The sequence below is a fragment of the Bartonella clarridgeiae ATCC 51734 genome (assembly GCF_000518185.1).
Taxonomy (GTDB): Bacteria; Pseudomonadota; Alphaproteobacteria; order Rhizobiales; family Rhizobiaceae; genus Bartonella; species Bartonella clarridgeiae.
The window spans coordinates 1-47,924 of the sequence record NZ_JADC01000017.1 but is presented as its reverse complement, the minus strand read 5'-3'; the positions used below and the strand labels follow the sequence as shown (position 1 = coordinate 47,924).

Genomic DNA, 47,924 nt, shown 5'->3' with positions numbered 1-47,924 from the left:
AGTTTATGTTTATATAACAAATCACCATGAAGCACTATTTTAGAAAGCAATTGGGCATGAACACCTAAACCTGCTTCCACTGTAGAACCAAATGCTCCTAACTGAAAAGCATCTTTAAAATGCACTATCCGTTTATTTTCATAATTATGGGCAAAATGAAATTTGCTATAAAAAGAAACAATACGTCCTTCTTCAGACCCCATCATAGTTTTAGTGAAACGACCACCAATACTTGCAATCCATTGGTTATGATTTCCTAAATCAATATCAAACCGATCAATATCACGAGCCTTGTCAAACATCACAGACTGATAAATAACTTGCAGCTGTGGCTCAACAACAAATCCATCATAATTCGTTAAAATAGCTTGACCTCCCATTAAAGAAGAACTCAGAAGTTCACCCCTTAACGTCGCTGTTTTCCCTCGAACCAAAGTCGAAACATCACCTTTAAAGGAACCACAAGACATAACTCCATTCACATAAAAGCCTGTATCATACTGTAAGTGAGCATAAAGCTTTCCTGACCATTTATTAAATATACTCTTCTGACTTTGTTCAACAACATAAGGCTGAAGAGAAAGGCTACTATAAGTTCCTATAGCTCCCAAAGACAAAGCACTATGCTTACTCTCTAACGTCTTTAATACAACACCTGCCATCATAGCATTATAGTCAAGATCAGCGCTATAACCATATTCAAAAACAGTCAAATTTGAAGCATAGCGATAATTACTACCATAACCATGTATGAAAAAGTTTGCCTTTCCATTGTGCCCAGTTTCATTGGTCCCATTGTGCGTAGATTCTAATAGTTCATAGTGATTATTTATATCTACCAAATTCGCATGGAATAAAGCATGAGGCAAGACTAAATAACTTGGAAGCTGTGGCACAACTACCGGCACTCTTTTTTCAGGTAAGCCTGGCTTCTGGAAACGTCGAGGTTTAAATGATGCAAGGTCTAATGACATAGGTTTTAAAAAAGGGAGAAAACTAATATATTCAATCTGAAGACGATAATCCCAAAAAGGCTTACTAGATTTACTGTCTCTATTTTCTCTTTCCTCATTATTTCCAACCAATTTTTGTTTTGGATCCGCCGCCCCTAAAGCAGAACTTGGACCATAAGCATAAAGACGATATTGATAAGGTAAATTATACAAGGTGATATAATCATTAAATAATTTAAAAGAATCTTCCTGAGCTGCTCCAGAAACCTGAATAATAGAAATACCCTTGTTATTATTTTTTGCACCTCGACCTATTTCGTCTCCTGGACTTCCTGAAACAGCTAAAACATGAACTGTAGTAGTACCAGATACGTCTCCATGAATTAAAAGGCGATCCGTCTTTTGACGAGCAATCTCCCCTCCTTGATTTAGATAAGTATTAATATAAAGTTCTGCATTGCCCTGCGCTGTATAAACAGTGCCGCTCCCTTTACCAATACGGAGCGTTTGATAAATATTGGATGTTGGCTTTTCAAAAATAATGCTACTATCTGAAAGGATCATAGTAGAAATAGATGAATCTGTAACACTCAAATCTTTCGAAGGTTGCTGTTTCCTTTTTGTCAAAGTCCATGTCGAATGATTTTTTAAATGCAAATTTGCTATAGCTCCATTAGTAATTAAAGAACCACCTTCCAGTTTAGATCCATCAGCCTCAACTTTTACAACGCCACTATTAGCTTGTAACAAAAGATTGCCAGAAAGAGTTGCATTCTCTGACAATTTAAAGGTGAGATTATGGGTATTATCAGACTTATCACTATAAATAACCGCACTTTTGGGAACAGAAAAATTTGTTTTCTTCAAAGAAACAACTATACTATTGTGATTTTCTAGAGATTTTCTATTATTTCCATTAGAAATGTGATTTTCTGGAGATTTTCCATTAGAAGATTGGCTCTTCTTATCCGAATAATGTAAATACATGCCATAAAATTGAGCACTATTTACTTGAATATTTGCACTATCAATATCAACCTCTATTGGTCCTGAAGCTTTTTTTTCTTCTCTAGACCCTCCAACGTCAAATACCAGACCATGCGCATATTCTAGAGTAACATTTCCCTCCTCCATCTTAAAAACACTATCTGGATGTATGTGAATAGCAGTTTGAACAGTAGAAGAAAATATAGCATGCTGACGGTTAACAGTATCACTGCCTTTAACATTATTACGAATAGTAATATTTTCTAAAATAACCTCTCCTGTATCTATATAAACTGCATTACCTGCCGTAAAAGTAATGTCTCCCTTGTTTTCATCTCCCATCATAATAATAGAAGCATTTTCCTTATTTAAAAGACCGACTCCCTTATCACCTACTGTAATGCTTACATCCTCTAACCCAATATAAGCTCTATTACCATGAGAATAAACAGCAACCTCACTATCTTTAATTGATCCCGATGTTATGTATATTATACTATCGGCTTCAGCATTAAGACCTACTGTTAGGTCTTTCAAGGTTGCTTCACCTACAGTAACTGCTCCCTGTTGTTTTACCCACACACCATATATATGCTCAGTACCTTTAGGCTGCTCACTCTTTTGTACTGGACCAAAAATCTTCATATCGTCCACATCAATAACAGTGCCCAATTCCGACGCATATATTGCAACTACCCCTTCATTTAGTGCAGCTAACTCTTCATTGTTGTTTTTACTGTTATTTTTTTCTTTCTTCTTTTTTGAACTATTGCAATTTTTCTGATCGGATTTGCAACAAAAGGCTTCACTTTTATTAGGTATACTACATGTTATATTTTTTATTGTACGGACCTTTATATTTCCATCGTCTCTATAAATTTCTGCAACAAAAGCACGATCGTCCGATTCTATTTTACGAGGAACTTTAGTTTTCGGATAAACAGTATCAGCTATAAAAAGAGAAGAGAAAAGAAGAGAAAAGAAGAGAAAACTTGCAGCATATTTAATATTTACCATTACAAAACTCAATAAAGTTTCAAATATTTAAAATCGTTTAAACACATTATGAGCTATATAATAGCAATAAATACATTTCAAGTTATTATTATAACATAAAGTATCTTTATTACATACTGTATATTTGTATTGACCTTTACCAATTAAAAACTACTCAATGAACAAAATTAAGATTTAAACTCGATATTAAATTAAAAAAGAATCTCTTAAGAGCTGAATTTTAAAATATAGAATGCGGTAAATATTAATCAAAAAAATAACAAAGAAACTAATTTAAATAAAAAATAAAATGGTGCAATTTTTGTTAGAAATATTTTATTGGCAATATTAAGAGAATTTCTTATACTTTTTCTTTTATGGATCTGTACTTTACTTAATAATTTGTACTAAAATTCATGTCCTATGATTATTTTGTAACAATAATGATAATGTTTTTGGGTACAAAATAACAACAAAAAATAATACTTATGATCACGTGTTTTATTATTGGAAATAAAATAATATTATAACAATCATTGTTTAAAATGAAAACCTTAAATATAATGCCCATCAATCAACTTGAGCCAGCTTTTTTCATCTAGGACCTCAACACCTAATTGTTGAGCTTTAGCCAACTTCGATCCTGCTCCAAAACCTGAAACAAGAAAATCAACCTTTTTAGAAATAGAATTCGATGTCTTAGCACCTAACCGTTCTGCCAAAGCTTTCGCTTCATCCCTCGACATATGCTCCAAAGTTCCTGTAAAAACAATAATTTTCCCTGCTAACGGCGAATAATCTATTTCCACAGGAACTTCATGAAAAGGAGTGACTTCTTTAAGCAAGGCTAATAAAACGTCGCGGTTATGCACTTCTTGATAAAAATCAATAATCGCTTCACCAACACGAGAACCAATTCCTTCAATATTGGTTAATTCAACCCAAATCTCATTACCTTTACTGAATTTATCACTCGGCATAATGGCTGACATCGCAGCAGTCTCAAAAGCAGTATAATTTTGGTAAGCACGAGCAAGACGTTGAGCATTAACTTCACCAACATGACGAATTCCTAACGCAAACAAAAAACGACTTAAAGAAACTTTGCGGCGAGCATTAATGGCATTATAAAGCTTACGAACTGAAACAACTCCAAAACCTTCCATATTTTCTAAACGTTTCAGAGAATTTTCTTGACGTCGTTGTAGAGTAAAAATATCCGCTGGCGAATGAATACAAAGCGTTTCATCTTGAGCATGAAAGAAAAATTCCACTTGTTTTCTACCAAATCCCTCAATATCAAAGGCATTACGCGAAACAAAATGACAAATACGCTCAATTGCTTGCGCTGAACAAATAAGCCCACCTGTACACCGACGAACTGCCTCACCCTTTTCACGAACAGCATGACTCCCACAAACAGGGCACAAGTGAGGAAAAACAAAAGCAGGAGTATCTCTTGGACGCTTTTCAACAAGAACATCAACAATCTGGGGGATCACATCACCAGCACGTTGTATAATCACAGTATCGCCCACACGGATATCACGTCCTTCACGAATTGGCTCATTCTTATAGCCAATTCCTTTAATATAGTCTTCATTATGCAAGCTTGCATTGGTAACTACAACACCACCTACAGTAATAGGTGTAAGACGAGCAACAGGTGTTAATGCTCCAGTTCGACCTACCTGAATATCAATACTTTCTAAAAGTGCTATAGCTTTCTCTGCCGGAAATTTATGCGCAATTGCCCAACGTGGCGAACGAGATACAAATCCCAAACGGGTTTGGAGCACCAAATCATTAACTTTATAAACAATTCCATCAATATCATAGTCTAATGATTGGCGACATTCTTCGATAAAATGATAATATGAAATAAGATCTTCTAATTTTTCAAAAACCTTTGTTAACGGATTAATAATAAAGCCATATTCTTTAAGCCTTTCCATCATCTCCATCTGGCTTTCAACAGGCATTTCACTCATTTCACCCCAAGCATAAGCAAAAAATTTAAGATTTCTGCTAGCGGTTATCCGTGAATCAAGCTGACGTAAAGAACCAGCTGCTGCATTCCTAGGATTTGCAAAAGCTAATTTCCCTTCTTTCTGTTGGCTAATATTAAGTAGCTGGAAATCTTTCTGCCCCATATAAACTTCACCACGAACCTCGATAATATCAGGAAATTTACCCTGTAAAACCTGCGGAATATCAGCAATTGTTCGTGCATTTGTAGTGACATTTTCACCTATATATCCATTTCCACGCGTTACAGCACGTACAAGTTTTCCTGTCTCATAGCGTAAAGATAAAGATAAACCATCAATCTTCGGCTCGGCTGTCATTTTTATTATCTGTGTTTCTGGAAATCGTAAAAAACGACGAATACGTTCAACAAATTCACTGACATCTTTAAAATTAAATGCATTATCTAAAGATAGCATTGGTTGTGCATGAACAGATTTTTCAAATTTCTCAGAAATCGGCGCGCCAATTTTAAATGTAGGAGAATCCGCACGAATTAATTCAGGAAATAGATTTTCAATTGCCCCATTACGACGACGGAGAGCATCATATTCTGCATCAGAAATCTCAGGCTGATCATCACGGTAATAAAGCACATCATGACGTGCAATTTCTTTTGCCAACCATTCCAACTCACTTGCTGCTTCAAGAGCAGTTAAGTTTTTAATCACATCCTTGTCCATAAATTCTATTCCAAATCTTGAGTGAAGACTATACATAAATCCCACTGCTTATCATAGAGAATCTAAATGAACATATGCTTTATAGTATCTTCATTACTTCCTAATTATGCCTGTGCTAAAAGCTTTTGGGCCGCTGCACGTGCTTCTTCAGTAATTTGTTCTCCTGCCAACATGCGTGCAATTTCTTCTGCACGTTCATGATTTTCTATTTTATTGATACTCGTAACAAAGCATCCTGTATCACCACTTTCAACCTTTGAAATAAGAAAATGATTATGGGCTTTAGATGCCACTTGCGGTGCATGTGTGACAGAAAAAACTTGAATATTTTTTGATAAACACAACAACCGCTTTCCAATCGCAGCAGCAACAGCCCCACCAATACCTGTATCAATTTCATCAAAGACCAATGTTGGTGCTGACCCACGATCAGCCAATACAACCTTCAGTGCCAATAAAAAACGAGACAATTCACCACCAGAAGCCACACTTAATATCGGTCCTGCTTTTGTTCCAGGATTTGTGCGTACCCAATATTCAACACGATCTATACCATCTGGGCTATACTTTTCAGCATCACTGTGCATTTCAACGATAAATTCTGCCTTTTCTAATTTCAACGCAGGTAATTCATCCATAACACTTGCAGATAAACGACGCGCTACCTTTTGACGTTTTATCGAAAGCGCTTGTGCCAATATGTCATAATCTTTTTGCGCTTTTCGAGCCTCAGTTTCCAAATGAACTAATGTAGCTTGAGCACAATCAAAATCAGCAAGCTCAGCACACATCTTATCGCGTAACTGAGCGAGTTCAACTCCAGAAACATGATATTTACGAGAAAAACCTCGAAGTGCAAAAAGGCGCTCTTCTACTCGTTCCAATTCGTTAGTGTCAAAATCCAAAGCTTGCATTGCAGCTTCGATACCATCTCGTGCCGTTGCGAGTGCATGCAATGCATCGTCGATAGACTTCACTACAGGTGTAATCAAAGCCTGTGCTTCAGGAATTTTCCGCTCCAAACGTCTTACCAAATTGGCAAGAACAGGAATTGGTGATTTCGGCCCCCCCAGGAGATCATCAGCCTCTCTAATATCGGTTGCTATCTTTTCTAATTTAAGCATATCAGCACGGCGAAGAGATAGAGCATCTTCTTCATCAGCTTTAAAATCAAACTTATCAAGTTCTTCCACACTTGCACGAAGATAATCAACTTCACGTGCAGCATTTTCAACTTTGACACGTTGTTGTTGCACGCGTTCTTTTAACGCATGCCATACGCAATAGCATTCGCGCAAATTTTCCACTTCACTTTCAAGACCACCAAAAGCATCTAATAATTGGCGATGCGTACCAATATCAACAAGCGCACGATCATCATGTTGTCCATGAATTTCAACTAACATACGGCCAATACTGCGCATCAATGCAACGCTAATCACCTGATCATTCAAAAAACCACGACTACGACCATCATTCGATTGTACACGCCGTAAAATGATATCACCTTCATCATCAAAGCCATTCTCACATATCAGTCGGCGCACAGGATGTGAAACAGGAATATCAAAAATAGCTGTCACCTGCCCATGTGTCATACCATGACGCACAAGGGAAGCATCTCCACGTCCACCAAGAGCTAACGATAGAGAATCAAGTAGAATAGATTTGCCTGCTCCAGTTTCTCCAGTTAAAACTGATAAGCCTTTTGTAAAATGAATATCAAGTCTTTCGATCAAAACAATATTATGAATCGAAAGCTGCACTAGCATATAAAATCAATTCACCTTGTTCTTATGACCACTTAAAGCACGTGAAATCCAAGAAGATTTGTGCTCTTGAGGTGATACACTATTTTTTTGCAGTAAATCATAAGAAAATTTATACCATTTACTTCCTGGGTAATTGCGACCCAAAATAGCTGCTGCTGTCTGCGCTTCCATAGTTAAACCAAGAGCAAAATTAACTTCTGTCAATCGGAAAAGTGCTTCTTCGATCTGGTTTGTATCTGAATACTCTTCAATCACAGTACGAAACCTTCTACTTGCTGCTAAATATTGCTGACCTTCTTCATAGTAACGGCCAATCTGCATTTCTTTACCAGCTAATTGCTCCCGACCAAAACGTATTTTAGCCTTAGCATCACTGACATATTCTGATTGTGGATAGCGTTCTATCAAAAGTTGCATAGCGGCAATAGCACGCTTAGTATCCCGCTGATCGCGGGTAACATCAGGAATCCGGCGGAAAGAGGAAAGACCAATAATATAGTAAGCATAAGCAGAATCATCCGCCAGAGGATAAAGAGAAATATAGTGCTGCGCCATACTAATTGCATCATCATACTTAGCTAATCGATAATTTGTAAAAGCACCCATTACCAACGCTTTACGGCCCCATTCAGTATAAGCGTATTGTTTTTCAATAATAGCAAACTTTTTTGCAGCTTCATTAAGTCGCCCCGCATCAAGATTAGCAAGCGCTTGATTATACAAAACATCCGGCGGATCGATTTTTAAAACATGCACAGATGGATCAAGGACATTTTTACCTTTACCTAAACACCCTGCTAAACAGCAAGTTCCCCCCAAAAAAATCCCAATCAAGACTTTGCGTACAATGGTCAATTTTCTATGCGCTATATTCCCAATATACGTATCAGGTTTGTTCATAGTTTCTCGGCCTCCAGAAAATGTCATTTTGCAGAAAATACTCATTAAATTTTATATCATATCACTTTCAAACCAACTAATAGAATTTATATACTCTAAATCCCCATCTAGAATTTATATACTCTAAATCCCCATCCACTTTAAAATTATATAGAACAGGGTAAAGTTTTTTAAATTTCTTTTCATTCTATTTATACATTGCTTTTTTCGTAACATGATTCGTCGCGTAAAACAGCCTTAACTAATTCTGAATTAAGCGCATGTCCACTACAATAGGAACGAAATAATCCAATAAAAGGCGCACCAAGTAAAGCAGTATCACCAATAGCATCAAGCATTTTATGCCGAACAAATTCATTTTCAAAATAAGTGCCAGTTGGATTAATAATTTGATTATCAAGACCAATAATAAGAGAGTTTTCTAAAGAAGAACCTATGCCTTTCCCAGAAACCCATAATTTTTCCACGTCCTTAACAAAACCGAAAGTGCGTGCACAAGACAAATCATCTCTAAATCCTTGTGAAGTAAGATCAAAACTCAAATGTTGTTTGCCAATAACAGACGCAGAAAAAGAAATCGTAACATCAAAACGACGCCCGTCAAATGGCAAAAATTCTGCCATGCCATTTTCTGTTTCAACGCGTACTGGTTTTTTTATAACAAAATAAGATCGCAATGCTGTCTGCTGGATAATACCCGTTTTTTCAAAACCGTGACAATACTGCCACGAAGCACCATCCAAAATAGGTACTTCATTGCTTGACACCTCAATAATAAGATTATCCAGATCATATGCAACAATTGCTGCCATCAAATGCTCAATTGTTTCAACTCTTATATCTCCACATCCAAGTACTGTTGATAATTCAATTGCTCCAATTTGTGATGCATGCGCTGGAAATATTTGCTCTTTCCCATCTATGCCATAACGCTTGAAAACAATACCACATTCAACATCAGCTGGATAAATTTTTACAACAGATAAATGTCCACTATGAACACCATGCCCTTTAAATATTAATGTATCTTTAAGAGTTGATTGATATTTCTGCACCAACTTATAATACCACTTCATGAATTTTCTTAATAACTTTTTTGGACTCTCATCATAAGACCATCAAAATTATCTTTACGGTAAATAATCCCGTTTAATGAGAAAGTTTAAAACTTCCCATAAAAATTCTATAAGTTATACTATAATAAAGCCTCCATTTTACTATCGATAGAAATATAGAATTCTCTTCTTTACCAACTTTTATATCCATTAATGTGCTTGACGACGCAAAAACGCCGGTATTTCCAATTCATCCTCTTCACTGACACAAACGTTTTGATCTTGCGATGCGTGTTGCTGCAATTCAGTAGAGTGACGTGGTATATACACAGAAGTATCTTGAGAAATTCCCTGAGAGCTTGCACTAGAAATATGAGAATCCTTACACAAAGAAGAATTCACAGCAGGCTCTAACCGAGCTTCTGGTTCAGCTTCTTCACGATACGTCAAACTTTGTTTCAAGCGCTGCCAAAGATTACGTGGTCCTTGATCGGCATTAGAAAAATTTGTACTTTGACCGCGAATAGACGACGGGAAATCCTTTAACTCAGGCATGCGCATTGACATTGAATGAGATTGCATTTGCGCTTGTTTTTTCTTCTGTTCTACAATTCTAGTCATGTCATCAAGAACATGCGCCGTTGCTTCCATATTCACTGCTTTAGCAACAGGCTGTTGAGAAACGCAGCCAACCTGCATACGTAATGCATTTGATGTCTGTCCATGTATATTTTGCCCATAAGAAGCAGCATTCATACTTCGCGGAGTATATGTATCTGTAGACTGCACAAAAAACTGACTTTTTGGACAAAATGGCTCTTCAATTGGCTGTTTCATTTCTACTTCAAGAGCTTCTATAACTTCTACCATCGATTCAGAACGCAACGATGATGATTGAGAAGAAGTCTGTGTTACTCCAGCATCATTCTTACGCATTGAAGTTGCAGACCGATGAAATTTAGTATTAGAAGGCTGTATTACATCATTAATCTCACGATCAATACCAGTCGCAACCACCGATACACGAATAACACCCTCCAGTGACTCATCATCAATAGCACCAAAAATAACATTTGCATCAGCATCAACTTCTTCCCTAATACGATTAGCCGCCTCATCGACCTCAAACAAGGTCATATCGCGACCACCCGTAATGGAAATCAAAAGACCACGAGCCCCACGCATCGAAGTATCATCTAACAATGGATTTGCAATAGCAGCTTCAGCAGCAGCCAAAGCACGTCCATCACCAGACGCCTCTCCAGTTCCCATCATTGCACGACCCATCTCATGCATAACAGAACGAACATCTGCAAAATCAAGGTTAATCAGCCCTTCTTTAATCATTAAATCTGTAATAGAAGCAACACCAGAGTAAAGAACTTGATCAGCCATAGCAAAGGCATCAGAAAATGTTGTTTTTTCGTTCGCAATACGAAAAAGATTCTGATTAGGAATAACAATCAACGTATCAACAGATTTTTGTAATTCTTCTATGCCAGCTTCTGCTGTCTTCATCCGACGTGCACCTTCAAATTGGAAAGGCTTCGTCACAACACCAACAGTCAAAATACCTTTTTCACGTGCTGCATTGGCAACAACAGGAGCAGCTCCGGTTCCTGTGCCTCCACCCATACCTGCTGTAATAAAAACCATATGAGAATCTGCAAGATGATCGATAATTTCATCGATACACTCATCCGCAGCAGCCCGCCCAACTTCTGGTAAAGCACCAGCACCTAAACCTTCTGTTACTGCTGCTCCAAGTTGGATCACACGTTCAGCTTTTGACATAGCCAAAGCCTGTGCATCCGTATTAGCAACAACAAAGTCAACCCCCTGAAGGCCAGCATTTATCATATTATTTACGGCATTTCCGCCACCACCCCCAACACCAAAAACGGTAATACGTGGCTTCAATTCCGCAATATCTGGCCGGTGCAGATTAATCGTCATGTTTTTTTCCTTCTCATAAAACACCGCAAGCCAAAGCGATGAAAATTAATAACCAAATAGACTTAACTTAAAAACTCTCACGCAACCACTGACCAACACGCTGAAAATACCCACCTGTGCCAGTTGATAACTGTCTCACTGTCGTTTGAATTGTTTTTTCTTCAAAACCCGCTAATTGCGGATAGATTAACAATCCAACAGCAGACGAAAACGCCGCTCCCTTTGCAGGAGCAGGAAGCCTAGAAACGCCTAAAGGTCGCCCTATACGAACATTTCTTCCCAATATATTACGCGCCATTTCTGGCAAACCCGTTAACTGACTTGCTCCCCCAGTTAAAATAACACGCTTACCAATAATGTGACCAAACCCAGAACAATTTAAATAATCACGAAGCATTTCTAATATTTCTTCAACACGTGCACGAATGATACGGCCAAGAACAGCACATGGATATTGAGTTTTATAATGCTCATTTCCAATTTCTGCGACATTAATCATATGATGATCAGGAGCACTTTCTGAAAGTGTTGATCCATACATAACTTTTAAACGCTCTGCTTCTTCAATAGACATAGATAATCCCCGTGCAACATCAAGAGTTATATGGTGCCCACCAATCGCAAGTGTATATGCATGAACAAATTTTCCTTCAGAAAATATTGAAAATGTCGTTGTTCCAGCACCAAAATCAATACATGCAGCTCCTAAACGCGCCTCATCATTAATCAAAACTGCGAGACCACTCGCAAAAGGTGTCGCAACCATTGCTTCAACACTTAAATGAGCACGATTAATACAAGCTTCCAAATTACGTAAAGATGCTGTTTCTGCTGTCACCACATGAACATCTACCCCAAACAATTCACCTATCATTCCAATAGGATCAGAGATCCCTTTATCTCCATCCAATGCATAAGATACCGGAATTGAATGTACAATATGACGATCAGCATCAAAAACTTTACGCGAAACATCTGCTAATGCCATACGCATATCACGTGCAGTAACTTCACGCCCACCTAAATGTACTGTACCATTAACAAACGCACTTTTTAGTCGGTTTGAGGAAAAGTTTACAATTACTGAATCCACTACCAAACCGGCCATTTTCTCTGCCGCACCAACAGCTAAACGTATTGACTTTTCCGCTGCAAGCATATCCATAACAACACCAGATTTAATACCGCATGAGCGCTGTACACCGAAGCCCAAAATCTCCATAAAATGTGTACGACCATGTAAATGTTGCGAATGCTTCAAAGGACGTAAACAAGCAATAAGACAAGCAACTTTACTTGAACCCACATCAAGAACTGTCAGAAAACGCGTTTTGCGTCCCCCCCCATGATGTGATTTCAAAAACATCATATACTCCTTTCTTTCAATATCTTTAAAATACGTTCTTCTTCCATTAGCATAGCACGATGCCTTGCTAACACTTCATCCGACAAAGCAATCGTTATTCGATCAGAAAGACGTAAATCAATGCTTAAAGCATCGCGAGAAAAAAGATCATCCACCATATCCGTCTTCACAAGAGCAACAAGCCTTTCAATAGCGCCTTGTTCAGGCAACATAATACGCACTCCATTCTCTAAAAAAATATCCCAACGCCGATCGCCTACACGTACATAAGCACGGATACGATCGCGGAATTGCGAATATGCTGAAAGCGATTGGATAAACAACTTAGCTGCATTTTGTGCTCCCTGACCAACAACGAGTGGTAAATCCTGAACTAAACCTGCCTGAAATGGTAAAATAATATACCCCGTATCATCAATAATATCCATTACACCGTCATGTTGCCAAATCGCATATGGTTCACGCTCCACCACTGCAATATATATCCGATTAGGATAAATTTTTTGAACATAAGCCGATTGAACCCACATCTGTTGTTCTAAAGTAGAACGTGCTTTATCAACATCAAAGCTGATAATTGATGGATGAGCATCAAGCTCTAAAAGCTTCAAAATAGATTGTTCCGTCATATTTTTATTGCCACTCATATCAACATGAGTAATTACAAAACCAAAATTTGACGTCGCAAACCTTATAATTTTGTCCATATGACTGCTAGAAACAATTCCATAAAATAAGGAAAGCAAGAAAAAAGAAAAAACAGCAAAAGAGCCAAAATAACGCGGTACATGAATATCAACTAATACAAATTGCAACATAAATCGAAGAAAGCGACGATAAAAACGTCGGAAAATTGGCACTAATAGCACCTTTAAGGCTCCTAAAACTCCCATCTTACCAACATTTAACGCATACATGACGCGTCCTCCACTATCCATTTAACAATGTCGCTATAAGTACGACCACTTGCTTTTGCAATATCTGGCACAAGAGACGTTACTGTCATACCGGGTTGCGTATTAATTTCGAGCCAAATCAGCTCTTCCGTTTCTTCATTAAAACGAAAATCAGAACGACTAACACCTCGACAACCTATCGCTTGATGTGCTGCTAAAGACATTCTTTGCACTTTTTGGTAAATATTTAATGAAAGTTGTGCAGGACAAATATGAATAGAACCACCAGCTTTGTATTTTGAATCATAATCATAAAACTGGAAATGCTGATCAGGTATAATTTCACAAACATCTAGAACTTCATCACCTAAAACAGCGCAGGTAAGCTCCCGACCAGGAATATATTTTTCAACAATCACCTCATCTTCATACTTCCACTCAGAGCTTGCAATATTATGGGGTGGGCATTCTTCATCACCCAACACAATAACAACACCAAAACTTGATCCTTCATGAACAGGTTTAATTACATACGGCGGCTCCAGAGGATGTTTTACCCCAATTGCAAAACGATTCATTACATAAGAAGGAGCAACAGGCACACCAACACTAGCGGCAATAATTTTTGCCCGTCCTTTATCCATTGCTAATGATGACGCCATCACTCCAGAATGCGTATAAGGAATTTTTAAGTATTCAAGAATGCCTTGAATACATCCATCCTCACCAAATGAACCATGTAATGCATTAAAAGCGATATGTGGTTGTAATTTCTCAAGAATAGAAGCAATACGACTATCAACATCCACACGGGTTACATAATAGCCATGAGCTTCAAGAACATCAGCGCAAGCAGAACCTGAAGATAAACTTACAGACCGCTCTGATGAAACCCCTCCCATCAATACAGCTATATGCTTACCTTTCATAACGACTTATCCCTCTTTATATACTAAATACAGAATATATAAAAATTAAAAATACTATATATAGGAAAGAACTAGATTTATCTTTGCGAATCAATAACCTAGCGTTTTCTCTAATGAATCAGACTCAAGCGCTTGACGCAAGAGCTTCTCTGTTAATTTATTGATTCTTAATAGAAATTTTTTCTTATCTCTTTGAAATGACTCAATTTTTTAGTTACCTAAAAAATCAATTATTCTGATTAAAAGAAGGGACGATACAACCTTGTTCAAATTGACCAATACGTTGTATTTCCCATTGTAACAAATGCCCTGAATGAGCAAAAACACGAGCACGTACTACTTCACCTAATTTTTCAAGATCATAGCCTGTTGCTTGACCGGTATTAATCATAAAATTACAGTGCATCTTACTCATTTGAGCGCCACCAATCTTTAAACCGCGACACCCTGCCTCATCAATAACACGCCATGCAGACGTACCTACAGGATTACGAAAAGTAGACCCACCTGTTTTTTCACGAATAGGTTGCACCATCTGCCGATGAAGAGCAACTTCATCCATAGCAGCACGGATATAATTTCTATTCCCTCTCTCTCCTTCAAATAAGGCAGCAATAAAAACAAAATCATCAGGAATATCGCAACAACGATAAGAATAATGTATATCATTTACACTCAAGATATGGCGTTGTCCTTTACGATCAAGCGCATAAACTTCAATAACACGCTCAGCAGTTTCAACACCATTAGCTCCAGCATTCATTTTTAATGCTCCTCCACAACCACCAGGAATACCATGATAAAAATGAAAACCAGAAAGTTCAGCCTCTAAAGCTGCTGCGGCCAAATGCTTACCCGCCACCGCAGCACCAACCAAGAAGCGCTTCGATGACACTTGCTTTAACTGTCCAAAACCTTTTGCTGAAAGACGAATAACAACACCAGGGATACCCCCATCACGTACCAAAAGATTAGAACCGATCCCTACAATCGTTACAGGAATGGATTCAGGCAAAGATTGAAAAAATAAAACTAAATCTGCTTCATCAGAAGGCTGGTAAAAAATCTCAGCGAGTCCACCGGTACGAAACCATGTCACCTTACGCATATCAACATTGGGCGTTAATTTGCCCTGTATACCACATAACGCCGGCTGTAATTTCTTCAATAGCCCTTCACCATCAATCGGTTGAAATTTCATCATTTTTATCAAATACCACTAATTGATTGGACAATGCGTAAGCCCATTGTGTGATGCAACCAGCACCAAGAAAAACTACATAATCACCAGATTTAGCTAATGTAGATACAATAGAAATAACATCTTCCAAAGTATTAATCAGACGCACATCACGGTGACCAGCCATTTGAATATGCTCTACTAATTCTTTAGAACTAAAACCAGCTATTGGCTCCTCACCAGCTGCATAAACCGGTGTAATCATCACTGTATCCGCATCATTAAAACAAGCAGAAAAATCATCAAATAAATGATATAAACGCGTATAACGATGTGGTTGCACAACTGCAATGACTCGTCCTTTTGCGCTCTCACGTGCTGCATGCAAAACAGCTTTTATTTCCACTGGATGATGCCCATAATCATCAAATATCTCAACTCCATTCCAATCCCCTGTTTTCGTAAAACGTCGTTTTACACCCCCAAACTCTGCTAATCCTTTTTTTATAGCTTCAGGTGAAACGCCGAGCTCATATGCGATAGCAATTGCTGCAGTAGCATTAGAAACATTATGCTTCCCGGACATCGGTAAAATCAAATTGTTGATTTCAGTTTTTTCGCCTGTTTTTTGTGATCGAATGAGAATATCAAAATACATTTTTTGACCTTCCATCGAAAGATTAAGAAAACGAACATCTGCTTGTGGATTTGCACCATACGTAATCACCCAACGATCATGAATACGACTAACTAATGTCTGAACTTCTGGATGATCAAGGCACATAACAGCAAAACCATAAAAAGGCACATTTTCTACAAACTGCCGAAAAGCCTCACGTAAAGCATTAAAATTGCCATAATGGTCTAAATGCTCAACGTCGATATTAGTAACCACAGCTATATCAGCAGGCAATTTTAAAAATGTCCCGTCACTTTCATCAGCCTCAACCACCATCCAATCCCCGTCTCCCATACGTGCATTAGTCCCATAAGCATTGATAATACCACCATTAATGACTATAGGATCAAAACGACCTACATCAAGAAGTGCAGCTACCATTGATGTAGTCGTTGTTTTTCCATGTGTACCACCAATAGCAATTGTCCGACGAAAACGCATTAACTCAGCAAGCATTTCTGCACGCTTAACAACCGGTAGATGCCTCTTTTTGGCAGCGATATATTCAGGATTTGTTTTCTTAATGGCAGTAGAAATAATAACAACTTCCGCTGCTCCTAAATTTTCAGCATGATGCCCTATATAAATATTAATTCCCTTATTCTGTAGGCGTTCAATATTTGCGTTATGAGTTTGATCGGATCCTTGAACTTTATAACCAAGATTATGAAGAACTTCAGCAATTCCGCTCATGCCTATACCTCCGATTCCTACAAAATGGATAAGGCCAATATTAAGCGGCATTTTCATCAAAAAACTCCTTTTTAATATCTGATAATGATCGTTCTAGAATCAACGCTTCAACCATATTTGCTAAAACAACGGTCGCATGGGGTTGCCCAACTTTTTTTGCAGCCAGAGCCTGTTTTTTCAATAAGTGTGGCTCACAACAGACTTTTTTCAAGAGAGAAGCAAGTGTTTGCGTATTTAAATCTTTTTCTATTATAATCTGAGCGCCTCCCATTTCAGAGAGTTTAGCCGCATTCTCTGCTTGATCGTGATCTAAAGCATAGGGATATGGAATAAGTAAAGCTGGTCGACCAATCACAGCTATTTCACAAACTGTTGAAGCACCAGCACGTGACATAATAAAATGGGATTGAGCGATATGTTCAGCCATATTATCAAAAAAACGTGCAACTTTTGCCTGTACTCCCATATCATGATAAATTTTTATTAGATCTACGGTTTCATCATAAACCTGCTGAACAATGCGTAAACGTTTCCGTATATTTTGATCAAGTAAAGCAATTGCTCCAGGAACAACTTGTGAAAAAAAAGCTGCCCCTTGGCTACCACCAAAAACCAAAAAATGAAATGGTTGTTCACCCATAGAAGGACAATAAGGAACCTTTGCAGCTTGAAGAATAGCCTTACGAACAGGATTACCTGTAAGGAATGTTTTATGAATATAAACACTGTTAGCTGATAATAAACCACCGGCAATGGCATTGACCCTAGACGCCAATAATCTATTAGCACGTCCCATAACAGCATTTTGTTCATGAATAAATGTCTTATATCCCATTAAGGTAGCAACTAAAACTGGCGGAAAAGTAGGATAACCACCAAACCCACCGACAAGAACAGGCCGCAATTTACAAAAAAGTATCCATGATTGAAACATTCCCTTCAGCAAATACCAAAATGTTTTTATAAATGCAAAAGAACGAGATCGTACAAAAGTTGCCGATGAAATAATATGAACATGCTCTTCATCAAAATGACGTAAAAAACGTTTAGCTCTTTCATCTATCGTCAAATGAACATCATATCCACGCTCTCTCAATTCAACAGCAAGTGCTTCTGCAGGAAAAAGATGCCCACCTGTACCACCAGCGGCCAAAACAATAATTTTTTTATGTTTCATAAGTAGCATCCGAAACAGAAGTTAAAAGAAAAGTTGAAACACGCGCTTCTGGCCAACGGCGTGTCAAACTTAATAAAATGCCTATAGAAATTGCAATTGCTACCATAGATGAGCCACCATAAGAAATAAATGGTAGTGTCATACCCTTTGGAGGCATTAGATGAAGATTAACTGCCATATTAATCGCTGATTGAAAACCAATTATCATTGCTATGCCAGTAATACCAAAACGTGTGAAGATATCACGGGTGTTTAACGCTACATAAAGAGAGCGTATAACAATAAAACCAAAAAGTACTGTAATCAATAAACAAAGAATAATACCATATTCTTCAGCTGCAACAGAAAATACAAAATCTGTATGGCTATCAGGAATAATACGTTTAACCGTACCCTCACCAGGGCCTCGACCAAACCATCCACCATTCAAAATAGCTTCACGTCCTACATCAACTTGAAATGTATTGCCTTCACCTGTTAAAAAACCATTGATACGTTCACGCACATGATGAACAAAAAAATAAACTAAAAAACCTCCTAAAATGCCGAGAATAAGAAATAAGAAGATAATGATAAGAGGTACACCTGCAACAAAAAACAAGCCACCCCATGTCGCACTTATTAAAAGTGTTTGACCAATATCTGGTTGCAAGACAAGAAGCATACAACAAATCACATACAGTGCAATAACCAATATATAGATGAGAATACCTTTATGCTGTACCTGTGTAGCAAAAAGCCAAGCGGATATAATAACAAAAGCCGGTTTCATAAACTCTGACGCTTGTAAAGAAACACCACATACAGAAATCCAACGTCGCGCCCCTTTTAACTCAATACCAAATAACAAAGTTGCAATCATAAGTATAAGGGTCGTAATTAGCAATAAAGCACATAAACGGCGAATATTACGAGGTGAAAAAAAAGAAATAGTAATCATGGTCACAAATGCGGAAATACTAAAAATAATGTGCCAACGAACAAAATAAAAACTATCAGCAATCCCAATTTTTTTTGCAACAGAGGGACTAGCTGCAAAAGATAGCATAATACCAATTCCCATAAGGATCAGACAAGCAGTAAAAATAGAGCGATCAATGGTCCACCACCAATCGGAGATTGGGCCTCGATCTGCACGAGTAATCATCATTTTCACTTTACCTTTTATAATCACATCCAAAACAAAATGATATGATTTTCCTATTATCTTTGATAAGTACTTAAAAATTTAAGTTACACTCAAAAAGATTCTGGATTGTTAACATAGAATAACTTTCTATAATTCTTCCTTCTTTAGCTGCATAACAAGAGAAACAAAAGCTTCTCCGCGTACTTTATAATTCTTAAATTGATCATAACTTGCACACGCTGGAGAAAACAAAATCACAGCGTCCTGCGTTGTATCACGGGCTGCATCACTAGCCGCTTCGCGGACTGCATTTTCTAAAGTTAGACTCATCGAAAAAGGAAAGGCAGAACCAATAATGCGCGCAAAATTTTCCGCTGCAGTACCAATTAAATACGCTTTACGAATTTTATAAAAAAATCCTTTAAGAGAATCAATCCCACCTTCTTTTGCTTGTCCTCCAACAATCCAAAAAATATTGTTAAAAGTAGCAAGTGCAGGAGCAGATGCCTCTGCATTTGTAGCCTTACTATCATTAATAAACAAAATAGATCCAATCTTACACACCTCCTGCATTCGATGTGCAAGCCCTAAATAACTTGCTAAATGCTCTTCTATATCTGATATCTCTGAGGTAGTAATTTTTAACATCTGTAAAGTTGCTAGAGCCATAAGAGCATTTTCCGCATTATGACTTCCACGTAACGAAGTCATATTAGCTAAATCTGCAAGCAGATGACGATGCCCATAACGAACAGAAAAAAGCTTTGTTCCTTCTACATAAAAACCATTTTTAATAAAACGCTCTTTAGAAACTGGCTTAATCTGATAACCTTCATCAAAAAGCTTTTGATATAAAGCACGGCAAACTAAACTATCAACTGAAATAAGAGCATTAGAAGCTTTAGAAACGACACGCCCTTTGATCTGTCCATAAAGTTCAAAGCTACCATGACGATCAATATGATCGGGTGTTAAATTCAACAAAAGACCAATAGTTGGCTGAAGAGATGGAGCTAATTCTATTTGAAATGACGAACATTCAATAACATAAATACGTTTTTTAACAAATGGCTTAAGCGTTAATATTGCTGTCCCAATATTTCCTCCCGTTTGCACATCATAACCCATTTTTTCTAAAAGGTGGGAAAGTAAAGCAGTCGTTGTTGATTTACCATTTGTACCCGTAATAGCAACAAACGGAACATCTTGATCAGAAAAATCATTTTGCTGTAAAAAAAGATTACGAGCACGGACAAATAGCTCAATATCACCGATAATTTCTATATTTTCTTGACGTGCTTTTTCAACAACCCAATGTGGTCTTGGATAAGTTAAAGGTACTCCAGGAGCTAAAATCAACGCAATAAATTCTGACCAATCCTCATAATATAGATTCTTTGTTGGAATGTTTTCCTTACAAGCAGCTTCCACACTAGAAAAATTATCATCCCATGCAACTACTTCTGCACCACAAGAAATCAAAACTTTTGCTGTAGCTATTCCTGATTGTCCCAATCCAAATACAGCAACTTTTTGGCCTTTATAACACTCAACAGAAATCAAGATTTCACCTCAATTTAAGTGTTGAAAGACCAATCAACGCTAAAACAATTGCAATAATCCAAAAGCGTATCACGATCTGACTTTCTGTCCAACCCTTTTTCTCAAAATGATGATGAATCGGTGCCATAAGGAATAAACGTTTTTTCGTCAGTTTGAACCAACCCACCTGAATAATAACTGACATCGCTTCTAAGACAAAAAGTCCACCAATAACAGCTAAAACAATTTCGTGCTTCGTTGCAACAGCAATAAGACCTAACAGCCCTCCAAGAGCCAAAGAACCAGTATCTCCCATAAAAATAGCAGCTGGGGGCGCATTAAACCATAAAAAACCAAGACCAGCACCAAAAACTGCTCCGAGTAAAACAGCTAACTCACCTGTGCCCGCCACATAATGAATTTGTAAATAATCAGCAAAATTCACATTACCAGCAAGATAAGCAATCAATGCAAAAGATAAAGATACAATCATCACAGGAACAATAGCAAGCCCATCAAGACCATCGGTCAAATTAACAGCATTACCAGTACCTACAATAACACAAGCGGTAAAAGGAATAAAAAACCAACTCAAATTAATAAAATAATCCTTTACAAAAGGCAAAGCTAATCCTGGTGAACCAACTTTTAAAATAATAAAACAGGCAATGACAGCAATTACAAATTCTAAACTTAACCGGGCTTTTCCAGAAAAACCTTTATCCGTTTGCTTTGTCACTTTAAGATAATCATCATAAAAGCCAATCATCCCAAAAGAAAGCATAACAAACAACGATACCCAAAAATAAATATTTAATAAATTACACCATAAAAATGCCGATACCATAATACCAATTAAAATCATTAATCCACCCATAGTAGGTGTTCCAGCTTTTTTAAAGTGAGTGTGGGGACCATCAGCTCGAATTGGCTGTCCTTGACCCTGCCGACTTTTAAGAAAAGCAATAATACTTGGACCAAACAAAAAAACAATTAAACCTGATGTTAGGATAGCGGCAACAGTTCGAAAAGTAATATATCGAAAAACATTAACACCCGGAATCCAATCATTCAGCAAGGAAAAAAATAGCATCATAGTAAAAAACCTAATAAAATTATAAAGAAATTACTTTATAACGATCAAGAATTGCAGTCACAATATTTGATAAATAAATGCGACGGGATGATTTAATCATAATAAGATCTCCATTTGAAATTTCTGAAAAAACAAGTGGCAAAATTTCTTCAATATTTTCAGAATGACAAACATTAACATGAGAAGAAAGATCATTAGCTAAAAACTTCATTTCTTTGCCAACCAAAAAAACCAAATGAACACCAGAAACACATATAGGTTGTAGCAAATCACGATGTAATTTTTCACTGTGATCCCCTAATTCAAGCATATCACCCAAAATAGCAATTCGTCTCCCACCTATGCCTATTGGTCCTGTCGCAAGAAGATCAAGAGCAGCACGCATAGAAGTAGGATTAGCATTATAACTTTCATCAATTAAATGAAACGTACCACCATTTGATAAAGAGAGTTTATAAAGAGCCCCACGGCCTTTTTGAAGAGAAAAGCGAGCCAAAGCAAGCATAACATATGCCAAATCAGCACCAACGGCATCACAAGCGGCAAGAACACTTAAACCATTTTGTACCATATGTTGGCCAGGTGCACCAATTTTAATCATTACATCTTTCTGATCAAGATGTACAATCATACAAGAGCAATTTTCTAAACGACGAACTTCCTTAGCTTGATAATCAGCACAATTAGACTGACCAAAACTCCGAATTTTTTTCACACCAAATTGTTTTGCTTTTTGAAGCAAATAAGAAAAAAAATGATCATCTGCATTTAAAAGAGCTATACCATCTTTATCTAATCCTTCAAAAATTTCAGCCTTGGCATCTGCAATTTCTTCAAGACTTTTGAAAAATTCCATATGCCCAGCTGCAATACGAGTAATTAATACCACATGCGGACAAACCAACTTCACCAAAGGGCGAATTTCATCTTTATGATTCATACCAATTTCAAAGATAGCATAATCACTATCTATAGGCATTCGTGCCAAAGTCAGTGGAACACCCCAGCAATTATTAAAAGAAGCAAGATTAGCATGAACCTTTCCAACAGTTTCAAGTGCTTGTTTAAGAGCCTCTTTTGTCGTTGTTTTCCCTACAGAACCTGTAATAGCTATAATTTTAGCTTTTGAACGTTTACGTGCTGCTTGCGCAAGCTTTTCTAATGACTGTAAAACATCAGAAACAACAATCAGTGGAGCATCTATTTTTTTCATTTCATCCAAACGATTTTCTGCAACCACTAAAACTCCCGCGCCTTGCGCATAGGCATGTGCAGCAAAATCATGACCATCAAGATGATGCCCTTTAATACAGAAAAAAACATCACCTTCTAAAAGAGTTCGGCTATCAATAGAAATCCCAGGAAAAGTTTCTGGTAAACATCCAACCGTAAAACCATTCATCGCAGAAATGAGTGCCTGCTTATCCCATAAAGCTATCATTTATTCAGTTCCTTTAAAGCAGCAATCACTTGCAAACGATCTGAGAAAGGATATGTTTTTTGCCCTATAATTTGTCCATTTTCGTGACCTTTTCCTGCAACAATTAATGTATCTCCAGTTTTCAGCAATCTCACTGCATAATAAATTGCTTCAGCACGATCCGCTATTTCTATTGCTTCCGGCACCGCTTGTAAAATATCTTTTCGAATTTTCTCCGGTGCTTCCGTACGAGGGTTATCGTCAGTTACAATTACAATATCAGCTTTATTTCCTGCAATTGTTCCCATCAAAGCTCTCTTTCCTTGATCGCGATCACCACCACAACCAAAAACAAGAATTAAACGTCCTTGCGTAAAAGGACGAACAGAAAGTAATACCTGTTCTAAGGCCTCTGGCTTATGCGCATAATCGACGTAAACAGGTGCTCCATCTTCTGTTTTTCCAACCAATTCTAACCGACCAGGTGCCCCTTGTAATTTTTCAAGAGAACGAAAAACCATATCTGGAGATGCACGTGTCGCAATTGCTAAACCTGCAGCCATAAGTGCATTAGCTACTTGAAAATCGCCAACAAGAGGCAAATCAAATGTATAAATATTATTTCCCATCCGACATTCAACACATTGTTTTAATCGTTGATGTTCAACACGATTAAGTGTGATGAATTTCCCTGTGCGTCCAATTGTCAAAACTTGCCGGTGAGCTCGCCTAACAATATCGATAACCTTTTGTGAATAAATATCATCCGCAAAAATAAGAGCAGGCGCGTCTTGCGGTAAAAGCGTATTAAATAATCTCATCTTAGCGTGAAAATAATCCTCTATGCACTTGTGATAATCCATATGATCACGCCCTAAATTGGTAAAAGCAGCCGCAGCTAAACGCACTCCATCAATCCGACATTGATCAAGCCCATGTGAAGAAGCTTCAAGGGCAGCATGTGTGACACCTTCATTGGCAATTTCACATAACAAACGCTGTAACATCACTGGATCAGGTGTGGTTAGAGAACCAAGATCATGACGTTTAGGGGAGACAACACCTACTGTTCCTATACTAGCAGCACAACAACCAACATATTTCCAAATTTGCCGAATAAAAGATACAACCGATGTCTTACCACTTGTACCTGTAACAGCCACCATTATTTCAGGTTGAGAATTATAAAAACGGGCAGCTGCTATAGCTAAACTATGACGTACATTCAAAACACGAACAACAGGAACAAGTGAATTCTCAAAAACAAAATTATGATCTGTAACGATTACCCGCGCACCACGCTTTATAGCATCATTTACATACTCTCTGCCATCCCTTTGATTTCCCTTAAGCGCCACGAAAACATAACCTGGCAATATCTGACGAGAATCAGCGCTTATCCCTGTAATGTCAATTGATGCAAAATAATCATCTTTAATACATTCTATAAATAATTCTCCAAGCAACATGGCCATTTACCTTTAATATTAATTTTTCACTACCGTTTTCGGTAGTCCCAAATTGCTTTTTGTTCTTATAATTGGTTCATATTCTTTCTTAAAATCTGGTTCTACTCCAAGAAAAATAGCTGAACGACGAATAATGTTCGCAAGCACTGGTGCTGCATTCATCGCTGCTGTCGCTGAATGTTTTTCATTTTCAGGTTTAGGTTCATCAATAATTGTTAAGACAATATAAGACGGATTATCTATAGGAAAAGCAGCCAAAAAACTATTAAAGTTTTTTTCTTTAGAATATTTTCCATTTTCAACTTTTTCAGATGTTCCTGTCTTACCACCAATGCGATAACCCACCACCTTTGCATTACGACCCGAACCAATATCGCTATTCAATTTATAAAGATAACGCATATCTTGACTTGTTTGAGGATGGAGAACCTGTTTAGCATGTTTCAAAGCCTCTTCTTTAGAACGTTTTAAAAACGTGGGATCAATCAACAAACCACCATTCATCAAAGCAGCAGCAGCTACCGCTGTTTGCAATGGTGTTGTCGCAATACCATGTCCAAAAGAAATCGTCATAGAATTGATATCCTTCCAATAATGAGGATAAATCGGTTGGGCAACTTCAGGTAATTCCGTTAACATACGATCAAGTAAACCAAGGCGTTTTAAAAAATTGCGGTGTTTATCTACTCCTATTGCCAAGGCCTCTTTGGCAGAACCAATATTAGAAGAATAAATAAAAACTTCCCACAATGTTAAAGGGCGATTTCTCGCATGAAAATCACGAATAAAATGATTGCGAGTTGCCTGAATTGGTTGGGAAGCGTCAATAATACTATTTAAATGAAAAAGACCTGAATCAAGCGCCATTGCTGTAGTAAAACTTTTAATAATTGACCCCATTTCAAAAGTTCCAGCCGTTATCCGGTTAAAATGATTATTTTTAAGAGCATCAACAGGATTCGCAGGAGAAAAATCGGGCACAGAGACCATAGCTAAAACTTCACTGGTATGAATGTTTAAAATAACAGCTCCTGCAGCAATTGCTTTATAACGTTTCATAGCTTCCATCAGTTCATCATGAACAATTGCCTGAACACGTACATCAATCGAAAGTTGCACTGGCCTCAATGATTCCTCAGTTGCAAGACCGGTCGCACGAAGAATACTCAAACCATTATCATCAATATATTTTTCCATGCCAGCTAGGCCTTGATTATCAACATTAACCATACCAAGAATATGTGAAGCTATAGATCCACCTGGATAAAAACGACGTATTTCGGTACGAAAGCCAATACCTGGAATGCCGAGCTCCATAATTTGTGCCTTTTGCGTTGGGGTTAACCCACGTTGAATCCAAGAAAAACCGGAATTTCTTTTTAAACGTTTATAGACTTCCTGCCAATTGAGTTTTGGCAAAACTGTTGAGATCAATTCAATCGTTTCATCCACATCAATAATACGACGTGGTTCAGCAAAAAGCGAATAAGTGGTAATATCTTTTGCTAATAAACGCCCATTACGATCAACAATATCAGGTCGAGAAGCTAGTTGCACTATTATCGGCCCTTTTGCTTCTTCAATTTGACCACCTTTAAGCCCATAGGAAATAAGACACCCTCCTATGAGTCCATAAAGAAAAAGAAAACACAATAAAGAAAAAATCAAGCGTGGATGGTTAGAATATGGCTGACACATAGAAGAAACTAGAGGCTTCAATTGATTACTTAAATAATTTTTCTTTCGTGAAAACGGGAACGATAATTGCATCACCGTCCACCTTTTTGAACAACACTACTTTGAACACTACGATTCTCAGCTAAAAAAGCTTTATCATCATCTTCAAAACTATTCTGCTTAATCAATTCTTCAATTTGATCTTGCAAACGCATTGGAATATCTTTTAATTTTACAATTTGACGTGGCTGTATTACCTCTAAGTTCAGTTCTTTTTGGTAACGTTCTGCAAGTTTTTTCATTCGTGAAGGCTCAATCATTACAGCCCATTCAGTATGAAGCAAATTAACCATATTTTTTTCGGCTGCAATTTCTCGCTCAATACGATGCACTTCACTAATTTGTTTTTGGACATCATATTTAACCTTATATGTAAGACCTGCCATACAAATCATAACTACCACTAAAATCACATCTAATGTGCGAAAAATTATCATTTCTTACTGCCTTCAAAACGAGCAATTTCTGCCAAGCCAAATAATTTCATATCCGCCGCAATAGCAGCTTCTTGAGTCCGTACACCAATACGCAACCTCGCAGAACGTGCACGAGGATTTTGTTGTAATTCTTCTTGAGTTGCAGTTTTTACACCTTTAAATAAAGGAACAAATGTCGCTGGAACTGATTTTATTTCAGGAAGATAACGTGATCCCTTTTTATAACCCGAGCGAGCAGATAAAAATTTTTTTACCATGCGATCTTCAAGAGAATGAAAGCTAACAACTGCCAAACGACCTTCTGCTTTTAAAACGCGCTCAGCAGCGAATAAACCACATGCAAGCTCGCCAAGCTCATTATTAACATAAATTCGCAGTGCTTGGAATACACGCGTTGCAGGATGAATATGATCACCTGGTTTGCGTCCTATTAAAGTTTCGATAGCATGAGCAAGATCAATTGTGCGTAAAAAAGGACGCACATAACGACGTTTATCAATCATCCGTGCAATTCGACCTGCGTAACGCTCTTCCCCCAAAGTCTTAAAAAGTTGCGCCAAATCATCTACCTTTAAATAATTAACAACATCAGCTGCCGTAAAACCGGTCTGTGCCATTCGCATATCTAACGGACCATCTTTTTGAAAAGAAAAACCGCGTTCGGCTTCATCAAGCTGCATAGAAGAAACACCAATATCAAGAATAACTGCGTCTACTTCGCCTTCCACTATGCGATCCAACTGTGAAAACTTTGCTTGAATTAAATGAAGACGTGGGAAAAACTGATCAACAAGTGCTTGTCCCTCACGAATTGCAAGAGGATCACGATCAAGTGCGATAACCTCTGCACCTGCATTCAATAGAGCACGCGAATAACCCCCAGCACCAAAGGTACCGTCAATTACTCTCGCTCCAGCTAATGGTGCAATTCCAGCTAATACTGACTGCAACAATACTGGAATATGGCGTTCGACTCCACTATCCTGTCTTATCAAAATAATCCATCTTGATTTATGTTTTTCCAAATCAATAGCCATCAATGGTATATGACATCATTATAACTAAAACTTTAACTCTCATCCTTACTACGAAGAGTAAATCAAGTTAAAGCTGAATCACTATATACATTGGCTTACTAATACTTAAAGAAATGTTATAATTTAAAAAAACGCTTTATTTTTATTTTTGAGTATAAAAACTCCAAAAACAAAAATATGCGTTTTTATAAAAACATATGAATTTTTATTGTATAGAAAATATCAGTCGGCCTATAAGCCGGGTTCTGTTAGTAAAGTTTACGCTTTACATGGCAACCATTCATCTAGGACGGATGTTACCATCCGCCTCATGCAACCTACCCAAATGACTCGCCTGGAAACTGGCTGCAAGTTAAACCTTGCGCATCATTTCTATTCGGTCTTGCTCCCGATGGGGTTTACCTTGCCACACTCATTACTGAGTGCGCGGTGGGCTCTTACCCCACCCTTTCACCCTTACCTATAAAAATAGGCGGTTTGCTTTCTGTGGCACTTTCCCTAGGGTCGCCCCCGCCGGGTGTTACCCGGCATCGTTTTTCCATGGAGCCCGGACTTTCCTCACCTATCACTTTTTAGCATTGGATACGCGCGGCTGCCCGGCCGACTGACTTCTTATTATTTATCTATACAATATTTTTCAGAAAGTGAAAATAGTGACCAAAAGATATTTTTAGGCTTATCAAGATAAGTTAATCGGTTACAAAGCACATTATTATTTAAATGAAGCTAAATACGTTTTAACTTTTGAGCAATATCTTGCTGAAATAGAATTCATTTTTTTTGCAGAATGACCTGCGTTATATTTAAGAACTGTACGACATGTATCTCCCCTACTTAATTTATGTGCCCGCGCCAAATAACGCATACCATATTCAAGATTGATTGCAGGCTCATAAAGATCTTTTACAGGACCATTAAAACCCAACCATCGCGCAGTAGATGGTTTAATTTGCATCAATCCTATTTCACCGGAAGAACCTTTTGTGCTTGCATTATAACTGCTCTCAACATTGATAACAGCATGCGCCAAATTAATAGGAACTTTATGTTTAATCGCAATTTTTTGGATGAGACCCTCATAAGGACGAACAGACATCTTAGAAACCTTATAAGAAGTAAACAATGAATTTTTACTTGAATCTACAACATTTATTCCTGCAAAAGCTATATTGATACTTAACATAAAAAATACAGCAAATGCTGTACTTAAAAAGATTTTCAAAAATTGCATTCTTTCTCTCTTCACTAATACATTGGTAATCATAGCCATAATGATATTGAAAATGTATTTTATTGAGAAAAAAAGCTAAAAAACGTCATAAAAATGAAAATATTAAGATAATTTCAAGAAGTTCTAATATTAGAGAATAACTTTTTAAAATTTTGATTATATTGTTTTTGTTTTATAAATAAAAAAACTAAGATAAATTTATAATAGAGTAAAAAATATAACGCATTTATCATTGATATGTTATGATAAGAAATTTTAAGTAGAAAAAAATCGTACCAAAAAAATTTTATTACCTTCAATACAAGATTATCAAGATTCCATTAATATTAAATTCATAATTCCATCTTGCTAATGTAAACTGAAATACTTCCATTCAATACCTTTTTAGATGTCATTATATAATGGTTTGAAAACAACTATCTGTTATATTCAATAATCAAAGCAATGTTAAAAAACTAATGCTCAAAAAATTACTCAATTTTTAAATATATATTTACAAAAAAATACGATTGAATTTCATTTTAAAAAAGCAATATATTGCTTTTTATATATTATTTCTAGAATAGAAGACATAGAATTATAATTTGAAAAACTTAAATAGCTAAAAACAATTTCCTGGTAAAATAATGATTATTAATAAATTATCATTTATGTTTTATTTACTATTATTTAGAAGCAATAAAATATAACAAATTGAGGAATATAAATATTTTTCTTTATACAAATTTAATACAAAAATAATTTTTGATTAGAATATCAAAAAATTATGTGTTTAGATGCGATCTTATATGTTGTAATTCTTAGGATTAAAAAATGATAAAATTCAGCCAGCATTAATATTATTCTGATTTTGTTATTTATAGCTAGTTTATTAGCCTATTACTTTGTATTTAATAGGATGATTGTTTTTCATCAAATTAATACAACAAAAGACATGGAGTTTAAAGAAGCAATATTTTTCCCGAAAGTTACAATGAGCTTTTCTAAAATAAATAACCGACAAAAGCGAAAAATTATTTATCAAGGACCTAAAGATGCAATTGCTTCTTCTCTTGAAAGCAATCAAAATAACGAATAAGCACAAAAATTTCTGCAATCGTAATCAGCGTTATATTATATATCAGAATAAATTTTATGTCCTTCTATTGTAAACTTTTATTAATCTTTTTTTATAATTTTGAGACAATTATATGTTTGTAAATGGTTTTAAATCTGTTTCGTCGCATTTTTCACTCATTCCAAAAATCATAACGAAGAAGTGTAAAACTTTTAATTCTTAATACGAATACAACATGTATTAAATACTCAAAACTCATCTTATATGGTTCTTTTCCTTCCAGAGATGAAGTTCATTTAACAACCTTGCTCCGCTTATCTTCCAAGATACCGTGTCTTCTTAATATTTCATATTCCTCGCGTTAAATACTGTATTTATTTTCCCTTTTTTATATAGCCTGAGTAAGACGATCTATTAAGAAAAACCAGGCATATCCACTGAAAATATTGAAGTCTTATATCATTTAATTTCTTCTATGCTTTCGTGAAATCAAAAACTAACTTTGTAAAGATACTTTGATATGAATCTATACATTGTTGTACTTAATTAATGTGATGGTCTTATTATGCTGACCACAGCTCTCAAATGTTCTACTTTTTATGAAAAACAAAGTTATAGAACACATATAATTTAAAAAAACCCGACTGAAGAAATACTTCAGCCGGGTCAGACAATCTAAGGGATCCACGCGGGGGGGGGGATAGGTTCCCTGACCGTCTGCTTGCATCACCCATTAATGCGAATGACGCAGTACTTTCATATGAAATAAAATATTTTAAACGACAAGAAATTCTTATGATCGTTTATAAAAAAATGCAAAAAAGATTGTAATTCTTATAAAAATAGAAAAAATAAGGCAAAAAAATATTCAAAAATGATCCAATTTGGAGCAAATCTATTTTAAATATTTGTCATCAGATTCTTCCTAATCATCTTAATTTTTATTAAAATTTCACCAAAATATTGTCACAATTTAAAATTGTTCCCAACAGCTTTCAAACCAGTAATAAGCTTCAATGAACTACTAACCAATACACACATATTTCCTCCTATAAGATTATAAAATAGCAAATGCCTAGATATTAAATTGCTACACAATACTAGCTATTGTAGCAAATATCACATATAGTTAACGATAAACACACTACAAAATATCTGGTTTCTGTGAAAATGCATTTGATTATATTTAACTGCTAAGTTACTGATACCATAACCATAAAATATGGAAATAAAAACGCTAACCATTCAATGATCAATTAAAAGCACCATTTTATGTTATCAAATAAAATGAAAATGACAAAGCAGTCGGAAAACCAGACTTATGAGAATAAGAAGAAAACGGGCAATTTCTAAAGAATTAATAGCCCTTATCCCACAAGTTCCATATATTGATAGCCAATACATTTGCACTGCCGCCACACGAGCCTCGATGAAATACCTTCCTACCTCCATTGCAGTTTGGTTAGCAACAATTGCTCATATACGCCATCAGCATACAGAGTATGACAATTTACTTTGTGAAGGTTATGATCGAGATTCAGCGCTCTTTTTTGTCTTTGATGCAATTAACAAAACACTTATCGAATGGGGTGCAAATCGCCTTTTAAAACTTGAAGAGAACATAGACGACATCAGTATCTACTCAATACAATTTCAAAACAAATAGTCTTAACGTGTAAGAGGTTTGTAACTGACACGCCTAAAATTAATAGAGTCTGCTCCAAGACGACTAACCTTATCTGCTTCGTATTCAGAAAAATTACCTTCAAACCATTCCACATGGCCATCTCCCTCAAAGGCCAAAATATGTGTTGCTAATCGATCAAGAAACATACGATCATGCGATATAATAACTGCACAACCAGCGAAGCTCTCTAGTGCATCTTCTAACGCACCCAATGTTTCTGTATCAAGATCATTTGTTGGTTCATCAAGAAGAAGAACATTTCCTCCTTCTTTCAAAAGCTTAGCTAAATGCACACGATTGCGCTGTCCTCCTGATAACTGTGCCACTTTCTGCTGTTGATCTGTACCTTTAAAGTTAAAAGCACCACAATAAGCACGACTATTCATCTCATGTCTGCCTAGCTTAATGATATCATTTCCACCGGAAATTTCTTCCCAAACAGTTTTATCACCTACCAACGTATCGCGGCTCTGGTCAACATAACTCAGCTGAACTGTTTCTCCAATACGTATCTGTCCTGAATCTGGCTTCTCTTGCCCGGTCAGCATTTTAAATAAGGTAGATTTTCCCATACCATTAGAACCAATAACTCCAACAATACCACCTGCAGGCAACTTGAAAGAAAGAGAATCAATCAATACGCGATCACCATATGCTTTTGACAGATTATCAACTTCAATAACAACCTGTCCCAATCTTTCGCCAATAGGAATAATAATTTGTGCATCTCCTGGACGACGCTCATGCGCTGCCTGAACCAATGCATCATAAGCCTTAACGCGGGCTTTCGATTTTGCCTGACGCGCCTTTGGGCTAGAAGCTATCCACTCTTTTTCGCGTGACAATACACGCTGACGAGCAACCTCCTCGCGACTTTCTTGTGCTATACGTTTAGCTTTAGCATCTAAATAGGCAGAATAATTCCCCTCATAAGGGATTCCTTTACCGCGATCTAATTCTAAGATCCAACTTGTTACATTGTCGAGAAAATAACGATCATGTGTAATTAAAAGCACTGCGCCCGGATATTCACGTAAATGCCTTTCAAGCCAAGCCGTCGTCTCAGCATCCAAATGATTTGTCGGTTCATCCAAAAGCAATAAATCAGGTTTCGATAAAAGCAATTTACAAAGAGCAACACGCCGCTTTTCACCTCCTGAAAGCTTTGTCACATCTTTATCCCCTGATGGACAACCAAGAGCAGCCATAGCCATTTCTACTTGGCTTTCTAAATCCCAAAGATTCTGACTATCGATAATATCCTGAAGTCTAGCACCTTCATCAGCTGTCTCATCACTATAATTCATCATTAGTTCATTATAACGATCCACAATTGCCTGCTTATCGGCAAGCCCTTCCATCACATTTCCACGTACATCTTTACTTGTATTAAGAACAGGTTCTTGCGGAAGATAACCACAACGTGCTCCCTCAGCAAGCCATGCTTCTCCAGTATATTCTTTATCTAATCCAGCCATAATATGTAAAATGGTTGATTTACCCGCACCATTTGGACCTAAAATACCGATTTTTGCATCTGGATAAAAAGACAGATGGATATTTTCCAAAATTTTCTTATTGCCATAAGCCTTATTAAGCCCAGCCATATGATAGATAAATTGACGTGCCATAAATTTCTCTTTATATCGTGCAATATTATGAAGCTTGTATTATGAAAATACTATTTTGCTTTTCCTAAATTTTGTAAATCGTAATACTTAATTATTGCCTTAATAACTCTTTGCTCTATATTGATATATTTTTTCTGATCTCACAAGCCCCATTACGACTCTAAATGCAAAAAAACACTCCTTCAAAGAGGAAAAAGCAAATACTCTTAGCTATACCTGAGACGTGCTATCAAAAATCATCTCTTTTTTCTATACCAGATCTGAAATTATGTTTTTACCGTATCAAACCAGCCTATCAATGCAATATAGAACCACAAGATAAACCTATCCTTTATGCTCCTTCTTTCCTTATCCTATGGGCTGTACAGTATACTGTAAAAAATCCCCATCTCTTTTCGTCAATCTTGTGTCATAGACCGAAATGGTATTCAACTTTTCTCTTAATGTGGTATAAACTACGTTTAAAAAACGAATGCCGTCTCATAGGATCTGATGTCCAAAGCCCTATGATCACCAAAGTTTTGCGCAAGCATATAGCAGTTGCTGACTACCATTCTCTTCTTATTGGCAAATGGTTACAACTGATGGAAAATTATCACAATTATCGTAAAGATTTATCTATTCCTCTCTTTTGGTTTGATAATGATAAAATGAGTACTGACATTCATCAGATTATTTCAAAACTTCAAGATGAAACATAATCTTTTTAAAAAAAACAAAAAAGCAAACCATCCACAAACTCACTGGAATAAGCTCATGAAAAAAAAAGCCTTAATCGTTATTGATGTTCAAAATGATTTCTTACCAAGCGGAGCACTTGCAATACCAGAAAGCAATGCCATTCTCCCTGCTGTTAATAACCTTATATCCCGTTTTGATCATGTTATTTTAACCCAAGATTGGCATCCAAAAAACCACTGTAGCTTTGCTTCTTTTCATCTTGAGAAAACTCCTTATGATACTGTTAAGCTTGACTATGGCCTTCAAATACTTTGGCCTGATCATTGTATACAAGGAACACAAGGAGCGGAATTTCATACATCTCTCGAAGTTGAAAAAGCACAACTTATCCTTCGAAAAGGCTATAATAAGGAAATTGATAGTTGTTCCGCCTTCTTTGAAAATGACCAAAAAACACCAACAGGTTTACACGGTTATCTTAAAGAACATGATTTTACAACATTATTCATGTGCGGCTTGGCAACTGACTTTTGTGTTGGATTTTCTGCACTGCATGCTGTAAAATGCGGTTTTAAAGTTAGTGTTTTGTTGAACGCTTGTGCTGGTATTGATCTAAACGGATCACTTAATACAATGCTCAAAGTTATGAATGAAGCTGGTGTAGAATTGTTGATGGTCTCCTAAATTCTCTTTCTAACTGTTATTATAGCAATCAAAAAGTTTTCATATGCTAATTATTATTGAAATGTAATATGTTCATCTGAGTGATTAGATTTAAAACGAATAGAAGAATAAAATGCTATTCCAATAATACATACACCAATGAGCCCTGTTAATGCTTCAGGGATCGACATAATAATTTGCATATACATAATCACAGCTAAGACCAAAATTGCATAAAAAGCGCCATGCTCTAGATAACGGTAATGCAATAATGTTCCTGTTTCAAACAACATAATCGTCATAGCTCGTACGTAAAATGCACCAATACCAAGACCAATGGCAATGATAAAAAGATTGTGAGAAAAGGCAAAAGCACCTATAACACCATCAAAAGAAAAACTAGAATCTAGAACTTCTAAATAAAGAAATGAACCTGCTCCTCCTTTAGAAACTGCAATCAAAGTATCTTTTTGAGAATCTAAAAGTGAACAAATTGCTTCGACAATCAAAAACGTCAAAAGCCCATACAACATTGCCAATAAAACAATTAACTTATTTTCTGCCACAATCTGATATGAAAAAAATAACATGAGCATCAAAATAACTATAATATCAATCTTCACAAACGAACCAAGCTTTTGAGCTGGCTTTTCTATAAAAACGAGCCAGTGTACTTTTTTTTCAGAATCAAAAAAATATTTTAAACCAACCATCATAAGGAAGGTTCCACCAAAAGCTGCAATACCGTTATGAGCATCCGTTAAAATTGCAGCATATTGATGGGGATCCCATATTGCCAATTTGACTGCAGCAATTGGATTAATCCAAGCAGAAACAGCAACCACCAACAATGGAAAAACAATTCGCATACCAAATACCGCAATCAAAATGCCCCATGTCAAAAAACGACGGCGCCATAACTGATTCATTGCTCCGAGAAAACGTGCATTGATAATAGAATTATCAAAAGATAAAGAAATTTCTAAAATTCCTAAAACACAGCAAATAAAAAAATATTTAAGACAACCAACAATGGTTCCTGTTTCGAGCCAGCCAATAAGACCACCCCAAAAGATACCAATAATTGTGAAGAAAAAAGGCCATCTAAAATAACCTAATAGGGCCATGATTGTTCCTCAAAATTCATCTCTTCAATCTAAATTTGTATAAATCGAAGTATTGCACCTATTAATAGAAAAATAAAATGCATATGACAAAAATTATATGGAATCTCTCTAAGAAAAAACAAGAGAAAATTTGATAATTGTATTTTTTTTCGAAACAAAAAATATAATAAATTGTGGAATACTAATAAAATTTAAAGTTTTTTTTTAATTTTCACTAAAAAACTCAAAAAAAATAAGAGAATTAAAATTATAAATGTTGACTACAAATATTATTATAAAGTATTGATATATTAATACATTGTGTGCCTTTATGGACAAAAGCTCACACCATGATGATTTATTTGAGGGAGATAATTCATGGCGCGTCCTGAAACAGAAGCAAAAACTATATTTGGAAAACGTCTACGTCATATACGCATCGCCTTAGGTGATCCGCCGCGTGAAACGTTAGCCAAGCAGTTTAACATGACAAAAAACTCTATTGCTTTTTATGAGCGTGGAGAGAGAGAACCTAATCTCAACGTATTACAAACATATCGTACGTTGTATGGAGTCAATATCAATTGGCTTTTAACTGGACAAGGTAAAATGTTCGACACTGAATATACTAAAGGAGAATTTGATTGGGACTACTTCATTAAAAAAATTGAAGGACTTGAAGATGTTCTTACAACTAGTGCACATAGTGACGAACCAAACCAAGATAAAATTGAAAGCTCTTATGAAAAATTACAGCAATATTTACTATCCCAAGGCGTTCCTAATGGCCTAAATTCTAAAGCAGCGAATTCTCTCGTTAATATGAAAGCAAAACTCGCCAATTCCTACGCTCTTAGCTTATTTATTGATTTACTTATTCGAAGTATAGCGCGCAAAGAAAGACTTTCTAATCAATAACTTTTATATTGAAAAATATGATATAATCCTTTCACTACCAGATAATAAGAGAACAGTTAGCTTTTATTATCTGGTAAAATAGTTTATTTTATGGCGTTTTACCATCGTGATAAAATAATTAAATACTATCTGCTGATGCTGATATAAAAATTTTAATAATTATAACTCATTTTTTAAAAATTTTGTTGAAAATCAAAAAAGTTTTTAAAAAAAACATATTGATTTTCTACCATAACGATGTGTCTTCTGATATCAAATATGTTGAAGATTTCTTTATTTAATGATTATTTATGGGGTGGAAATCATGTATTTTGAGGTATTTCAGGGTGTTCGCGATCAGTGGTATTGGCGTTTAATCTCAAAAGATCAGAAAAAAATTGCTTTTTCTAGTCAAGGTTATTCAACAAAACAAGATACTCTAATGGGAATTGAACAAATCAAAAAAATTACACATAATACTTCTATTAAAGAACTGTAGCCCTAATGTTATTAGCACGAAAACAAAAATTTCATTTTATATATTAAATTTATACCATGTTCTAGCTTTTAAGAAAAGCATTAACCTTTTCCTACGATGCAGTGGAATCAGATACTCTTCTTTTAATTGCCAAAATACCTCATGCAGCAGCTAAATGAATACTTTCTGCAAAAGACATACCTTTTTAAACCAGCAACCAAACCATCATTAAAGTTATCAACAGCTGCAACAGTATCAACCGTTTCCACCTAAAAATAGGGACGAAACCAGCTTCATTCTTTGTAAAAAAAGACTTCTTTATTTCCCATTTTTATAACAGCCACCTCTAATCCACGCTCTAAAAATACTGCTGTTGCTAAATGAGCTACCTTTATATCTACCGATACCTGTTAATCTCTCGGTTTCTTTTTCATTAGATAAGTGTCATAATATGAACCCAATGATAAAGTTCCTGAGGAAAATCGGGTAAAGTACTGGATCTAATACCGCATCACGCCCAACCTTAGGCAGCTATTACCAATTTCTAGCTGCATCACCAAAATTTCAGAACAACAAATTGCTTTTCTTAATATCTTCTAACTTAATAGCCATATTAGATCTTCCTGCGACAATAATTGTATCCTCCCCGCTTTCACTCAGAGTAATAGAAGCAATACCAGTCATAGCATTCGGATTAACGTGCAAACCACTCAAATCAAAAGAAGTTTTTTCAAAGTGCTGGCGAGTAAATATTCCCAAAGTATCATTACTAATCCAACTAGCAAGTCCTATAGCAAGACCTAATCTACTCACCGCAACAGCTTGATTGGCTCACTTATCTTCTACTCCCATAGAAAAATTTTCATATGAAGACTTTCACCCTTTAAGCGAAAATCAGAAACTTAGCATACCATATCACTGGTAATACTATCAAAAACAGTAATAGAAGGTGTAGACATATAAAATTTTCTTCGCATTATTTTTCTAGAAAACTCTCTATATTAATCACAGATAAACATACAATCACCTATTAGTTTTCCTGATCCTTTATCACTAATTTCAACGGAATAGAAATATGATTTTCTACTGCTTCAGCTTTGATGAATTTATCTACTGTTTTCACACCTAATTTCCCAATTTCGTTTAATTGCTGAGAAATCATTCATAAATTACACCACTTTACAGTAGCTATCCCTTCATCTGTATCTGATCATCAAAACCAACAACTATAATATTAATGTCCACTTGCCTGTACAACACGTACTTGCTCGCAAAGCCATCTCATCATTTTGTGCAAACAGCATCAACATCTTTATGCACTTGTAACAAATTTTCAGTCACATTTATACGATAAAAATTTGCTGGTTGCTTTGCAATATATTCAATCCTAAAGAAGACACTGCTTAATTAAAACCTTGTCCTCGCTCATGTGCAGCAGATGTTCTATTAGGAACCCCTTCTAATTTGATAACCTTTTCTTCTTGCACATTAACTGCAAAACTATCTTAAAATCAATATTTCTGGTTATCATCGTAATAGATACATTTCAACATTTCGTAAAACCTATTCTCCCATGAGATACTATAATTTCTGGGTTAGTTAGATTAATAGAAGACTTATCACCATAAAAATAAATATCAATTTTCTACTCTCAATTGATTTCTATACTATTCTATTACACCCATCTCAGTGTGAAAACCTATTGCCGATTTCTGCAAACTTGTTCTCTTCAAAATCACTTTCACCTGTTTTACCTTCAAATCGTTAGGCTGATGATATATCTGTATTAACTTAACAGAACACCGACAATAATTATATTGTCTGCATTAATAACCATACCTTCATTTAATACATATCTTCTGTATTTTACTTCTTCCATCAATAAATATCATATATCGTTTACCGATGATATTTAGCTATCGTCTTACAAAATTTCATATCATGATTTATTAAATAGAGATAAAGCGCTTGTTTCTATTGTGCTACAATTATTCGTATTAATAGCATTAACTGAAACAAGAAGAGAATTTATGATATATTTAATATCCAACAACTCAATATAGCTCAGTTTATCTAATTACATTATAGCTTATATTAATAAATATATTTCAAATTATTATCATAATATAATGTAGTTTTGACTTCATACTCAGTCTTTTATTGGCTATTAAAATAATTAAAAAATAAGTTAAAACTCTTCAATAAATAATGCTAAATTTTAAAATAATTATTACAGCTGCTCTTTAGACTGATATCAGTAGTTTTTATCCTGATTACCCTGAAATCAGCCTAACGTGCTATATAGCAGACTACAGCAAACAACTCGGAAAGCGATCTATATTTAAAAAATTTATTTCTAAATCAAATGCACAAGCCAAGCCACTTTTCTAAACACGTTACTATGAACTCTTTTTTAGCAACCTTATGTGTCTATAGAAATCATAAATACAGATTAAAATTCTCTGTTTCTGAAAACTAGAACTGTAATCTGTATAAGTTCCATTAAAAAACTTAACGTAATCTATAAACAGTTGTTAAAAATAAAAATAGGCTAATCTTTATGTTTTAAAACTGATAGCGCAATCCACCTGAAATACTAGCTCCAGAAAACCCAGCTCTGGTTAGTTTATGTTTATATAACAAATCACCCTGAAGTATTATATTAGGAAGTAACTGAGCATGAACACCTATGCCTGCTTCCACTGTGGAACCAAATGCTCCTAACTGAAAAGCATCTTTAAAATATACCATCCGTTTACTTCCATAATTATGCGCAAGATGAAGTTTACTATAAAAAGAAACAACACGTGCCTCTTCAACCCCTGTCACAGCTTTGGTAAGACGACCACCAAAACGTGCAATCCATTGATCATGGTTCCCTAGCTCAACATCAAACTGATCAATATCACGAGCTTTATCAAACATGACAGACTGATAAATAACCTGAAGCTGCGGTTCAATAACAAACCCATCATAATTCGTTAAAATAGCTTGACCTCCCATTAAAGAAGCACTCAAAAGTATACCTTTTAATGTTGCTGTTTTTCCTCGAACTAAAGTCGAAACATTACCTTTAAAGAAACCATAAGACATAAATCCATTCGTATAAAATCCTGTATCATGCTGCAAATGAGCATAAAGCTTTCCTGACCATTTATTAAATATACTCTTCTGACTTTGTTCAACAGCACAAGGCTGAAGAGAGAGCCTACCGTAAGTTCCCATAGCTCCAAAAGACAAAGCACTGTGCTTACGCTCTAACGTGCTTAATACAAAACCCGTTATCATAGCATTATAATCAAGATCGGCTCCATAACCATATTCAAACACGGTCAAATTCGAAGCATAACGGTGACTACCGCCATAACCATGTATAAAAAAGCTTGGCTTTCTATTTTTCTCAGGCTTGTTGATAGCATTGTGCATGATTTCCAACAATTCGTGTTGATTATTCATATCTGTCAAATCCGCATGAAATAAAGCATGAGGCAAAAGCAAATAACTTGGAAGTTGTGGTACAACTGCCGGCACTTTTTTTTCAGATGAATCTGGTTTCTTTGGAAGCTGAGGTTCAGATGGCTTAGGTTGTGGTGGTGAAGGAGTATCAGCATCTGGAGGAATAGGTTCTACTGGAGGTGCAGCAATATATTCGCTCTGAAGACGATAATCCCAAAAATCCTTATTAGATTCATTTTCTTCTTTCTCATTATTTCCAACCAATTTTTGTCCTAGATTCGCCGGCCCTAAATTAGAACTTGGACCATAAGCAGAAAGCTTATATCGATAAGGAAAATCATCTACTGTAATGTAATCACCTTTCAGTTTGAAGGAATCTTGTTGTGCTGTTCCAGACACCTGAATAAGGGAAATACCCTCAGTATTTCCAACATCATTAGCATTTATATTATTCCTATTTCCCCTTCGATTTTCTGAAATACCTCGTACATCAATTGTAGTTTTCCCAGAAATATTACCATGGATCAAAACTCTATCAGTTTTCTGACTATCAAGCGAACCATCAGGACTGAAACTTGTGTTTAAATGAATCTGTGCATTATTCTTCGCAATATAGACATCACCCTCCCCTTTACCAATGCGAAGTGTTCTATAATTATAGGTTTCGCTAGACTTTAATCTTTTAAAATTAATGGAACTATTATCAAGGCTAACTACTGAAATAGATAAATCGTTCAAATCCAAATCTTTATAATTTTGTTTGGTTTGTGTCAAAAACCATACAGAATTACCACTTAAATAAAGTTCAGCAGTAGAACTGTCATCAACATATGTACCCCCCGTAAGTGAAGAATTATCAGCTAAGACAAGCAGAGAAGATTTCTTTTTAGCCACTAACAATAAATGACCAGCGCTAATAGAACTTTGTAATAAGCTAATATTACCTCCTTCTGCATCAGTACTATAAATAGCTGGACTATCTAAAACCGTTAGATGCGTATCTTTTAAATTAACAAGCCGTATTCCAGGTTCAATTGTTGTCATGTCTAAATTTTCTTCATCCGCATCAGCTTTGACTGTTGCTACTACATTCTCTCCTTTAAAATATATACCGTAGGATTTATCTCCTTTTACCTCGATAGTTGATTTTTCGATGTTCGCCTTTGTTACTTTAATGTCTTTTTGTAAATTTCGACTCAATTGAATCGAATTGGAAGTAGCAACCGTATTTTCCAATAATAGACCATGACTACCAGTAACGTTAATATTGCCATTTTTAAAATCAACAGAACCGCCTTGATCTATATGAAAAACAGCATAATTTCCTTGTTCTTTTTTCCCACCTTTTCTAACAATAATAGTACCATCGAAATTAACACTCCCTGTCAAAGCTGTATAAACTGCATCACTGTTTGTAAAATCAAGCCTCCCACCGTTTTTTACCTCAACACTTGCACCATCCATAGTCAAAATACTTGCTTTTCCACCTTTCGTCTTAATCTGTGGATTAACTAAAATAACATTCGTTGGCCTCCCCAATGCTTGAACAGCCATATCGCTATCTTCAATCGCACCACCATACATTCCAATTATTCCATCACTAACATTAAGAGCTATATGTACATTCTTCAAATAGGATTCGGTTAGAACGACTTTTCCTCCTTTCGATACATTCACACCATATAAATTACGTCCAGTTTTTTCAGGCATTCTATCTAAACCACCAAGCGTTATATTTGTCCCATTAATATCTACATTTTTTCCCTCTGCTATTATTGTCTGAAAAGTCTTATCTCGAATTATTTTGTTCCCAACCTCACTACATTTATAAATTGACGTATAACCACCTTTAGCATTTTCATCACACTGAGATGATTGATCGGCTTCTGATTTCACACTACTCTGCCACAAACAAAAAGTAGCTGCTGTAAAGATATACACATAATTATTAAATACTTTGATCATAATTCATTTCAAACTTTCTCCCCTGCATTTAAATATTAAAAGCACCCACTCAAAATTAGAAATTCTATATAATTTAATACATTTTGTATTTTATTTAATACATTTTGTATTTTATGTAAAGATAAAAACAAATCTACAATAAGCAAGATCTCACAAAAGATTTATCAGATAGGTAAATTAGAATTGATAACGCACCCCACCACCTAAAACACTCCGGAAGAGAATCCTGCTTTAGTGAATTTATGCTGATATATAAGCTTACTATGAAATACTATAATACTATATTGATAGATAATTAGACCAAATATCTAAAATTTCCATTGTTGAAACAAAAGTCTCTAAGTAGAAAGCATCTTAAAATGCACAACCCATTTTGTTCCGTAACTATAAGCACGATGAAATTTACTATAAAAGGAAACAATATATACCTCTTCGATCATTTAACAGCTTTTGTTAAACGGTGACCAATACGAATTGACCAACGATCATGATCCTAGTCAATATCAAACTGATCAGTTTCACAAGCCTTATAAAACATGAAAAACTGATAAATAACCTGCAAATGCGTTAAAAAACATCATAAATCGTCATAAAAATTTACCCCCGTTAAAGAAGCATTCAAAGCTTTAACTTTTAACATCGCTTTTTTACCCCCGCTTGCTTTGAACTATCACATTCTTCTTATTAAAACAGATAGATAAAATAAAAATTCAATATAAAAATACATGCTGCTAAAAGTAAATACTGCAGAATGGCATCCATTATTCCCGATCATTTATTAAAGGTAATTTTTTCAATATTCCAAGATTGAAAAGATAATTTATGAACTGACATCTTGATTATATATCCAGATTACTCAAAACTGTGAAAATTGTATTCACTATAAGCTATAAGATTTATCACCATTCGCTTTTATAATTGAATCTTTAATCTCAACTATCAGAGGAATTTTACATAGTGCTTATTCAATTTTCTCATCATTATATTTTGATATAAATTGGCAGCTTTGCAATATTTATTTTCACACTATGAACATTAATGATTTCAATATTCCTTTTTAAAGATTTATAATGTCTGCTCTTAGATACAAAAAATGCTGCATTATTTTCTATTTCTTGGTTTTGTTCTTTTACAGCCTAATATTTTAAGTGACATTTCGTTGTAACAAAAAAACTCTGAAACCTTTTATAAGGGTAACAGTTCCACCGCTCATTTCAATTATTCTAGAATAAGATATTGAGCCCTCTTGATAAATCTTTTAAAATTCTCTCGTAAATTAAACTAAGTGCATTGTTAAATCATGAGAGATTTTTTTTACTATACTAATGTTCTTTGAATGACTCACACTTAAATTATTGAAGAAATCAACGCTTTATTATTGCTATTTATTAGAGTTTTTAAGCTGATATGATTTGTTCATAATTGTATGCTTTTTACTATTAAAGCATTGGCACCACTTATCATCAATTTTATCGTATATATTCCCTAAATTAATTTTATACTATATTTTTTTGCCGCACTAATATCTGCAACATGTACAAAAACAACTTTTATGAAAAAATAAAAAGAGCTTAAAAAATTTTAATCATAATTCTATTATGAAATTTATATTTTTTCTTAATATAAAACGAAAAGAGAGCAGCAAAATAAATGAGATTATTCTCAACTTTCTTCATGATATGCAGGATATATAATTCATCATGCGTAGAATAATACAGTTAAATTATAACTCTATATTCATTTTTTGAACTTAATAAAAACTAATCAATCTTTATAATATTTAAAGGAAATTTCCATCTTTCAAATATACACTAAAATATAAATATGCATTAATTTGAGAAACATAATTATATCCAGATCATTTGATAACCTTTAAAATTAATTCTTTATAAAGTAATGAGATCATTCAAATAACTCAAAACACTACTTTGAATAAAGTTTTGATTTTAATTCATATATATTTTGATGCAAAAAATACTCTATATTTGCGTTTCTTCTTTGTATGGATTAAAGTTGAAGAAAATTACTTATATCACATTTATTCACTTCTTTTTGGCAATGAATTTATGGTATCCGACATTCCTCCCCTCGCCCTTTTACCTTTGGGCGCACATGAGTATCATGGCAATCATCTTCCCTTTGAAACCGATTGGATTATTGCTGAATCTTTTGCAAAAGCACTTGCCTTAGCAACAAAAGAACAATTTCAAATCACACTCTTACCAGTTGAAAAAGTTGGCTATTCGGTAGAACATATGAGTGTTATTGGTACACAAACCTTGACTTTTTCTAAGGCTATAGAACGCTGGATCAACATTGGTGAAAATTGCTATCACAAAGGCATCAAGCGTTTTCTTATTCTCAATGCTCATGGAGGTAACACACCTTTAATGAGCATCGTCATTACGGAATTAAGAAGACGTTTTTCAATGCTTGCAGTAGCTACAAGCTGGAATCGTTTCGATTTACCAGAAGGCTTAATGGAACAATCGCAGAAACATCTTGATATCCATGGCGGATTTATTGAAACCTCCTTAATGCTCTATTTAGCACCAGAAAAAGTACATATGGATAAAGCAGAAAATTTTCATAATAAGCAAGCTGAGATGATTCAAAATTATCGATATTTAAGAGCCTATGGGCCTCATGCTTTTGGATGGATGATGCATGATATTAATGAGCAAGGAGCAGCAGGAAACGCAAGCCAAGCAACAGCAAAAGCAGGTGAAGCAATTTTTTCCCATGTTCTCTGCGAGCTTCGCGCCTTACTTGATGATATGAAGAAGTTTAAAATAGATTTATTACAATGAAAGACACAACTATGGAAAAAATACATAATACACCTCCCAAAATTCCTGTTACAGTTCTTACAGGATATCTTGGATCAGGAAAGACTACTCTTCTCAATCGTATTTTAAATGAAAATCATAACAAGCGTTATGCAATTATTGTCAACGAATTTGGTGAAATTGGTATTGATAATGATCTGATTGTTGAATCAGAAGAAGAAATTTATGAAATGAATAATGGTTGTGTTTGCTGTACAGTACGTGGCGACCTTATCCGCGTTTTGGAAAGTCTAATGCAACGCTCTAGTCGATTTGATGCTATCATTATAGAAACCACAGGAATTGCTGACCCTACTCCAGTTGCACAAACTTTTTTTATGGATGATACTGTCCGTGAAAAAACGGCCCTTGACAGTGTCATTACATTAGTTGATGCAAAACATCTACCGCTTCAACTTAAAGAAAGCCTTGAAGCGGAAGATCAAATTGCCTTTGCAGATATTATTTTGCTCAATAAAATCGATCTTGTTAGTGTAGAAGAACGAGCACACATTGAATCGCTTATTTATGCTATTAATCCCAATGCCATTATTTATGCAACAGAACATGCTAACATTCCTCTTAATAAAATTCTTAATCGTGGTTCATTTGACTTACAACGAGCTTTAGAAAATGATCCTCATTTTCTAGATCATGAAAATCCAGATCATGTGTGTAGTCCCCAATGTAATCATGAACATCGTCATAAACACAACCATGAATCTCTTATGCATGATGTTACAATAACCTCTGTAAGTTTAAAAACAGGTGCTCTTCAACAAGAAAAATTTTTCTCATGGCTTCAACAAGTTACCCAAGAACAAGGTCCTAATATCTTACGTTTAAAAGGTATTATCGCGTTTCACGGAGATGATAATCGTTATGTTATCCAAGGTATACATATGCTTCTTGAAGGGCAACATCAACGCCCATGGCGTCAAAACGAAAAGCGTGAAAGCCGACTTGTTTTTATTGGTCGTTCTCTCGATGCTGAAAAATTAAAAACTGATTTTGAAAATTGCATATAAAAGAATCAAAATGCCAAGTATTATCCCTTATAATCTCCAAAGTTATTGTTTATCTTGTGGTTTTATTAACGATAAACCAGCTTTTGTTTCAGTAGAAGGTTTGATTGTTTTTTTAAAACAAAGCCCGCAAATTATTGAAGTACATAAAGGAATAATTTCAAGCCACTTTTCTCCTGATAAGACAGCTATTATAACGGGTGGAGAAGATGGGAAAGTATGTAAAACAACAGCAGATGGTCGCGTGGAGATATTAGGCATACAAGAAGGCAAATGGATAAACAGTGTTTCTTTCGGCCCACATAATGTATTTGCCTTTGCTTCTTCACGTCTAATGTCAGCTAATACTGGTAAAGGTTTACAAGAATTTCTCCACGAATACAGTGTAGAAGGCTTAGCTTTCGCCACAAAGGGATTACGGCTTGCGGTTGCCCACTATAATGGTGTTACTCTTCATTGGTTATTGACGCAAACAGAACCAACTAAACTAGAATGGAAAGGAGCACACTGTGATGTCACTTTCTCACCAGATAATCATTATGTAATTTCCACAATGCAAGAGAACGCCTTACATGGTTGGCGCCTTGCAGACAAACAACATTTACGCATGAGTGGCTATCCAAGCAAAGTTAAAAGCTGGTCTTGGAGCACAAAAGGAAAGTGGTTAGCAACATCAGGTGCATCAGCTGCAATTGTTTGGCCTTTTCATACAAAAGACGGCCCAATAGGTAAAGCACCATTAGAACTTGGCGTACGAGCAAATGCACTTGTTAGTATAGTTTCATGCCATCCAAGCAAAGAAATTGTAGCTATAGGCTTCAACGATGGAATGATTTCGTGTGTACATTTTAGTGATAGAAAAGAAATACTTCTTAAATTTTGTAGCAAAAGCGCTATCTCAACACTCAGTTGGAACAAAACAGGTGATTACCTTGCCTTTGGCAGTGAAAATGGTGAATGCGGTATAATAAATATAACCACTTAAAAACGTAACAATAAACTACCCCTTTAAAATTGGTAGCGTATTCCGCCGGAAACACTTGTACCAGAAAAACCTGCTTTAGTAAGTTTATGTTTATATAACAAATCACCATGAAGCACT

General features: G+C 35.6%; 33 protein-coding genes, 1 other RNA gene and 1 pseudogene. 8 read left to right on the top strand and 27 right to left on the bottom strand.

The features are described from left to right. The 22 genes from T420_RS07030 to T420_RS0105060 form a co-directional block, all read right to left on the bottom strand. On the bottom strand, positions 1-2,957 hold a 2,957-nt coding region (locus T420_RS07030; protein ID WP_051406286.1), incomplete at its 3' end, for an autotransporter outer membrane beta-barrel domain-containing protein. 533 nt (positions 2,958-3,490) lie between these two features. Further along, positions 3,491-5,647, bottom strand: a complete 2,157-nt coding sequence (ligA, locus tag T420_RS0105155) for an NAD-dependent DNA ligase LigA (RefSeq protein WP_013545299.1) — start codon at positions 5,645-5,647, stop codon at positions 3,491-3,493. A 104-nt stretch (positions 5,648-5,751) separates the two neighbouring features. Next, positions 5,752-7,419, bottom strand: a complete 1,668-nt coding sequence (gene recN, locus T420_RS0105150; protein ID WP_013545300.1) for a DNA repair protein RecN — start codon at positions 7,417-7,419, stop codon at positions 5,752-5,754. A gap of 6 nt (positions 7,420-7,425) precedes the next feature. Beyond that, on the bottom strand, positions 7,426-8,346 hold the full coding sequence (locus tag T420_RS0105145) for an outer membrane protein assembly factor BamD (RefSeq protein WP_013545301.1): 921 nt from the start codon (positions 8,344-8,346) through the stop codon (positions 7,426-7,428). Between the two features lie 164 nt (positions 8,347-8,510). Next, on the bottom strand, positions 8,511-9,395 hold the full coding sequence (gene lpxC / locus T420_RS0105140; RefSeq protein ID WP_013545302.1) for a UDP-3-O-acyl-N-acetylglucosamine deacetylase: 885 nt from the start codon (positions 9,393-9,395) through the stop codon (positions 8,511-8,513). 189 nt (positions 9,396-9,584) lie between these two features. Then, positions 9,585-11,330: a cell division protein FtsZ gene (ftsZ, locus tag T420_RS0105135; RefSeq protein WP_013545303.1), complete on the bottom strand. Its 1,746-nt coding sequence runs from the start codon at positions 11,328-11,330 to the stop codon at positions 9,585-9,587. A gap of 67 nt (positions 11,331-11,397) precedes the next feature. After that, positions 11,398-12,699: a cell division protein FtsA gene (gene ftsA / locus T420_RS0105130; RefSeq protein WP_026501205.1), complete on the bottom strand. Its 1,302-nt coding sequence runs from the start codon at positions 12,697-12,699 to the stop codon at positions 11,398-11,400. Continuing rightward, entirely contained in the window at positions 12,696-13,613 is a 918-nt protein-coding gene (locus tag T420_RS0105125; RefSeq protein ID WP_013545305.1) for a cell division protein FtsQ/DivIB, read from the bottom strand. Before T420_RS0105125 ends, ftsA begins: the two co-directional genes overlap by 4 nt. Beyond that, positions 13,601-14,521, bottom strand: coding sequence for a D-alanine--D-alanine ligase (locus T420_RS0105120; protein WP_013545306.1), 921 nt, complete (start codon positions 14,519-14,521; stop codon positions 13,601-13,603). Before T420_RS0105120 ends, T420_RS0105125 begins: the two co-directional genes overlap by 13 nt. Positions 14,522-14,747: 226 nt before the next feature. Further along, positions 14,748-15,725 (bottom strand): UDP-N-acetylmuramate dehydrogenase, encoded by a 978-nt coding sequence (gene murB / locus T420_RS0105115; RefSeq protein WP_013545307.1) that lies wholly within the window; start codon positions 15,723-15,725, stop codon positions 14,748-14,750. Continuing rightward, positions 15,703-17,130: a UDP-N-acetylmuramate--L-alanine ligase gene (gene murC / locus T420_RS0105110; protein ID WP_026501204.1), complete on the bottom strand. Its 1,428-nt coding sequence runs from the start codon at positions 17,128-17,130 to the stop codon at positions 15,703-15,705. Before murC ends, murB begins: the two co-directional genes overlap by 23 nt. Further along, the gene (gene murG / locus T420_RS0105105; protein WP_026501203.1) at positions 17,114-18,250 is read right to left on the bottom strand and encodes an undecaprenyldiphospho-muramoylpentapeptide beta-N-acetylglucosaminyltransferase; all 1,137 of its coding nucleotides are present in this window, start codon (positions 18,248-18,250) and stop codon (positions 17,114-17,116) included. The genes murC and murG overlap by 17 nt, the downstream gene beginning before the upstream one ends. Then, complete coding sequence (locus T420_RS0105100; protein WP_013545310.1) at positions 18,240-19,397, bottom strand: FtsW/RodA/SpoVE family cell cycle protein; 1,158 nt, start codon at positions 19,395-19,397, stop codon at positions 18,240-18,242. The genes murG and T420_RS0105100 overlap by 11 nt, the downstream gene beginning before the upstream one ends. Before the next feature lie 129 nt (positions 19,398-19,526). Continuing rightward, a complete protein-coding gene (murD, locus tag T420_RS0105095; RefSeq protein WP_013545311.1) occupies positions 19,527-20,942 on the bottom strand; it encodes a UDP-N-acetylmuramoyl-L-alanine--D-glutamate ligase in 1,416 nt (471 codons plus the stop codon). Positions 20,943-20,946: 4 nt separating this feature from the next. Further along, entirely contained in the window at positions 20,947-22,017 is a 1,071-nt protein-coding gene (mraY, locus tag T420_RS0105090) for a phospho-N-acetylmuramoyl-pentapeptide-transferase (RefSeq protein ID WP_013545312.1), read from the bottom strand. 19 nt (positions 22,018-22,036) lie between these two features. Further along, positions 22,037-23,458, bottom strand: coding sequence for a UDP-N-acetylmuramoylalanyl-D-glutamyl-2,6-diaminopimelate--D-alanyl-D-alanine ligase (locus T420_RS0105085; protein WP_013545313.1), 1,422 nt, complete (start codon positions 23,456-23,458; stop codon positions 22,037-22,039). Further along, positions 23,455-24,906, bottom strand: coding sequence for a UDP-N-acetylmuramoyl-L-alanyl-D-glutamate--2,6-diaminopimelate ligase (locus T420_RS0105080; protein WP_013545314.1), 1,452 nt, complete (start codon positions 24,904-24,906; stop codon positions 23,455-23,457). The genes T420_RS0105085 and T420_RS0105080 overlap by 4 nt, the downstream gene beginning before the upstream one ends. An 18-nt stretch (positions 24,907-24,924) precedes the next feature. Beyond that, a complete protein-coding gene (locus T420_RS0105075) occupies positions 24,925-26,676 on the bottom strand; it encodes a peptidoglycan D,D-transpeptidase FtsI family protein (protein WP_026501202.1) in 1,752 nt (583 codons plus the stop codon). Then, on the bottom strand, positions 26,676-27,080 hold the full coding sequence (gene ftsL / locus T420_RS0105070) for a cell division protein FtsL (protein ID WP_013545316.1): 405 nt from the start codon (positions 27,078-27,080) through the stop codon (positions 26,676-26,678). Before ftsL ends, T420_RS0105075 begins: the two co-directional genes overlap by 1 nt. After that, positions 27,077-28,117, bottom strand: coding sequence for a 16S rRNA (cytosine(1402)-N(4))-methyltransferase RsmH (gene rsmH / locus T420_RS0105065; protein ID WP_013545317.1), 1,041 nt, complete (start codon positions 28,115-28,117; stop codon positions 27,077-27,079). Before rsmH ends, ftsL begins: the two co-directional genes overlap by 4 nt. A gap of 218 nt (positions 28,118-28,335) precedes the next feature. After that, positions 28,336-28,725, bottom strand: an RNA gene (gene rnpB, locus T420_RS07140) — RNase P RNA component class A. A gap of 104 nt (positions 28,726-28,829) precedes the next feature. Further along, positions 28,830-29,348 (bottom strand): lytic transglycosylase domain-containing protein, encoded by a 519-nt coding sequence (locus T420_RS0105060; RefSeq protein ID WP_013545319.1) that lies wholly within the window; start codon positions 29,346-29,348, stop codon positions 28,830-28,832. 2,378 nt (positions 29,349-31,726) lie between these two features. On the opposite strand from T420_RS0105060, the gene T420_RS0105050 reads away from it, so the two are divergent. Further along, positions 31,727-32,071, top strand: coding sequence for a DUF2293 domain-containing protein (locus T420_RS0105050; protein WP_013545322.1), 345 nt, complete (start codon positions 31,727-31,729; stop codon positions 32,069-32,071). A 2-nt stretch (positions 32,072-32,073) separates the two neighbouring features. Here the strand turns inward: T420_RS0105050 and ettA are convergent, their stop codons facing one another. After that, positions 32,074-33,723, bottom strand: coding sequence for an energy-dependent translational throttle protein EttA (ettA, locus tag T420_RS0105045; protein ID WP_013545323.1), 1,650 nt, complete (start codon positions 33,721-33,723; stop codon positions 32,074-32,076). A 164-nt stretch (positions 33,724-33,887) separates the two neighbouring features. Here ettA and T420_RS0105040 point away from each other — a divergent pair, with 164 nt between their 5' ends. Both T420_RS0105040 and pncA read left to right on the top strand, forming a co-directional pair. Then, a complete protein-coding gene (locus T420_RS0105040; protein ID WP_013545324.1) occupies positions 33,888-34,424 on the top strand; it encodes a hypothetical protein in 537 nt (178 codons plus the stop codon). Between the two features lie 55 nt (positions 34,425-34,479). Continuing rightward, on the top strand, positions 34,480-35,088 hold the full coding sequence (pncA, locus tag T420_RS0105035; RefSeq protein WP_013545325.1) for a bifunctional nicotinamidase/pyrazinamidase: 609 nt from the start codon (positions 34,480-34,482) through the stop codon (positions 35,086-35,088). A gap of 53 nt (positions 35,089-35,141) precedes the next feature. On the opposite strand, the gene T420_RS0105030 is transcribed toward pncA, so the two are convergent. After that, a complete protein-coding gene (locus tag T420_RS0105030; RefSeq protein WP_013545326.1) occupies positions 35,142-36,194 on the bottom strand; it encodes a DUF475 domain-containing protein in 1,053 nt (350 codons plus the stop codon). A gap of 357 nt (positions 36,195-36,551) precedes the next feature. Here T420_RS0105030 and T420_RS0105025 point away from each other — a divergent pair, with 357 nt between their 5' ends. Both T420_RS0105025 and T420_RS07225 read left to right on the top strand, forming a co-directional pair. Further along, on the top strand, positions 36,552-37,091 hold the full coding sequence (locus tag T420_RS0105025; RefSeq protein ID WP_013545327.1) for a helix-turn-helix domain-containing protein: 540 nt from the start codon (positions 36,552-36,554) through the stop codon (positions 37,089-37,091). Positions 37,092-37,395: 304 nt separating this feature from the next. Next, positions 37,396-37,569 carry a YegP family protein gene (locus T420_RS07225; protein WP_013545328.1) on the top strand — a complete coding sequence of 58 codons (174 nt, stop codon included), beginning with the start codon at positions 37,396-37,398 and terminating at the stop codon, positions 37,567-37,569. Positions 37,570-38,112: 543 nt separating this feature from the next. Here the strand turns inward: T420_RS07225 and T420_RS0105015 are convergent. From T420_RS0105015 to T420_RS0105000, 3 genes and pseudogenes are all read right to left on the bottom strand, one after another. Beyond that, positions 38,113-38,367, bottom strand: a pseudogene (locus T420_RS0105015) (PfkB family carbohydrate kinase); the annotation flags it as partial. Positions 38,368-38,578: 211 nt separating this feature from the next. After that, complete coding sequence (locus tag T420_RS07580; RefSeq protein WP_013545330.1) at positions 38,579-38,710, bottom strand: D-ribose-binding periplasmic protein precursor; 132 nt, start codon at positions 38,708-38,710, stop codon at positions 38,579-38,581. A 1,403-nt stretch (positions 38,711-40,113) separates the two neighbouring features. Beyond that, positions 40,114-42,900, bottom strand: coding sequence for an autotransporter outer membrane beta-barrel domain-containing protein (locus tag T420_RS0105000; protein ID WP_157861857.1), 2,787 nt, complete (start codon positions 42,898-42,900; stop codon positions 40,114-40,116). Between the two features lie 2,135 nt (positions 42,901-45,035). Here T420_RS0105000 and T420_RS0104995 point away from each other — a divergent pair. From T420_RS0104995 to T420_RS0104985, 3 genes are read left to right on the top strand one after another with little or no spacing between them, the layout of a single operon-like run. Beyond that, complete coding sequence (locus T420_RS0104995; protein WP_013545332.1) at positions 45,036-45,779, top strand: creatininase family protein; 744 nt, start codon at positions 45,036-45,038, stop codon at positions 45,777-45,779. A gap of 11 nt (positions 45,780-45,790) precedes the next feature. Further along, positions 45,791-46,825, top strand: a complete 1,035-nt coding sequence (locus T420_RS0104990) for a CobW family GTP-binding protein (protein ID WP_026501200.1) — start codon at positions 45,791-45,793, stop codon at positions 46,823-46,825. A 10-nt stretch (positions 46,826-46,835) separates the two neighbouring features. Next, positions 46,836-47,807, top strand: coding sequence for a WD40 repeat domain-containing protein (locus tag T420_RS0104985; RefSeq protein WP_013545334.1), 972 nt, complete (start codon positions 46,836-46,838; stop codon positions 47,805-47,807). Positions 47,808-47,924 lie beyond the last annotated feature (117 nt).

What these genes read in the sequence shown, in the direction of transcription:
- ftsZ (WP_013545303.1), bottom strand. Translation starts at nt 11,330, where the DNA reads ATGACGATTAATCTGCACCGGCCAGATATTGCGGAATTGAAGCCACGT.
- T420_RS0104995 (WP_013545332.1), top strand. Translation starts at nt 45,036, where the DNA reads ATGGTATCCGACATTCCTCCCCTCGCCCTTTTACCTTTGGGCGCACAT.
- T420_RS0105025 (WP_013545327.1), top strand. Translation starts at nt 36,552, where the DNA reads ATGGCGCGTCCTGAAACAGAAGCAAAAACTATATTTGGAAAACGTCTA.
- murG (WP_026501203.1), bottom strand. Translation starts at nt 18,250, where the DNA reads ATGAAACATAAAAAAATTATTGTTTTGGCCGCTGGTGGTACAGGTGGG.
- recN (WP_013545300.1), bottom strand. Translation starts at nt 7,419, where the DNA reads ATGCTAGTGCAGCTTTCGATTCATAATATTGTTTTGATCGAAAGACTT.
- T420_RS0105145 (WP_013545301.1), bottom strand. Translation starts at nt 8,346, where the DNA reads ATGACATTTTCTGGAGGCCGAGAAACTATGAACAAACCTGATACGTAT.
- murB (WP_013545307.1), bottom strand. Translation starts at nt 15,725, where the DNA reads ATGATGAAATTTCAACCGATTGATGGTGAAGGGCTATTGAAGAAATTA.
- T420_RS0105060 (WP_013545319.1), bottom strand. Translation starts at nt 29,348, where the DNA reads ATGCAATTTTTGAAAATCTTTTTAAGTACAGCATTTGCTGTATTTTTT.
- mraY (WP_013545312.1), bottom strand. Translation starts at nt 22,017, where the DNA reads ATGATGCTATTTTTTTCCTTGCTGAATGATTGGATTCCGGGTGTTAAT.
- T420_RS0105080 (WP_013545314.1), bottom strand. Translation starts at nt 24,906, where the DNA reads ATGTTGCTTGGAGAATTATTTATAGAATGTATTAAAGATGATTATTTT.
- murC (WP_026501204.1), bottom strand. Translation starts at nt 17,130, where the DNA reads ATGAAAATGCCGCTTAATATTGGCCTTATCCATTTTGTAGGAATCGGA.
- pncA (WP_013545325.1), top strand. Translation starts at nt 34,480, where the DNA reads ATGAAAAAAAAAGCCTTAATCGTTATTGATGTTCAAAATGATTTCTTA.
- lpxC (WP_013545302.1), bottom strand. Translation starts at nt 9,395, where the DNA reads ATGAAGTGGTATTATAAGTTGGTGCAGAAATATCAATCAACTCTTAAA.
- T420_RS0104985 (WP_013545334.1), top strand. Translation starts at nt 46,836, where the DNA reads ATGCCAAGTATTATCCCTTATAATCTCCAAAGTTATTGTTTATCTTGT.
- T420_RS0105030 (WP_013545326.1), bottom strand. Translation starts at nt 36,194, where the DNA reads ATGGCCCTATTAGGTTATTTTAGATGGCCTTTTTTCTTCACAATTATT.
- T420_RS0104990 (WP_026501200.1), top strand. Translation starts at nt 45,791, where the DNA reads ATGGAAAAAATACATAATACACCTCCCAAAATTCCTGTTACAGTTCTT.
- ftsL (WP_013545316.1), bottom strand. Translation starts at nt 27,080, where the DNA reads ATGATAATTTTTCGCACATTAGATGTGATTTTAGTGGTAGTTATGATT.
- T420_RS0105050 (WP_013545322.1), top strand. Translation starts at nt 31,727, where the DNA reads ATGAGAATAAGAAGAAAACGGGCAATTTCTAAAGAATTAATAGCCCTT.
- T420_RS0105040 (WP_013545324.1), top strand. Translation starts at nt 33,888, where the DNA reads ATGCAAAAAAACACTCCTTCAAAGAGGAAAAAGCAAATACTCTTAGCT.
- T420_RS0105075 (WP_026501202.1), bottom strand. Translation starts at nt 26,676, where the DNA reads ATGCAATTATCGTTCCCGTTTTCACGAAAGAAAAATTATTTAAGTAAT.
- ftsA (WP_026501205.1), bottom strand. Translation starts at nt 12,699, where the DNA reads ATGATGTTTTTGAAATCACATCATGGGGGGGGACGCAAAACGCGTTTT.
- ligA (WP_013545299.1), bottom strand. Translation starts at nt 5,647, where the DNA reads ATGGACAAGGATGTGATTAAAAACTTAACTGCTCTTGAAGCAGCAAGT.
- T420_RS0105085 (WP_013545313.1), bottom strand. Translation starts at nt 23,458, where the DNA reads ATGATAGCTTTATGGGATAAGCAGGCACTCATTTCTGCGATGAATGGT.
- T420_RS0105120 (WP_013545306.1), bottom strand. Translation starts at nt 14,521, where the DNA reads ATGAAAGGTAAGCATATAGCTGTATTGATGGGAGGGGTTTCATCAGAG.
- rsmH (WP_013545317.1), bottom strand. Translation starts at nt 28,117, where the DNA reads ATGGCTATTGATTTGGAAAAACATAAATCAAGATGGATTATTTTGATA.
- T420_RS07580 (WP_013545330.1), bottom strand. Translation starts at nt 38,710, where the DNA reads ATGATTTCTCAGCAATTAAACGAAATTGGGAAATTAGGTGTGAAAACA.
- T420_RS0105125 (WP_013545305.1), bottom strand. Translation starts at nt 13,613, where the DNA reads ATGTATGCGTTAAATGTTGGTAAGATGGGAGTTTTAGGAGCCTTAAAG.
- ettA (WP_013545323.1), bottom strand. Translation starts at nt 33,723, where the DNA reads ATGGCACGTCAATTTATCTATCATATGGCTGGGCTTAATAAGGCTTAT.
- T420_RS07225 (WP_013545328.1), top strand. Translation starts at nt 37,396, where the DNA reads ATGTATTTTGAGGTATTTCAGGGTGTTCGCGATCAGTGGTATTGGCGT.
- T420_RS0105100 (WP_013545310.1), bottom strand. Translation starts at nt 19,397, where the DNA reads ATGATTACTCGTGCAGATCGAGGCCCAATCTCCGATTGGTGGTGGACC.